The organism is Candidatus Nomurabacteria bacterium (assembly GCA_020632075.1).
In the GTDB taxonomy this organism is placed as follows: Bacteria; Patescibacteriota; Minisyncoccia; order Phycocordibacterales; family UBA918; genus OLB19.
Genome location: JACKGH010000001.1, coordinates 341,685 through 399,355, shown reverse-complemented (window position 1 = coordinate 399,355; position 57,671 = coordinate 341,685). Strand labels below are relative to the sequence as shown.

Sequence of the window (57,671 nt, the reverse complement as noted above, 5' to 3'; positions counted from 1 at the left end):
TGCCTTAAGAGCGGTCTTCGTACTACTGACCGGCTTGGTCTCAATGACGATCGCCGCTTGCTTTTTTCCGCGAATCGGCACTTCAATAAAGCTACCGATGGCGTAGTCTGTGCCTGAAAAATAGGAAAGTGATTCAAGCTTGGTGCCACGAATAAGCGGGGTTACTTGGATCACGAACATAGGTAGAGGACATTATATAAGCAAAAACATGAGGAGCAAAGCGACGACTAATTTTTGCTTATGCAGACGCTTAGCTAGATTCAGGACTTTAGTCCTAGTCCTGAATCTAGCTGCAGCGGGCTGCTCCAAAAGCCCTATCTTACTGTTAACTTGTGGAAAAAGATCAGGTGTTGCAGTGCTATTATTAGTGTCATGCCAGGTACAGGTACGTACCGAACGTTAATTGTGTTGGCTGGAGTAGCAGTTGTGTTTTTCGTGTTGTATCTCTCTGGATTTTTTAAACCAAATCAAGCACCTGACATCACCACCGACCTCTCTCAATTCGATCTCGTCGGACAGCGTGTCGAAGAAGACTTCTCTCAGTACCCACTGGTCTCACTCTCCGAAGAACGTACCCTCACCGATACCCTTAAAGACGGGGTAGAGATCACCTATGGCAATCAAGCGAGTACTACCTTTGCTTCACCAGATCTTAGTGAATCCCTCTCCCTCCAGTTCCCAGATTCTCTCAACGAACCTCTCACCATCACGCTCCCTGGCAACAGACAGTTCACGGTGCGACACAACACCACCCAGCCACATCGTGCGTCGCTACTGACAGCGGGTACAAACGAAGACACGGTACCGGACACACTTCGAGAAGGGAGTATGACTTGGCCTAGCGGCCCGGAGCGCTCCCTGAGCGAAGTTGTGTCCGGTGCTGTGTCGCCGCAATACCTTAAGTACACAAGCGAAGACAACCGCCTCCACACCTACTACGCCTACCAGAAAGACCAAGCTGCCGGGTACCGCAACTTAAAACACTGGACCATCTTCCAAACCGGCACTGGTCACGAAACCCAGTCATACACCTTCTCAAACGCTCACTTAACCACCAACGACCGTGGTGAGGTCGAAGTCCGTTATCTTCCGACCAACACGCCACCCGAACCGGGCGTCGAAGAAGACCTTTGGGCGAGAGCGCAGCGCACGATTGCTGCTGATATGCTGGCTGATATTGAGAACCGCGCCCCAGACCTCATCATCCCGGCTCCATACACCATTGATGCTCAAGGCAACCAACAGACCCATGAGTGGCAGGTGACCAAAGCCTCTACCATCGATCCAAATGACACCTCTGGTGACTATGTTCTTTCCGTCTCCTTTGATGTACCACTCCTTGGCTACCCAATTGCGCTTGATCCGACGCTGCAGTTTACGGCGCCGGGGGTGAGTAACTCAGGGGATGTGATTACGGGGGAAGCGACTAATAGTGAATATGGTAAGGCGGTTGCAATCGGAGACTGGAATAGCGACGGGAAGACAGATCTAGCTGTAGGGGCACATGACTACGATGATGGGGGTTCTACAGATATTGGACGAGTGTACATTTTTTGGGGTGGTGAAAGCACGGGGTATGCCGCCGATGCTCCGGTTATCATTACTGGCGAAGTCGCAGGAGATCTGTTTGGTTACTCTTTAACGAGTGGTGATGTAAACGGTGACGGGACCGACGATCTCCTGGTGGGTGCCTATAACTATGACGTGTCAAATACAGAGGGTCGAGTGTACATATGGTTTGGAGGACCGATCGAAAGTGGCTCAGCTAACACTGCTGATGTCACCCTCACAGGAAGTATCGCAGGTGAAAATACAGGAACAGCAATAGGAGTTGCTGATTACAATGGCGATGGGGTGAAGGATGTCGCGGTCGGGGCGTATGGATATACGAGCCGGACTGGTCGCACATATATTTTCTATGGACCTGTCTCGTCTGATGTTACTTCAAATGCCGATGTAGTGTACACAGGAGAAGCTGGCAACAATTTCTTTGGTTATGCGATCACAAGCGGAGACTTGAACAGCGATGGGATTGATGATCTTGTAGCGACTGCTCGTGCATACAGTGTTACTCAAGGAAGAGCCTACGTTTTTTATGGTGGTAGCATGTCGAGTTCGAGTGCCTCCGCGGCGGATGTTGTGCTTTCGGGAGGAGCTTCCAGCATGTTTTTTGGTAACTCAGTAACGATAGGAGACCTAAATAATGACGGGACCGACGATCTTGCTATTGGAGCAATTGCTGTTAGTAGTAGTCAGGGAGCAGTGTACATTTTTTACGGCGGTATGATGGTGAGCGAAAGCGCTTCTGGTGCAGACGTGACCCTAACAGGAGAATCTTCAACCAATGGACAGTTTGGCTTTACCCTTGCACAGGGAGACTTGAATGCTGATGGTAGTGATGACCTCGTTGTAAGTGCTCCTGGGTATGATGTGACGACTAATGAAGGACGAGTCTATGTTTTTTACGGTGGATCAATAATTAGCGGAAATGCAACGTCTGCAGATCTGATAATAACCGGTGAAAGTACGTCGAATTTTTTTGGATACAACGCTCTTGCTGTTGCTGATCTCAATCATGATGGCAAGGAAGACTTGGTGGCAGGAGCATATGCCTATAACTCCTCCCAAGGCCGAACCTACATCTTCTACTCTCAATCTGGCCAGGTGAACCTCGACCAGCACATCACCGGCGAGGGAACGAGCGACTACTTTGGTAAATCCTTTGCAACAGGAGATTTTAATAACGACGGTAGAGATGACCTTGCGGTTGGTGCATATTTAGACAATTCCAACGCAGGTAAGGTGTACATTTTTTACAATGATGGAGACTATACTACCTTGGCGAGTACGAGTGACGTTACTCTAACAGGAGATAGTTCGAGTAATTTTGGCGGAGCGCTCGCTGTCGGAGACTTCAACAGTGACGGAGTTGATGACTTGGTGGTTGGTGCGTCGATCAAGACAACACTTACAGGAGAAGTATATGTATTTTATGGTGGAGCTATGGTGTCAGAAGGCGCTTCAGGTGCGGATGTAACTCTGACTGGCGAGGCGACTGTGAGTTTCTTTGGCTCTTCGCTCGCTGTCGGAGACTATGATGCTGATGGAAAAGATGATTTGGCAGTTGGTGCGTTTTTATATGGTGGCTCCAAGGGTCGGACGTATGTGTTTTATGGAGACTTAGTGTCTGAATATGCAAGCACCAGTGACGTGTTATACACAAACGACGGAACAGCTGAAGCGTTCGGCTACTCTTTAGCGACGGGTGATCTTAATTCCGACGGAATCGACGATCTGATTGTCGGCGCTACAGGCTATAGTAGCAACCTTGGTCGTGCCTACGTTTTTTACGGAGGTTCGCTTGCGAGCTCATCTGACAGCTTGGCAGATGTCATACTTACTGGAACTATCGCAGCATCTGCTTTTGCGAATGCTCTTACTATCGGAGACTTCAATAGCGACGGTCGTGATGACCTCGTCATCGGTGCCCCGGGTTACAGCTCAAATCAAGGTCGAGTGTACATTTTCTATGGGAACATTCTGGCAAGTACTACTGATAGCGCTGCAGATGTGACTTTGACCGGTGAAGCTTTAAGCAGTTTTGGTACCGCGTTGACCGCCGGCGATCTCAATCACGATGGTCAGACAGATATCGTGGTAGGAGCCTGGCAATACAATACCTATCAAGGCCGCACCTACATCTTCTACAACGACGGCTCGTACCCGACTGCAGCCGCCAGCGCCGACATCATCATCACCGGAGACAGTACCAACGATGACTTCGGTCACGCGTTCATAACTGGCGACTTCAACGCCGACGGCAAAGACGACCTCGTGATTGGTGCTCCGGGCTACAACAATGGCGGCGACACCGGCCGCATCTATTTCTACGAAACCCGCGAGGACTACGCCTGGGAGATCCAGCGCTCGCCACTATCTGATGGCTTGCGGGTTGATCCGATCATGGGCTATGAGCTGAAGATTACGGGGGAAAGTGCCTCAAATCTTTTTGCAGCAGCAAGTGCGATCGGTGACCTTAACAATGATGGTAAGGATGATCTTGTGGTGGGGGCTTACTCTTACAATTCAAATGCTGGGAGAGTGTATATCTTCTACAACGACGGGAGTTATCAAACCAAAGCCGGACGAGCTGATGTGATTATCGAGGGGGAAGCTGCTACCAACTACTTTGGAGTTAATTTGGAAATAGGTGACCTTAACAATGATGGCAAAGATGATCTCGTGGTGGGTGCGACATTGTATGGTGGTACAGTTGGTCGGGCATATATCTTCTATGGAGGTGGTATAGCTAGTGGAAACGCAACCGATGCTGACGTTGTATTGACTGGTGAAGGTGCGAGTAACAGTTTTGGGTCAGCACTTGCCGTTGGCGATTTTAATGCTGACGGTGTAGAGGACTTGGCCGTTTCAGCTAACAGCTACAGTTCTGCTACTGGCCGTGCCTACATCTTCTATGGTGGTTCGATGATTACTGAAAACGCTTCTGGTGCTGATGTGACACTGACTGGCCAAGCCACCACTAATAATTTTGGAACCTCTCTAGCAACTGGCGATTTCAATTCAGACGGGGAAGACGATCTCGCGGTTGGGGCAAATACATATGGCAGTTACGAGGGCCGTGCCTACATCTTCTACGGTGGTGCAATGATCTCTGAAAATGCATCGGGCGCGGATGCGATTATCACCGGCGAAGCCGGAAATAGTTACCTAGGTGTTGTACTTAGTTCGGGTGATTTCAATTCAGACGGGAGTGATGACTTGGTAGTTAGTGCACATGGCTACAACTCTTCCCAAGGCCGTGCCTACATCTTCTACGGTGGTTCGATAATTACTGAAAACGCCTCTGGTGCTGATGTGACATTGACCGGTGAAGCGACTAGTAACAGTTTTAGTCTTGATTTAATTTCGGGTGATTTTAATCACGACGGCATGGAGGATCTTGCAGTCGGTGCGGTTGGCTACAACTCTTCCCAAGGCCGTGCCTACATCTTCTACGGTGGTTCGATAATTACTGAAAACGCCTCTGGTGCTGATGTTACTCTCGACGGAGAGACAGGGTATTACGGACGTTACATGGCTGCAGGGGATATTAATAACGACGGTGGTGACGATTTGGTGATAGGCGCACATTTGTATAATTCTAACCAAGGTCGGTTGTATTTCTACACGACGAATGATTGGCAGGTGACCGGTGCTGCGTCTGAAGATGATCTCGGTAAGGATGTTGTTGTAGGAGACTTTAATAATGATGGAAAAAATGACTTGGCAGTAAGTGCTGCGGGATACAACTCAAACCAAGGCCGCACCTACATCTTCTATGGAGGTGTTAAACATTCCACAACCACGACTAGTGCAGATGTAACGCTGACCGGCGACAGTGGTACGGCGTTTGGAACAGCCCTAACTAAGGGTGACTTTAACAACGATGGAGTTGACGACTTGGTGGTTAGTGCTACTTCGTATGGAAGTGGTGCTGGTCGCACCTATATTTTCTATGGCGGCAGCTTAGCTGACGGTGACGCGAGTGATGCTGATGTGACGCTAACCGGTGAGGGGATACTTGGTTACTTTGGACATTCTCTTACGACAGGTGACTACAATGCAGACGGCACCGATGATCTCGTAGTTGGTGCGTATGGTTATTCAAACGGTGGTAATACCGGTCGCGCCTATGTCTTCTACGGCGGCTCAATGATCGATGAAAACGCAACCGGCGCAGATGTGACATACACTGGTGAAGGAACGAGTAACTACTTTGGAGACAGGGTGGCTACAGGTGATTTTGATAATGATGGTATAGATGACTTGGTGGTGGGGGCGTATGTATACAGCAATACCGGTCGCGCCTATGTCTTCTACGGCGGCTCGATGAGTTCTGCAAACGCTTCAACGGCAGATGTAATTATGACGGGAGTGGGTACTAGTGCGTATTTTGGTGGGGCTCTTACAGTGGGTGACTATAATGCCGACGGCAAAGACGATCTGGCGGTTGGGTCATACCGATATGATTCATTTAGTGGTCGAGTGTATGTTTTCTACAATGCGACGCTCTCAGGATCGATCTCTGCATCGTCTGCAGATGTGATATTAAGTGGTGAGGCAAGTAGTGATGATAACTTAGGTACAACACTTGCAACTGGCGACTTTGATCGTGACGGAGTTGACGATCTTGCAGTGGGTGCGTGGCGCAGCGACACCTTTACCGGAGACGTCTACCTCTTTTACGGTGATAATTTACACACCTCAGATGCAATCGACAGCGGTGTGAAGATCAGTGGTGAAGCAACAAATAGTAACTTTGGTATTTCTCTCGCAGCTGGCGACGTTTCGGGTGATGGGGTTGATGATCTGGTTATCGGTGCACACGGATATGACGATTCTTCAAATGAAGGTCGAGTGTATATCATCATGTCCGAAGCGGCGACTCGTGCACAGGGGTCGTTCAAGCAGCAAGGGGAATTGTTGCTGCGGGGGAATATTAAGTTTGAATAAAGTGCGTGGTGGTTCAGATATTATTGCAGCTCGCTGCGACCAGATCCAGACCTAGGAAATGGTCTGGATCGTGGCCAAGCGCCTGCATAAATTCGTCATTGTCGCCTTACGGCTCTGTGACTCATTTAAAACTCATCCAAATACGAAATGTCTGCACCTAAGCTCGCGAGTCGTTCTACCAATTTCTCATAGCCACGGTTGATGCTGTAGATGTTGCGCAGCACCGATTCTCCTTCAGCGCCAAGCATAGCAATGAGTAAGATAGTGGCTGGACGAAGGGCAGGTGGACACACTAGCTCAGTGGCGCGTAGCTTGGTCGGGCCGGTGATAAAGATGCGGTGTGGATCAGCGAGGACGGTATCGGCGCCAAGTTTATCAAGCTCAGTGAAGTAGATTGCACGCTTTTCGTACACCCAGTCATGAATGAGTGTTTGTCCAGCGGCTTGGGTAGCAATCACGGCAAAGAAGGGGAGATTGTCCATGTTGAGTCCTGGGTACACTGCCGGATGGATCTTTTCATGAAGTGCCACGAGCTTCGATGGTTTGGTGGTGATATCGACCAGCTTGGTGGCGCCATTATGGCTCAGGTACGGCTTAGACTTTTTACACTTAAAGCCCATCTTCTCAAGCTTGAGCAGCTCAAGTTCAAGGAATTCGATCGGACAACGAGTAATGGTAATGCTGGAATTGGTCACGATCGCGGCAGCTAGGAAGAACATACTGTCGGTCGGGTCTTCAGATAGAGTGTATTCGACATCCTGATCAATATCTTTAACCCCAGTTACTTTCAAGGTGGTAGTGCCATAGCCTTCGATCTTCACTCCAAGCTGACACAGGAAGTTGCAGACTTCCTGCACCATGTAGTTGGCAGTGGCGTACTTGATGATGGTGGTCTCCGGCCGGCCGGCGGCTGCAAAGAGTGCGTTTTCGGTCACGGTGTCACCAGATTCATACAGAATGATCTCGCCGGCCGGCCGTGGCACAGTCTTCACAACAAACGAATCCTCAGTCGCTTTAATATCCACTCCGAAGTGTTCTAGTGCAAAGAAATGCGGCTTCACCGTACGGCTGCCAAGCTTACAACCGCCAGACTGTGGCAGCGAAAATGACTTCAGGTGATGCATGAGTGGGCCGATGAACATCACGATACTGCGAGTACGCATGGCGGCAACCTTGTCGATCTTTTGTAGTTCAAACTTTTTTGGCGGAGTGATCGTTACGGTAGTGCCTTTCCATTCCACTTTTACACCAATGCTCTCGAGTACCTCGATAATGCGGTGTACCTCTTCGATGCGTGGCATGCGGTGAAGGGTGGTGGTGCCTTTATTGAGGAGTGATGCACACAGGAGGCCGACTGCACCGTTTTTTGACGTGTTGGTCTCAATGGTGCCGGTGAGTTTTTTGCCACCACCGATCCGTACATTGACGGTACCAGGGGAGAGGGTGATGAGATTTTTCCCGAGAGCCTTGCTGATGCGCTTCAGCATATCAGCACTGACATTTTGTCTGCCGGCTTCTATGCGAGCGATCGCACTCTGGGTGGTTTTGATCTTTTTGGCTAAGTCTGTCTGCGTGAGGCCGAGGGTCTCGCGGACGTCGGCGATGCGGGTTCCAATGTGTTGCATAGGTAATCAATATAGCATATATGCTATGATAGATGCATCGATACGCACATTGACAAAATACAAATTTATGATACAAATAGTACCGAATAGAATTTTGTGTTTCAAGACTACCTAATAAGGAGGAGTCATGGCAAACGAATTGGATCTGTCGGTGGAAACCGTTAAGATCGGGCATCAAAGGGTTATCGGATCGGTGGCGCGAGAAGTGTGCCGTGCGGCACATGCTTTCATGTGCGAGCGAATTCGTGACGAGTACACGTTTCTTTTGCGTTTCGCTGAAGGAGAAGGAAAGGTCTTGATCGAGGTGCTGTACTATGCAGATCTTTCGGCGGAGGAAGGAGAATCCGTCGGCAAGGTCGTGGTCCAGTCAGATGCAGTGGAAGAAGTGTTGAATAAGGTGGCGGTGTCGGCGCACGACATTTTTCACGCGAAGGAATGGCAAACCACCTATCGATCGACCATCGATGGGATGTATGGTTTTACGCTTTCTTTGCCAAGGAAGTAAACACGTTATGGTTGTTCTATGGGCGCGCCGCTTGCGGCGCGCTTTTTGTGTAAAAGCTTTTTCACTACATGACACACTTTTGCTTTTCTTGCTTCTGCTCGCAGGAGGTGTATCCTGTCCGCAGATCGTGTTTGGATACTTGACGGGGGTACTATGAAAATAGCCATTCAAGTTTTGACCATTGGCGCACTGATCTCGGTGATCGTGTGTCTCGGGATACTTGCGCACTATGGAATCTACTATGGGGAGTTGTTGAGAGAAAAGATCCCGTACTACGAGAGACTCTGGCAGCGGGGCGCAGACAATGTGAACGATATCACTGACAGCATTGTCAGCTTCAGCAAGGTCATGGAACCGATGTCTGAGTCGTTTCCTGGCCTAGTAGTCTCGGTGGCAGATATGAATCTCGCAGTCCAGCGTATGGAGGTAAACGTTAATAATATGTCACACTCAGTGGGGTACATGGGACAGGCGGTGCCAGCGCAGATGGGAGTGATGAATCGGCAGATCAACAATTCCATGCCGTGGTCAAGTTTTATGCCGTTCAGGTAGGACTGCGGTGATGTCTGCTGCGAAAGTCATTTGGGCGCTCACAAGGTGAGCGCCCGTCATTTTTTAATAGCAAAGCGAGTTGTGTATTTGTTGAAAACCGGTACTATTGTCGATACTAAACATGTTCGGCAACTTTACACCAAAAGTGGGGATCGATCTTGGTACGACCAATATTCTCGTGTTCGTGCCCGGGCAAGGGATCGTGCTCAATGAACCATCGGTGGTGGCAGTGAGTGATGATAATAAAGTGCTGGCAGTCGGTTCTGAAGCGAAGCTCATGATCGGTCGTACGCCAGAGAGTATTCGCGCCTATCGCCCAATGAAAGACGGAGTCATCGCTGACTACCGGGTGACCGAAGCAATGCTACGGTACTTCATGCGTAAGTCGATGAGTAAGTATCACCTGTTTCGACCTGATGTGATGGTGTCGGTGCCGGCCGGAGTAACTTCTACTGAGCGGCGCGCGGTGGTGGAGGCGGCGATCAAAGCCGGCGCCAAGAATGCGTTTGTGGTGAAAGAGCCGATCTTAGCTGCGATCGGCGCCGGAGTAGAGATCTATGAGCCACAAGGACATATGATCGTCGATATTGGTGGCGGCACGATCGATGTGGCTGTCATCTCGCTTGGTGGTATCGTGGCGGCCAACTCAGTGAAGTGTGCGGGGAACCGTATCGATGCTGCGATCGTAGACTATGTCAAAAAGAGTCGCAATCTCTCGATCGGTGAGAAGACTGCAGAGGAGATCAAGATCACGATCGGTTCAGCGTTGCCGCTTGAAGAAGAACTTTCTATGGAGATTAAAGGACGTGACATGCTCTCAGGCTTGCCACGCACAACTGAAATGAGGAGTAATGAGGTAGTGAAGGCGATCGGTAAAGAGCTACGAGAGATGGTCAAGGCGATCAAGGATGTGTTTCAGAATACTCCACCTGAACTGGCGGCCGACATTATTGACGGCGGCATCATTATGACTGGTGGTACTTCGCAGTTGCGTAATTTTCCTGAGCTCATCCGTCGTCGTACTGGTGTAAAGGCGCAAGTGGCTGATCAGGCACTCTTTTGTGTCGCAAAGGGAACCGGTATCGCGCTCGAACATCTCGATGTATACAAGCGGGCGGTGTTGTCTAAAAAGTGATGCTTGAACAAAGGAGTGCGTAAGCGCGACTATGTGCGACCAAATTTTTAGGGAGTGATAGCGACCATAAAAATGGAAGTGCCCTGGTGGCGAAAGTATGCAGGCGCTTAGTCAGATTCGACCTGCCTAGGGAGAATATGACTGCAGCGAGCTGCAAAGGAATGCTGTTTCGTTGTTTCTTGGAGATTCCTGGAACTGGTCAAACGCTCACATACTATTCTTTTTACATCAGTAGTACATTGTCTTTGCCAAGATCTGCCGGCCCCTTCGGGGCCGGCCGTTTTCTTGCAAATCAAATTTGTCTCGCTATAGTACACAAAGGTGTACAAAGGCGGAGGTTACTAAGATGCACGATATTTGCGATCGTCCATCATTGTCCGAAAAATATGCAGCACAGTTTCCTAGTGATGCTTTGCTGACAGAGATGTATGGTCCTGAAGCGGATCTGATTGATCGGGAATTTCAAGATCGACAAAGGATCCTAGCAGAACACCAAGTGGGTGTGCTGGTCACTGTATTTGGTATGAGTGATGTCGCGATCGCACACGCCATTGATATAGGTGAGATTGAAGCAGCTGTGGATGAAGACGGTGTGCCAACGTTGCGGTACAACGAATCGGTATTCAAGGCTCATTGTCATCCGTTCAGAAGGATCAGACGACTCTTCGATCAGTTGTTACGAAGTGGCCTGATGCATATTATGCGGGCCAACTTACTGCCGGAGAATGCTGATTCTGATATCAAGAAGATCTTTATCTTCAAAGATGGACAATTCGGTGAAGTGGTGCGTTTGCGCGCTGCTGAAATGTATGGTTTGGACCTCGACATGCCTTCTGATCAGCGGCAACGCTTGCGGCAAGAGTTCGCTTCATGGTGCGTAAGTACGCCATTTTACGCAGATTGGTGGTGGCGCTGGGTGGTGGCCGACGATTCGGTCTGGATGGAGGTTGACCCAGATAAACTGGCTGAAGAACAGCTCATCCGCGCGAGAAAAAAGAGTCATGATCCGTTTCGAGAGTCTCTCATCTTCACTCCACTAGAGGAGTAATGGTATGCAACCAGGTCATTTGACCTGGTTTTTTGTTGTGGCCGGCCCCTTCGGGGCCGGCCGGTTCCTTGCAAAAATAATCAGCAGAGCTATAGTGCTCTCGTACAGTTCTACACAAAGAGGTGTGAAATGACTGATCAACAAGATGATCTTCACGAGCAATACATAAAAGGGTTTCCGAGTCAGGAATTCTTCAATCAGCACGTTGCGCCACACGAAGATTTTGTCGCTATGCGACTCGACGCGTGGCAAGAACGCCTCAGTGAGGGAGGGATCGGTGGTCTTATTTCGCACGCCGGTGACATCGAGGAAGCACTTAAGTCGGGACTGATCGAACAGGTGGGGACGACCGATCTGGCTGGCCCAATGCGAATCAATGAAGAGCGATTTCGTGAGCTTGTTGATCCGTACGAGGATATTCGTGAACTGATCGATGGTGTGTTGCAACAATCCGCAGTCGCAGATCTTCAGGATTATCTCATTGATGCACTTGAAGGGACCTTTGATCCGGCTGATGGTGCTCATGTCGATATATTCATCGATGGTACGTTTTCTAACGAAGTGAGACGGTATCTGGCCGAAGAACTCGGTAGCCAAGATCTGTTTCCTGATGATGTCGCCGCGGAAGCCGATCTCTGCAAGGAGTTTGGTCAGTGGTGCCAGGACGGAAAGCTTGATTGGCAGCCTTGGTACCGGTTTGTGGTCGATGGAAATTCGATACGGGTGGAGATCGTGCCTGAGAGAGGGCAAGCCTGGGTAGATAATGAGAAGGCACGCAAGAGTCAGAATACACACGTGCGAGCTGTTCCAGTCAATGACCCCTGGTTGGATGATCTCTAAGATTTCTCCTCACCAAATTAGAATGCAGTAACAGGCACGTGATGTGCCTGTTTTTTATATTTTTATAGGCCGGCCGCGAAGCGGCCTGCCAAAAAGACGGGGGATTGTCTCTCTGTTTCATACCCAAAGTGCGGTACTATAGTAGGTAATGCAGGAAGGGATTCCACAAAAATTTTCGACTCCGGAGGAGGAGATCGCTTTTTTACGTCAACAGATCGCCGCAAAAGAACATGCGCTTCTTGAGCGTTCAGCTGAAGTTGATCAAGCCGATGTCGAGACGCTCGGTCGGCAGCAGCTGAATGAATATGTCAGCTTTACTCCTAAAATGGTACTTGAGCCAGAGTTTGAGCTTCAAGGGCAGGACCTGGCTGAGTCAGTTGAGACAGTGACTACCGCCAGCGATCCGGTCGATGAGATCATGCAAATGGTGCCGGAAAAGGGGATTCGAAATGTACTCACCGTACTTGATAAGGTGACCAATGCCTATGTGATCGATGAGGTTCATCGTAAACTCATCGAGTACATCAGTACAGGAGCGCAGGTTGGCGACTTGAAAGAGGGTGTGCCGCCATGGCATGTGCTGCACATGACTTTGTATGAAGTGATGCTGCCGGCAAGAGAAAATGCCGATGGTCGTGATTTTCAGCTCTCTGAACTCATTGGCACGATGGAACAGTTGTTGTCGGGGCTTCGCACGATCGGTTCTGCAAAGAGTGGTAATCATTTTGTGCTTGAGATCGCTGTGGCAAACGATAGTGATGACATTATCTTTTATGTTTCAGTGCCAAATGAATTCAAGTCGTTGTTTGAAAAGCAGACACTTTCTCTTTTCCCGTCAGCAATTTTGACCGAACAACCACACGATTACAACATTTATGTTGATGGTGGACATACGCTCGTCGCGGACGTTGTTTTAAAGAAGCATCCGATCTACCCGCTTAAGATGGTTGATGAATTTGCGACCGATCCGCTGGAAGTGATCATGAATGCGTTTTCCCGCATTGAGCGATCAGGCGGTGGTGCTGCGCTCCAGTTTGTGGTGCGATACCCAGGAACGGACTATCGTAAACAATACGACGGGATCGTCCGAGCGATCGAGAAGGGAACAAAGACCAGCGAGGCGATCTCGCGCAGTACGTTCTCTGGCGAGCTGCTTGCTTCGGTGAATGACCTTTTCTTTTCAGGAAAAAAGAAGCCTGGTGAACTCGAAGAACCAAAGGAGATCGATACAAAAGCGATTGAGATGTTCCGCAAGAAACTTAACACAAGTTTCCTTGAAGTGAATATTCGGATCGTTGTCTCAGCCGATGAGCTGTCTCGCGCAGAGCAGATACTCACAGAACTAGAATCAACGTTCAATCAATTTGACAATCCTGACGGCAATCAGTTTACATTTGTAAAGCAGACAGGTATCCATGCGCGGCATGCACAACGTGCCTTTTCGTTCCGGCAGCTATCACAAAAATCCGTCCTTCCGTTGTCATTGTCTGAATTGGCGTTATTAGTCCACTTCCCAGGTGATGGTATTCGTTCGGCTCCACAGTTCAAGCAGTCGCACACTAAGACGGCGCCGGCACCGAATGATATGCCGACGGAGGGTACGCTGCTGGGCGTCAATAAACATCGCGGAATTGGCAAAGAAATATACGTGACTGAAAAGGATCGCATGCGCCACTTCTATGTGATCGGACAGACAGGTACTGGTAAGTCGGTCTTTTTGCAGAACCTGATCGTCCAGGATATCCAGGCTGGAGCGGGTGTTTGTATGATCGATCCACACGGTAATGATATTCAGGACGTGTTGGCGGCGGTTCCTCCAGAGCGTGAACAAGATATTATCTACTTCGATCCATCACACCTCGATCATTCGATCGGGCTCAATATGCTGGAATACGATCCAGCTAAGCCTGAACAAAAGACCTTCGTGGTAAACGAACTACTCTCCATTTTCCAGAAGCTTTACGGTGCCAATCCAGAGAGTATGGGGCCGATGTTTGAGCAGTATTTCCGTAATGCAACCATGCTAGTGATGGAAGACCCGGCTAGTGGTAATACCCTCATGGATATCGGTCGTGTGATGGCTGATGCACAATTCAGGCGACAGAAGCTCGCGAAAGCAGCCAACCCAGTAGTGGTGCAATTCTGGCGAGAGATCGCTGGTAAAGCGGGCGGGGAAGCGTCGCTAGAGAACATCGTGCCGTACATTGTCTCAAAGATCGATCCGCTCACTGCCAACGACTACATCCGTCCGATCATTGGTCAGCAGCAGAGCTCATTTGATTTCCGTCAGTTGATCGATAGTCGTAAGATCCTCTTGGTGAATCTCTCGAAGGGGCGACTTGGTGAGATCAACTCCAACCTCATCGGTATGATCATTGTGGGTAAGATCCTTATGGCGGCATTGTCGCGCGTGGATGATCCGAGCATGAGTTTCCCGCCGTTCTTCTTGCATATCGACGAATTCCAGAACATCTCAACTCCAGCGATCGCGTCTATCTTGTCTGAGGCACGTAAGTACAAGCTCGGCTTAACGGTTGCGCATCAGTTTATCGCACAGCTTGACCCGGTCATTCGAGATGCGGTGTTTGGTAACGTTGGTTCAATGACCGCATTCCGAGTGGGTAACGACGACGCTCAAGCGCTCGAGCCGCAATTTGAGCCGGTATTTTCTGCTGCTGATATTATGAATACGCCAAACTACAACGCGGTGATGCGTGTGTTGGCGAATGGTACGCCAACTATTCCATTCAGTGTTGCTACGATGCCACCGCCAGAAGGAGATAAGAGTAAGGTTGGCCGCCTTATTGCTGAGAGTTATAGTCGCTATGGTCGACCACGAGACGAAGTTGAATCAGAGATCACTGCTCGATACCGGAAGCCTGTTCCGCCAGTGCCACCAGCACCGCCAATGGGGTAGAATGCAGAATATACATATGCAACCTAGATTTGAAGATATCGCCACAACAGTGCCGCCAGAAGAAACTGGTGCTATTGGTAATGAAGAGTCTGATCCGGGTACACAAGAACTCGACCTAAACAACGCTGCCGATCTGGACCGGTTTGTCGAGAGCGCTGAGGACGTGTTTGCGGACGCTGTGCAGTTTGAAGAGTTGGCCAGAAATGAGCAGTTCAGCAGTTTATCGATCGAAGACATTACTGGGGATGAGATCTATAACATCCTGTATGAGAAGCTTGCGGAATTGCAACAGTTAGTCGAAGTTATTCGTTTTGAAGTGGTGCCGTCTGAAGATGAGGTGAACGATACACAGATCGACCAATTGCAGGGCTTGTATGACGACATGATCCTACTGCGGAATCATGTCCGGAGTACGTATACTGAGCTGTCGGAAGAGCCTGAACAATTTGAGGTGTCAGAGGAAGCGGTGGAAGCAGTGCTGGCGACTGAGGTTCCACTACGGTCTATAGAAGACGAAGCTACAGAGGTCGAGGTGCATGTTGTTGCGCCTCAAGAACCTGTTAAAACACCAGAGGTTGTATCAGAGGAGGTGGAGACGGACGCTGCACCTGTCATAGAGGGAGAACCTTCAGTCGAGACAGTAGCCGAGAGTGAACAGTCTGAGAGTGTGTTTGCTGAAAAGTCAGAGTCTGCGCTTGAGCCTACAGAAGCAGTGTCTCCACAGCCGATTGAAAGTACGATTACTCAGTCAGAGGCAAAGTCAGAAATGCAAACGAATGTAGTGCCTTTTCCTTCGTCTAAGCAGCGCTCATTTGCCGACGCGCCTGCCTTCAAGCATGTTGAGATGACTATTCGTGGTGGTGATCATGAGCCACAGTCTATTCAATTTCATGTGGCAAAAGAAACAGAAGCACGGATCCGAAAACGTCAACAGCGGGAGGGAAGAAAACTCTTCTCTTTCATGAAGCGAAAGTCACCAGAGAATCAAAAAACTGAAAAGATAGAACGACCATTATTCACCCCTGCGGTGGTTACCGCACAACAAAAAGAACGCAATCGTTCACCACTTGCTGCGATAGAGCGACATGATCCGATCAATCGTTCAATTCCAGGGTTACAGCCAAAGATCATTGGTGCGGATGTGCTGTATGAAAAACGTTCGCTGAGTGATGAGTATCTGAGTGACGTGCGCTATCAAGAATACATTCGTGAAACGTACACTTCACCAGCTGCCTTTGAACGTCTTTTAGATACATTCATTACACAGATCGAGGGTAATGCAGTCGATCGGTTGGAGCAGTGGCTGGAGGAAGAACGACCAAGTACGTTTGAATATTTGGCGGACATGACTGTAGCGGAAGTAGAAGGTCTTGCAGATTCGCCAGATGTGCGGCAGCTGCTCGCTCGAGAAAACATCAAATACGAAACATTCCTCGACTGGGTAGATATGATCGATGAAATGAAGGATCTGGTGCAGGTAGGGTCGGATATGACCTTTGCTGAATTATTTGCAAAGTCGATGGTTGAATCAAAGATGCAGTATGGTCCGGAGCTGCAAGAGGTGGCTTAATTCACAGTTTTTACACTAACAATTTGAGTTACTTTGTGAAAAGGATGGTATTATAATTTACATATGGCGAACGATAGTTCTTTGCGTGGTGACGCGGTGGCGTTTGACCTTGATTCACAAGCAGGAGTGACACATTTACTGGCCTCAATTCGAGCGTCAGAATTTGGTCATGAAGAAAAAAATGAATTACGGGACCTGGTTCTTTTGTATGTTAATGGTGGTCGAGACACAACAGTTCGCAATTCTCTTGAGCAAAAACTATCTGGATACGGCGTTGCACCGGTAGCTTTATCAGTGGTTCAACAAGAACAGGCAATGTACGATTTTGGTGCATCACGACCAGCACCAGCTTTTCCTGTATCGGCAACATCAGTTCCACAATCTGTTCCCGCTCCGGTCACTCCACCTGCTGCGCCAGTTGCTCCAACGCCTCAACCAGCTCCAGTAGCAGTTCCAACGCCTGCCCCTCAACCAGCACCGACTCCAGTGGCACCACCCGCTCCGGTCACTCCACCTCCAGCTGTCCCGGTCACTCCACCTGCCCCTCAACCAGCACCGACTCCAGTGGCACCACCCGCTCCGGTCACTCCACCTGCTGCGCCAGTTGCTCCAACGCCTCAACCAGCTCCAGTAGCAGTTCCAACGCCTGCTCCTCAACCAGCGCCAGTGGTACCACCTGCACCTGCTCCAGCTCCAGCTGTCCCTGCGCCAGTAAACTACGATGCAAATCAAAGTCTCCAGCGAATCCGTGAGATCAAAGCATTGGTGAATGATAAGGTCGGCAATCCTGTTAATCTCGTAGATATTGATAATGCTGTTGGTCGTGAGTACATGGCTGCGTTGCTTGATGCGATGAAAAAGCTGAATGACGGCTCATCAGCAATTTCTGCAATGCAGCGTCTTGAGGCGGCATATCTTGTTGTGGAGAAGACTATCGCAGAGCATAGTCAAAATGCAGCAGCAAAACTTGCTGCAGAGCCTGCCTCTATGTCCGCCCCAGCACCACAAGCTCCAGCTCCGGTTACCCCGCCATCTCCAATGCCTGCTCCTGCACCAATGCCGCCAGTTCCACCAGCAGAGGAGGCCCCAGTTCCTGCGCCAGTTGAAGCAACAGACGAAATAGTAGACGAAGATTCTTCAGCTGATATTGAGCCATCGATACCTGTTCCACCGCCTGCAGAAGAACCACCTCTGCCGCCGCCAGTGCTTAAGGACATCTTAGCTGAAGCGCCACTGCCAAAACCGCCGAGCGAGGAAAAGGTTGCTGTAAAGTCTGATGCGCCGATGGCCATGTCAGATGTTTCGGGTTTTGAAATGAGTAATGTGCCGATGGCAGAGGAGAAGCTAGTACCGCCACCAGCCGGTAAACCAGCGCCAGTACCAGCGAGAAAGTCTGATTCAGAGATCGAGTCAGCTTGGGGTCCGGCAACAGATACGGTTCGCCCGGCAGTAACAGAACCTGGAGTTCCATCAGTTCCATCAGCTCCACCTACGACACCGAAGCGAGTTGCCTCGCTGGCAGAAACTAAAGAAAAGCTCAAGACCCCATCTGATCTGCCTGATGCAGCTGCAGTCGAGACTTCTTCTGTCGCGGGCGATCCTCTGTTCACTAAGGAGGTTGATACTGGTTTGGATCAGCTTTTGTCAGAGTGGAAGTTGTTTAAGAAGAGCGGTTTGTTTGGAACTGGTCCGAAGGGAAGAGAGCACCCACTCTTTAAGAAGATCGCAGGGTTACAGATCCCGCTCTTGCTTGCCGGTCGTTTTGAGGGCGCTACGCAAGAGATCAAGCAGAGTATCACTGACTACATGAATGGTTGGCGCTACGAGCAGGGAATTATCTACAATCAAGGTGAAACCTTTGAACACTATCTTCGCCGTGTGATCCGTCACATTCTTGATTTGCAAAAGAAGAAGTAACCAGCATAATGTACTGGTATGAGTATGACTCACCATGCAGTTTTGCTGCGAACAGTAACGGTGGCTGATCATGAATTGTCGCCGCCAGAGAAAGTTGAGGTGCAGGATGTGTACATCGAGCGATTTGGTATTGATGATGCTCGCCAACTAGTTCGTACTGCCTCACAACGACCAGCCGAAGCGGCTGAGCAGTTGCTTATTGTACGAACAGAATTCATCACTCATGAGGCACAGAACGCTCTCTTGAAGATACTTGAGGAGCCACCAGTATCTACTCGATTCACATTCATTGTCCCTAGAGATTTTATGATGCTCGATACGCTTGCGTCGCGAGTAAGTGAGGTGCAGGGTGAAAAGGAGGAGGGGTCTACTGAGGTGTTTGACTCGTTTATGCAGTTGTCATACAAAGACCGTATTACAAGTATAGAGCAAGCCATGAAGCAAAAGGACACTGTGTGGCAACGAGCCATGAAGCAGGGTTTGATCAGGCACATTGAAAAGGGAAGGGTTGAGTCGTCTGCGCTTGAAACGCTTGAGTTCGCAGCGCGATTATTACTCACGAGAGGGGCGGCCAATAAAATGCTTCTTGAGCAGGTGGCGCTCACACTTCCCGTTCGATAGGAACTGTGTATAGTGGTACACTGAGAATAATTTAATGTAAGTAGGTATGGATTCAGATAGTAAGAAAAGATTAGAAGAAGCAAAAGATTGGTTGCAGAAAGAATACGCAGGTATTCGGACCGGACAGTCGAGCCCAGCACTCCTTGATGGTGTCCGAGTGGAAAGTTACGGCTCGCTTATGCCGCTTAACCAAGTGGGAAGTGTTGGTATTGAAGATGCGCGAACCCTCCGGGTGTCTCCCTGGGACGCAACTCAAGTGACTGCGATCGAAACTGCGATCCGTGACGCAGATCTTGGTGTGTCTGTGGTAACTGATTCAAGTGGCTTGCGGGTCATCTTTCCAGAGCTTACCGCAGAGCGCCGTGAGCAGCTCTTGAAACTTGCAAAGAGTAAGTTAGAAGACGCTCGGGTGACCGTGCGTGCTATTCGTGATGATTTTATGAAAGCGATCGATAAAAGTCATAAAGATGGTGACATCAGTGACGATGAGCGATTTGCTAAGAAAGAAGCAGTGCAAAAAGCGATCGATGCTACTAATAAAGACCTTGAAGCACTCGCTGCTCAAAAGGAAACTGAATTGAAAAAATAGCCCATGTCTATCATTATTTTCTTTCTCGTACTTTTCGTACTCATTCTGGTTCATGAATGGGGTCATTTCATCACTGCCAAGAAGACCGGTATGCGGGTTGATGAATTTGGTATTGGGTTTCCGCCGAAAGCCGCAGGCTTTCGGCGTAAAGGAGATGAGACTGAGTACACATTGAACTGGCTTCCGATCGGTGGGTTTGTAAAGATCTGGGGAGAAAATTATGAAGACGTAGAAGATGAAGAGAATGCGAAAGACAAAGACCGCGGCTTCAGTGCAAAACCGAAATGGGCGCAGGCTCTGGTGCTGGTTGCGGGCGTAGCAATGAACATCATCTTTGCGTGGTTTTTGTTTGTGATCATGTTCATGGCGGGGGTTACTTTGCCGGTTGAGGAATCAAAAGCTTCTGATGAAGCTGTGCTCTATGTGGCTGCGGTACAACCAGACAGTCCGGCAGCAGTACTGCCGCCAGCTACGACCATTACCGCAATTGAGTACAATGGGCAGTTCATTGAAGGTCCTTCTGCGAGTGAGTTCAGTACAGCGGTTTCTGAAGCGGCACCGAATCCTGTGCTAGTGACATACAAGACCAAAGAAGGAACTGAAAGCGTTGAGCTCACTCCACAACAAGGACTAGATCAAGATGATCCAGAAAGATATGTTGTTGGTGCTTCCCTCTACATGCTCGAGACGCAGCAACAGTCATTCTTCGCATCTCTCGTAAGTGCGAGTAAAGCGACCTGGTATGGCCTTACGGGGATCATGTCCGGATTGTGGCATCTGATCAGTCAGGCGATCGTTGGCGATGCTGACTTCTCGCAGGTGACTGGACCAGTTGGTATCGTTGGACTTGTGGGTGACGCTGCTTCAGAAGGTTTCATTAAACTACTTGAATTCACTGCGATCATCTCACTCAACTTGGCGGTTATCAACCTATTGCCATTCCCAGCACTCGATGGCGGCCGATTGGTCTTTGTGGTAATCGAAGCTGCCACGCGCAAGCGGATCCCGCCCGAGTGGGCAGGGCGTGTCAACCTGGTAGGGTTTGCGCTCCTAATGCTCCTTATGATAGTAGTAACGTACAAGGATATTGCTAATTTGCTCTAGACGTATGCGACAAACACAACTTTTCACTAAAACTCAAAAAGAAGCTCCTGCTGATGAGCAAGCGAAGAACGCGCAGTTGTTGATCCGGGCGGGGTATTTGCATAAGGAAATGGCTGGTGTGTACCAGCTCTTGCCGCTCGGCTTGCGGGTCGTTGAGAAGATCAAACAGATCGTCCGCGAAGAAATGAATGAGATCGGCGCTCAAGAAATGCTGGCAACCGCGATGCAGTCAAAGGAAGTGTGGGAACGTACTAACCGTTGGGACGATGAGATCGTCGATGTGTGGTTTAAGTCAGACCTTAAGGCTGGTGGTGAGATCGGCTTTGGCTGGAGTCATGAAGAACCTCTCGCGAATATGATGCGTAATCACATCGCGAGCTACAAAGATCTGCCAAAGATGATCTATCAGTTCCAGAATAAACTTCGTAATGAGTTGCGTGCCAAGAGTGGTATCATGCGCGGCCGCGAGTTTTTAATGAAAGATGCGTATTCGTTTGCTGACACCGAAGAACAACATGAGACAATGTACGAGGCGCAGAAGCAAGCATACACCAAAGTGTTTGAGCGAGTGGGTATTGGTGAAGATACGTACGTGACCTTTGCGGCAGGTGGTGCGTTCACCGAATTCAGTCATGAGTTCCAGACAATATGTGAAGCGGGAGAAGATATTACATACATCTGTAAAGAAAAGGGGATCGCGATCAATGAAGAAGTACTTGAACAGGCGAATCTAGCCGAGCTGGGTGTGGCTCGAGAAGAGCTGGTCGAGACCAAGACTGCAGAAGTGGGAAACATCTTCAACTTCGGGCGACACAAAGCGGAAGATGCTGGACTTTTTTACAATAACGAAGCTGGAGAACGTACAGCAGTGTGGATGGGTTCTTACGGTATTGGCGTCACTCGTGTGATGGGCGTGGTGGTGGAAAAATTTGCCGACGAAAAGGGGGTGGTCTGGCCAGCATCGATCGCTCCATACCAAGTGCATCTTGTGGGCCTTAATTTGGAAGACGAAGAGATTCGTGACTGGGCAGATGGTATCTATGCTGCACTAAAGAATCGAGGAGTCGATGTTTTGTTTGATGATCGTGATGCACGGCCAGGCGAAAAATTTGCAGACAGTGATCTGATCGGTATTCCATACCGCGTCGTAGTGAGTCGAAAGGGGAAAGAAGCTGGTACGTTTGAAGTGGTAACCCGCGCAACTGGTGAAGTTCGTAACCTTACCGAGGAGGAGCTGTATGCAGACTTTGCTTCAGAGAGTATTGACTAATTATTTATAAGTGTCATAATTCTACATCAGAAGTCTACGGCAACTTACCCAAGGGGGTGTCCGATGAGCTCAGAAAAACTGCTCAAGAGGATCAAGCAACTTCAGCTGGATGTGCTGGCAGAGCAGCACGCAAAGATGCGTCGACTGTTGGTCAAAGTATTGCAGACCGACACACCAATCGTGTTGTTGGCAGTTACGACCGAACAATTGCTGGCGGCACAGCAAGTGCTTGCTCGGCCTGAGTCGATCCGTCCAAATGGTGCACCGATCGTGGTGGATTCATTTGCCAATCGCGATCGCTACAGCCAGTTTGCACAATTTTCGGTAGAGGATTACCTGTCTCGTCCTGGTGTACTATGCGACGAGTACAGACTTGACTACTATCGACGTTTGCATGCGAAACTGTGATGTTGTGCTCAGAACGCTCAAAGGATCCAAAAAACACGTAACGACCTGGTAAATCCGGGTCGTTTTTGTTTTGAATCTGAAATCATAGTACAATAGCCCGCAAATGAACGTATTCACGCGACAATTGAACGCGCTGCTTTCGGCGGTCTCTACCGATATGGCGATCGACCTTGGTACAGCCAACACATTGGTGTATGTAAAGGGTCGCGGGATCGTGCTCAACGAGCCGACCATTGTTGCGATCAACAAGAAAACTGGCCAACTAGTGGCGGTGGGTAACGAAGCAAAGACGATGCAAGGACGCACCCCACAACACATCGACGTGGTGCGTCCATTGGTCGATGGAGTGATCTCAGACTTTGAAGTGGCAGAAGAGATGTTGGCGTACCTTATCGGTAAGGTGCGTAATGAAATGAGGTCGTTGGTGGCGCCGCGCATGTTGATTGGTGTGCCGTCTGGTATCACCAATGTAGAAATGCGCGCGGCGCAAGATGCAGCGAAAAATGCTGGTGCTCGCGACGTATTCTTGATCGAAGAACCAATGGCGGCGGCGATCGGTGCGAAGCTGCCTATCTCGAAAGCAGTTGGAAGCATGATCATCGATATCGGAGGTGGTACGACTGATATTGCTGTCATCTCGCTCAGTGGCCTGGTAGTGTCTCGCAACTTACGTGTGGCAGGTGACCACCTCAACGCATCGATCATGTCGTACATTCGTGATCAGTTCAAAGTGCATGTGGGTGAAAAGACGGCTGAAGATGCGAAGATCGCACTTGCCTCGATCGCACACTCAGATGCTGGTAAAGAGCTGGTAGCGCGCGGTCGTGATGCAGTGACTGGTTTGCCGCGTGAGGTGGTTATTACCGACACAGATGTTCGTGATGCCGTAGCTGGACAGGTCGATACGATCGTGGAGACCGTGCGCAATGTTCTTGAGGACACCCCGCCAGAGGTTTTGGCTGACATTATGCAGCGTGGCATTCATCTCTCTGGAGGTGGAGCACTTATCCCTGGCCTCGCTCCACTCCTTGAACACGATCTCCAGGTGCCAGTTATTGTGGTGCCAGATCCGCTCCGTGCTGTCATTCGTGGCGCAGGGATCGTTATCGAGAGTCTTGATGAATACCAAGACATACTAATCGACCATGAAGGCTCGATCGCGACACAACTCTAGTCGTCGTCGACTAGTGCAGATCGTTGTTGTTTCTGTGGCGCTCATTGGATTGGGCGTGCTTTTGCCACGTATCTTCTCGACTGTCTCGGCCGTGGTCATGTATCCGATCCATGTTACCAATGTCTGGCTAGAAGAATCGACCAGCTTGGTGCCGAGTTTCATTCGTACTCGTAAAGCGTTGACCGAGGAGATCGCGCAGCTTGAAGATAAGTTAGTGGTTGCTGGTGGCGACGATGTGACCATGCAGCGACTCTCTGAAGAGAACAATTTATTGCGGAGACTGCTTGGAGTACAGGGAGAGGAACGCATCGCCGCTGCAGTGATCGCACGGCCAAATGAGCTTCCGTATGACCTGCTAGAGATCGATAGAGGCACGAAACATGGGGTGGCAGTTGGCGCGCCAGTGTATATCAGTGAAGACGTGGTGATCGGCCTGGTGGTGCATGCTGCAGAGACATACTCATTTGTGGAGTTGATCACAACCCCGGGCTTTAAGGCCACTGCTTTCATTTCTGGACCGAATGTGGTGGTGCATATGGAAGGGTATGGTGGCGGTGTGGCGCGTGTTCGGGTGCCGCAGGGGATCCCGATCACAAAAGGGAATTTAGTGTATCTGCCAAGTATCGACCCGGGTGTATTCGGGCGGATCTCGTATGTAGAGAATGAACCGACTCAGCCTGAGCAGTATGGATACATCACGCCTGAATTGGCGATCTCAGGCTTGCATTACGTCGCTGTTGGTACATTGTCACAGATCTCAAAAAGTACGGAAGAGGTCGATGAAAACATCCTTAGCATCATGCGAACCAGTTTGGTGATCGATGGTGTCTCCGCAGCTGAAATCGCCACCACGACCGCCTCTACGACGGCTACTAGCACTGATGATATATGAGATTCTTGACTGCGATCGTATTATATCTGACCATTCTCTTTTCATTTATGCAGCAATGGCTGCTCTTGACCGTCCTTGCTGTGCTGATCTTTAGCTTTCGGTATGGTGCGGTTGCGCTGATCCCGTTGGCGTTCTTGGTTGATGGGTACTTTGGTAATTTCTATTCGTTGCCGCTTACCAGCATGGTGGCAGTGTGGTGGTATTTGGTTGTAGAATATCTTAAACCTAAGCTGGTTAACTTTAGGTAGATCTATGTCTCGACTACAGGATCGGTATACTAAACAGGTAGAAGTGGAGGAAGTACTTTTGGATGCATCGAACATCCCTGCCTTTAATCGTGGTCGAATGGAAGGGAAGCGAGAGCTTCCACTGACGCAACAGAATGTCCGCACCATTTGGCTCATTTTCTTTTTGATCGCTTCGGTGTTTTTGTGGAAAGTATTTAGTTTGCAGGTGGTACACGGCGAGGAGTATCGGCAGATCGCTGAAAACAATCGCGTCGATAAGGCACTTATCATTGCTGAGCGTGGGGTAGTGTATGACCGTCGAGGTGAGATGTTGGTTTGGAATGAAGTTGATGAGACGGGCGAGTATGATTTTCCGATCCGTGCATATACTGATCGAGCTGGTCTCGGGCAGGTGCTTGGCTACGTAAGTTATCCAAAGAAAGACTCGAGTGGCTTCTTTTTTCGAACAGATTATCTTGGTCGTAGTGGTGTAGAGCTCGCATATGATGACCTCCTTAAGGGTTCCAATGGCAGCAAGATCGTGGAGGTAGATGCGCTCAGTGACGTCGTGAGTGAATTTGCGATCAATGCACCGACTGAAGGTGGTGCGATTACTCTTTCGATCGATGCTGAGCTCTCTGAGGTCATGTATGACATTATCGCCACCTCTACTGAGAAGGCTGGTTTTCGTAGTGGTGCGGGTGCGATCATGAATGTGCATACCGGTGAAATCATTGCGCTCACTAGTTATCCTTCGTACGACCCAGAAGTGATGGCTGATGGTGACGATGTTGATCTGATCGATCAGTACAACAACGATCCGCAGCTGCCATTTTTGAATAAAGTAATTGGTGGCGCGTATACACCCGGGTCGATCGTGAAGCCATTTGTGGCGTATGCGGCGCTTGAGCATGGTGTGATCGATCCAAATCGCGAGATATACAGCAATGGCTCGATTACGATCCCAAATCCATACAATCCAAGTAATCCGTCGTATTTCAATGACTGGCGGGCTCATGGTTCGATGACAATGCGTGAGGCAATCGCGTTTTCTTCGAACGTTTACTTCTACATTATCGGTGGTGGCTTGCCGGAGATTGCGGTACCACAGGCTGGAGTAAATGCACCACTTACTGGTCTTGGTATTACTAAGATGGCCGCCAACTATCGCCGCTTTGGTATGGGCGAGAAGACCGGTATTCCACTTGCGCAAGAGCAGGCTGGTGTAGTGCCTGATCCTGCTTGGAAACAAGAAGTGTTCAATGATGATTGGCGTCTTGGTGATACGTACTTTACTGCTATTGGCCAATTTGGTTTTTTGGCAACACCGATCCAGATGTTGCGTGCCTATGGCGCACTCGCAAACGGTGGCACTCTTATCAACCCACACGTGATTCAAGGAGAGGTAGGGGAGTCGCATGATATTGATCTTGATCCAGAATATCTAAAGATTATTCACGAGGGTATGCGCAAGACCGTGATCATGGACGGAGGAACCGCCCGCGGCCTTGAGCGGAAGGATGTGGCGGTTGCGGCGAAATCAGGTACTGCAGAGATCGGTTCTGGCAATGCGTACGTCAACTCCTGGGCCGCGGGCTTCTGGCCGTACGAAGAGCCTGAGTACGCCTTTATTCTCATGATGGATAAGGCGCCGCGTAGCAATCGTCTTGGTGCCACGACGATCATGGGGCAGGTGGTCGCGTGGATGGCTGAAAACCGCCCGGAGTATTTGGGGATTGAGGCTGAAACAGAGACTGAATAGTTGGGTATTTTTTATGAACATTGACCCCATCACATTCATGCGTATAATGAGGGGAAATTTTTACGTATGAATGACACACAAGCCTTTTTGACCCCAGAGAAGTTCGATGAACTGAAGAAGGAGTTAGATCACTTAAAAACCGTTCGCCGAAAGGAAGTTGCTGAATCACTCGAGTACGCTCGAAGCCTCGGTGACCTTTCGGAAAACGCTGAGTACCAGGAAGCGCGCGATATGCAGGCTGCAATCGAAGAGCGTATTGGCTACCTCGAGAAGACCATCAAGGAAGCGAAGATCGTTTCTCACGACAAGCATGGTGATGTAGTTGGTCTTGGTTCTGTGGTGTCTATCCAGAAGACTGGTGATAAGGATAAGAAGGAATACACGATCGTTGGTTCAGATGAGGCAAACATTCATGATCGCAAGCTCTCATACCTTTCACCACTCGGTGAAGCACTTATGGGGAAGAAGAAGGGCGATGAGTTTGAATTTGAGACTCCTGTAGGGAAGCAGAAGTATAAGGTGCTTAAGGTTGCGTAAGTACTGCAGTGTGTAAAAGAAAAGGCCGGAAGCTACGCTTCCGGCCTTTTCTTTTTCCGCAACTCACGCTAGGATAACAACCATGTCAAACATTGAGGATCTGCGCGCCGATCGTGAACGAAAGATCGCCCGCCTACAAGAATTAGGTATCAACCCGTATCCATCTGATACGAACATTACGCACACGGTCGCTTCGGTAGTAGCTGATTTTGAGCATCTGCTCGAATCACAATTGCCAGTGACCATTGGTGGTCGCATACTTGCGTTTCGTGAGCATGGCGCCATCGGCTTTATCGACGTAATGGATGGCACTGGTAAGCTCCAAGCGTTTTGCTCAAAGGAAGACATGGGTGAGGAAAATTTTGCGCAGCTCCTTGAAACTATGAGTACGGGAGACTTCATTGAGATCACTGGTCCAGCATATCTCACGAAGCGTGGTACCCAAGCTGTGCTAGTGAAAGAATGGCGGGTGCTTGGTAAGGCGCTTACTAATATTCCGACTGAGCACTTTGGCATCAAAGATGAAGAGGAACGTTACCGTAAACGCTACCTTGATCTTTTGCTCGATCCGGAAACTCGCGATCTCTTCGTAAAGAAGGCACAGTTTTGGGATGTGATCCGTGACTTCATGAAGCGACATGATTTTCTTGAAGTAGAGACCCCGTTTTTTGAAACCACTACTGGTGGCGCTGAAGCTCGTCCATTCATTACGCACCATAACGACTACGATCTCGATGGCTATCTTCGTATTTCTGTCGGCGAGCTCTGGCAGAAGCGTCTGATGGCTGCTGGTTTCCCAAAGACCTTTGAGATCGGCAAGGTCTTCCGCAATGAAGGTTCAAGTCCAGAACATCTTCAGGAATTTACCAATATTGAATTTTACTGGGCGTATGCTGACTATCGCGACGGCATGGAGTTAGTCCGCAATCTATACATTGAGATCGCGCGCAAGGTATTTGGTACCACACAGTTTGAAATGCGTGGACATAGTTTTGATTTGGCAGACGAATGGGTAGAGATCGACTACGTGACTGAAGTAGAAAAGCAAACAGGGATCAACATCATCACTGCGAGTGATGACGATATGCGCGCGAAGCTACAGGAGCTTGGTGTCGAGTACGAGGGAAGTAATCGTGAGCGACTGACTGACACACTGTGGAAGTACTGTCGCAAGCATATCGCTGGTCCAGCATTCTTGGTAAACCACCCTAAGCTTGTCGCTCCACTGGCGAAGACTCGCGCAGATGGTAGTACGGTTGAAATGTTCCAGCCGATCATCGCTGGTTCTGAAGTGGGAAGAGGGTATAGTGAGCTTAATGATCCGATCGATCAGCGACAGCGTTTTGAAGTTCAGAAGCAGCTCCTTGAAGCCGGCGATGATGAAGCGATGATGTCTGATTGGGAATTTGTCGAGATGCTCGAGTACGGTATGCCGCCGACTTGCGGTTTTGGTTTTGGTGAACGGCTTTTTTCATTCCTCGCCGGGAAACCGATCCGCGAGACGCAGTTGTTCCCACTGATGAAGCCGAAGTCAGAATCAAGCGAAGGATAGTGCTACACTAGGACATGCCGTTTCCAGAAGAAAAACTGAAAGTACTGACCGTTGTCGACAACGCCTTCGATCTTGGTACTAGGGAAAATTACATACTCAACAACATTCTCCTTGTCATCAATGTTTTGCTGCTCGTTGTTTTTGCGGTTGATGTAGCTGAAGGGTTGGGGTACATGCATGTCAGTCATGCGTTCCATACGACTGTACGCGATCTTGAGATCGTCTTCGGTATGATCTTCTTGATGGAGTTCACACTGCGTTCGGTGTTTGTGTATATTCCGGACAAAAAATTCTTTTCACTCTATTCCATCATCAACGCGCTCGTGATCGTGTCGCTCTTAGCTCCACACTTTATTGGTAATCTGGCCATGCTGCGCTTCCTACAGATCTTTAAGGTGTATAAGGTGTACAAACTGAAGAAGGATTCAAAGAGTTACCATGTGAAGTGATAGGGAACAAAAAGCGCGGCTCGCGAAGCGAGCCGCGCTTTTTGTTTGTGGGGGCACCTGTGTATAAAGTGGTTGCTGGTGGGATGAGATGGTATAGAATATAGGAGTGGTGGGAGATAGTGGTATACTTTGAAAGAAGTATACAGAGCTAGTTTCCGAACCAGTCGCAACTCTCCACACGGAGGGGAGCGTGTCTGAGATCTGATTACCAGAGACCTCAGACATGTTTCAGTGCGACCTGGTGATGTTGGAACTAGAGCGTACGAACCTCCGCAGTTGTGGTTGGTTCGGAAGCTGGCTCACATTATCGAGTTATGTTAATCGGAGAATACACCCATACGTTGGATCCTAAGAAACGGCTGTCCTTGCCGTCTAAGTGGCGCAAGGAACTTGGGAAAAAATTGGTTGTAACCCGAGGACTCGATAACTGTCTCTTTGTATATCCGCTCAAAGAGTGGGAGAAGATCACCGAAAAGGTTGGTCAGCTCCCACTTGGTCAAGCGGACACAAGAAGTTTCAATCGATTCTTCTTATCGGGAGCAGTAGAGGTGGAGGTAGATTCAGTTGGACGTATTCTCGTGCCAGACTTCTTGAAAGATTTTGGCGGATTAGACACGAAAGTAGTCTTAGCCGGCATCCATGATCGTATCGAGATTTGGGATGAGAAACGATGGGAGACCTATAAACGCGCTATCGAAAAGCAGGCCGATGCATTGGCCGAAAAGCTTGGAGAGATTGGCGTCCTTTAGAAACTACCTAACGTAAATACATGACGCACAAAACCGTCTTACTGCATGAAGCAGTGGAGGCACTTGCGCTGACACCGCAAAGTATCGTTGTGGATGCTACGTTCGGCGGCGGCGGACATGCCAGGGAAATAGCACAGAAGTTAGAGGAACAAGGTTGTTACATCGGAATCGATGCAGATAAAACTGCGTTCGACCGATCGAAGTTAGATGGCACCGCTCCACAGGTACATCTGGTTCATGACAATTTTGGCAACATTACGAACATTCTTCGTTCTTTACATATCGAAAGAGTAGATGGCATCTTGGCTGATTTGGGATGGCGGATGGAACAGTTTGCTGATGGTAACAAGGGATTTTCTTTTCTCCACGATGGACCCTTGCACATGACCTTCGGTGATCCAGACCAATACGCATTTACAGCTGAGGATATCGTTAATGACTGGGAAGAGCACGTTATTGCGGACATTCTGTACGGATATTCGCAGGAACGGTTCGCGAGGCGCATTGCGAAAGCAATAGTCGAGCAGCGGCACTATTCACGGATCACTTCGACCAAGCAATTGGTGGAGATCGTGGAAGGCGCGCTGCCGAAGGCAGCGCGCCGCGGCAAGATCCACCCAGCCACCCGCACCTTCCAGGCGCTTCGTATAGCGGTAAATGAAGAACTGACTGTACTTGAACAGTTCATCAAAGACGGATTTACGGCACTGAAACCAGGCGGGAAGATGGCAATCATCACCTTTCACAGTATTGAGGATCGAGTGGTAAAGCACTCGTTTCGGGAGCTTAAAGACTCCGGATTAGCCGTCCTCACCCCAAAGAAACCGATCGTTCCAAGCGAGGAGGAACTCAAAGAAAACCCGCGCGCCCGCAGTGCAAAATTGCGAGTTATTACCAAAAACGTAGAGCAAAGTGCATAGAAACATGAGTAAAAGTCGCGACACAATTTCATATTCGAAGGCAACCATCGGCTGTGTGTGTCTTTTGGTATCTGCAGTTGCGCTGTACCTGTATTTCCTCAATATGTCAGTGGTACAAGTAGTAATGCGAACCGAAAGCGTACAAGAGCAGCGTGAACTGCAAGCAGAGATCGCTGCGCTTGAAGCTAAGTATATCGAGGCGCAGCATGTCATTGCAGCTCGCATTGCGACACTAGAAGGCTATAATACAGATATTCCAAAGATATTTGTCTCTCGAGCCGACACTAGTCTGGTGTACGGAGGCCAGTAGCTGCAGATATGAACCGCAAAAAACTGACAGTGCGAATCCGATTGCTTTCGGGGGTGATTATCCTCGGGGGTTTGGTGTTGTTGGGGCGGTTGTATCAGATCCAGATCGTCAACGCAGAGCAGTATCAAGCAAAAGCTGATAGTCAGTATGTGCATACCAAGACCGACTTGTATTCTCGTGGGTCTATTTTGTTTACCACCCGCGACGGCACGACACTCTCAGCGGCCGCAATTCAGTCAGGATATGTCCTTGCTGCTAATCCAGAACACTTCACCATGCCGGCTGAGCAGTTTTGCCAGTTGCTTTCAGGGTACCTGGCAGACGGAGTTGAACGCTGTACGGAGCGAGTCAGTGCTGAAGGGCGAACCTACGTGGAGCTTAATGACCGTATTTCAGCTGAGCAATCAGAAGCGATCGAAGCACTCGATATCGATGGGGCGCAGCTCTACAAGAACCAGTGGCGATACTATCCGGGCGGCTCACTGGCGGCTCGCTCGATCGGCTTTATTGGATATGCCGACGAAGGGACTGAACTGCGTGGAAAGTACGGTTTGGAGCGCCAGTATGACGACGTCCTGTTTGAAAAGCGGCAAGTGCTGTCGGTAAATTTCTTTGCGGAGTTGTTCAGTAATTTGGGTGAGCTTGTATACAAGAAAGACGACGTTCGAACTGGTGATGTGGTCACTACGCTTGAACCTTCAGTTGCGCGCATGCTTGATTCAATTTTGCAAGAAACAAATGATCAGTACGAAAGTGAACTAACAGGGGCGATCATCATGGATCCAAATACGGGTGAGATCATTGCTATGAATGCAGTACCTGGCTTCGATCTCAACGATCGCGGTGGGGCGACAATTGACCAGTTTCGCAATCCACTCGTGGAAGATGTGTATGAAATGGGATCGATCATCAAGCCGCTCACTATGGCTGCTGGTTTAGATTCTGGTGCAATTTTGCCATATTCCACCTACTATGATGCCGGATTCATCGAGGTTGATGACTACACGATCAGGAACTTCGATGGTCGTGGTCGCGGTACCGTGCCAATGCAAGAAATTTTGAATCAATCACTGAACACAGGTGTATCTTGGGTAGTTGGTCAAATGGGGAAGGATCGTTTTCGAGATTACTTTCTGAGCTACAAGCTCGGCAGTGAAACCGGTATTGATCTGCCAAATGAAGTGCATGGTTTGGTGGACAACTTGCAGTCTCCTCGTGATGTTGAGTATGCCACGGCATCGTTTGGACAAGGAATTGCGATGACACCGGTCGAAACAGTTCGTGCACTTGCAACACTTGGTAATGGCGGGAAGTTAGTGACCCCTCATCTGGTGAAGCGTATTGAATATGATGACGGTGAGGTGAAGGAAGTACGATATCCGGAAGGTAAGCAAGTGCTCAAGCCAGAGACCGGTGAAGAGATCTCTCGTATGTTAAGTATTGTGGTTGATGATGCGCTTCGCAACGGAACGGTTGCGTTGCCACATCATACAATTGGCGCAAAAACCGGTACGGCACAGATCCCGGATCCAGTAAATGGAGGCTATTATGAGGACAAATTCCTACACTCATTTTTCGGTTACTTTCCAGCGTTTGAGCCAAAATTCATCATTTTCATGTATACTGTAGAACCAAAGGGGGTGCGATACGCGTCTGAGACGCTAACGACTCCATTTATGGAGATCACTAAGTTTTTGATCAATTACTACTCTATTCCGCCGGATCGCTAAGTATGAAAGGAGTCTTTAAATCAATCGTTGTCCGAATACTGACCGCTGAAGCAGCGATGTTACTACGTCGTCACAAGCCAACGGTGGTGGCGGTGACTGGCAGTGTTGGCAAAACCTCGACCAAGGACGCTATCTATGCCGCCATCAAGAACGATGTGTATGCACGAAAGAGTCAAAAGAGCTTTAATTCTGAGATCGGGGTGCCGTTGACGGTGCTTGGTCTACCGAACGCGTGGAGCAATCCTTTTTTGTGGCTTCGAAATATCATTGATGGTTTTTATACCGCAGCATTCACAAGAAAGTACCCTGATGTACTAGTGCTTGAGACTGGGATCGACCGACCGGGTGACATGGAAAAGCTCACGCAGTGGCTGAAGCCCGACATTGTTGTGTTGACCAGGTTGCCAGCAGTTCCGGTCCATGTCGAGTACTTTGCATCGCCAGATGCGATCGTGGCTGAGAAAATGCGTTTGGTTTCGGCGCTTCGTGAAGGTGGTAAGTTGATCTATAACAATGACGATACGACCATTCAGGCCAATCTCACTGACGTGCGACAGCAACGGATCGGTTTTGGTCGGTATCTCGAAACGAATTTCACTGCACGTGGCGATAGGGTGGTATACAAGGATGATGTGCCGGTTGGGGTTGAATTTTCAGTTGAATATGAGAGTCAAAAGCATAAAGTGTTCGTGCCCGATACGGTAGGTACACAGCATGTGTACTCTTGTAGTGCGGCAGTAGCAGTAGCAGTAGAGCTCGGAGTGTCAATAGAGCGGGCTGTTACAGCATTACAATCTATTGAGGCGCCAAAGGGTCGCATGCGGATCATCTCTGGTATCAAAGGGACAACACTGATCGATGACACATACAACTCTTCACCGATCGCGACTGAGCATGCACTCCAGGCTCTCGGTGAGCTTAAGCACGCCAAACGGAAGATCGCTGTGCTTGGTGACATGCTCGAGCTTGGAAAGTATTCGACCAGTGAACATAAGCGAATCGGCGAAATGGTGCCAGAAGTTGCAGACATCCTCTTTACAGTTGGTGTACGTGCACGGCAGATCGCAGAAGGAGCCTTGGCAGCTGGACTGTCTGATAAGACAGTGTTTCAATACGATGATGTCATGCGCGCAGGCAGGGAACTCCAAAATTTTCTCGAGCCGGGAGATGTAGTACTCGTTAAGGCCTCACAAGGTATTCGAGCAGAGCGGATCGTGGAAGAGGTTATGGCAGAGCCAGAGCGAGCCTCTAAGCTTCTAGTCAGACAAGAGGATATGTGGCGGAATATTGCTTAATTCAATAATTGTGGTATAATGCAACTCTAATCGCTTATACTATGATTATGTTACGTACTAAAGCACAACAGATGGTGACCGGCGTGGTAATTGTAGCGCTCGGGCTTCTTTCTGCAGCCCCACAGGAAGCAAGTGCTGCAACATATCGTCCACAAACTGAGCAGGAGCTCATTGCGTATGTGTATGGACAATTGCTACAGCTCCAGGCGTTGCTCAATGCTTGGCGTACCGGTGAGTTCACTGACTATAGCACTGTGGTGGTTCGTGGGAGTTCAGACTACAACATCGATGTTACAACTCTAACGCCGCGTGATGTTACCGATGAAGACGCTGATCTTCGTGGGGAAGTGGATCTCGATACTGCACGTTCTGTAGAGGTGTGGTTTGAATACGGTCAGGATGATGATCTCGATGATCGTACTAGCAAGCGAACACTCTATGATTCACGTGGAGATGAACAAACCTTCACAATTAACATTGATGATCTTGATGCAGATGAGCGCTATTATTTCCGTGCAGTAGCAGAAGACCCAGACGGTGATCGTGAATACGGAGCGATCAAGTCGTTCTACACTGACGACCGTGGAAGTAGTGATGATTTCGTGCTTGAGTTGAGTGACCGCACGATCGATGAGGGCGATTCAGTCAAGGTTGATTGGGAGGTTCCGCGGGATGAAACCGGCAATCAGAACTGGATCGGTATGTATGAACCAGGCGATGGTGACAAGGAATACATTCTCTGGAAGTACATTGCAGATGATACTGATGGTACCGTTGAGTTCACTATCTACAATGCCGGAGAATACGAATTTAGGCTATTTTTGGACAACTCATATGATGAAGAGGTGACCAGTGATACGCTGGAAGTTGAATAGTCTTAAATAGTAAATTACAGGCAGCAAAAAACTGAGCGAAAGCTCAGTTTTTTGCTGCCTGTAATTTACACGGAGCCCCTTTGTTTTTCGTATTAATGACAAACATTGATGGTATGATTACGCTATGGATTCTGACACGAAAAAAATCATCTTCCTAGGCGTTGTCGCGGTTGTTTTTATGATAATTGCGGTACTCTCTTTTTTCTTTAGAGGAGCGCTAGAAGAGGAGGCGCCACCGGTAGTGTACAACAATATTGAAACGGTAAATATACAGCCGCTGCCAAGTGAAATGCCAATAGAAGAAGAGGTGGCTCCTGTGTCAGAAGTCGAGACTGAGGAAGTGGTTTTGCCAGAGACTGCTGCAGTAGATTGGCGAGATGATGTGGTGGTGATTGAATCACAATCGTTCAGCGACGAGTCTTCGCTTGGTCTTGGTAACAATTTAAATCAATCTGAGACAGAGGTATCTTCACCATACATACCACCACAACCTTACGTGTATGAGCCACCAGAGATCGCAGAGTATATCCCATTTCCTGAAGATTATTTTGACACCGATACAACTCAGACGCCAGTCGTTCCAACCATTGAAATGGAGTATAAACAGTTCCCAAAGCTCCGTTTTGATTCATGTGGTTCGGTCACGGCCCCTGATGATCCGATCGAGCAACTATTGTTTCTGCAGAAACTAGAAAGCAACACCGCTGTTACATGTATGGGAAAAGCTGTCGCTGACGACTGTGATGCAGCGAAAGTAAAAGCCCGTGTCACTAGCTATGACGAAACAGGTGACGTGTATGTCGCGGAGCGACCGGATGGTGTGTGTGGAGTCGGAGGAGAATTCAATGGTTTGGTAACTCTTTGTAGTATTGTTGATATTATGAATTCTGGGAATGCTGAGACGGAAGATTTTGATCACTGGAAGAAAGTATTTGCTACTGATCCAGGTTCGACTTTTGTGCAGATGTACTATGCATACGTGGCTAATCCTTCCGGTCAAAACGTTGATTGCGTAACTTACGAACAATAGTGTAAAAATGAGCTGTTATGCTGCGCAATCAGGTACAACTCATAACTTACCCTGATAGTCTTGGTGGAACGATCAGCGACGTGGAGCGATTTATTACCGAATATCTTCAAGATGCTATTGGTGGAGTACATATACTCCCATTTTATCCGTCGTCAGCTGATCGTGGGTTTGCACCACTGACACACCTCTCTGTCGATCCTGCGTTTGGTACTTGGGAGGATATCAGACGTATTTCTACGCAGTATGATCTGGTTGTTGATCTGACGGTAAATCATCTCTCGTATGAATCGGAGTACTTCCAAGACTATTTAGCAAATGGTGACGGGTCTCCATATGCAAGCATGTTTCTTGAGGTTGATGCCTTTTTGGAGCGACACGAAGCAGAGCTCGATTCGCTCTCGGGCCTCTATCGTCCACACCCCTCTTTACCATTCACCACATTCAAACTTTGGGATGGTACGACTAAACGTATCTGGACAACATTCACTAATCACCAGGTCGATCTAGATGTGGAATCACCAAAGACGCGACTTCTTATGCAGCAGTTCATCGATACATTAGTTGCTAATGGTGCCAATCTCATTCGGCTGGATGCGGTAGGGTACACAGTAAAGAGACCGCATACCAATAGTTTTTTAATACCTGAGACGTATGATTTCATAGAATGGCTACGAAGTGTTACTCCGTCGCGGGTTGATCTCCTTGCCGAAATTCATCACGACCCACAAAAACAAATGGAATTGCTTGCAAGCAACTCAGTTGAGTGGGTCTACGATTTTTCGCTACCACTTTTAGTACTACATGCACTTCAGGTAGGTAATTGCACGTATGTGCGAAATTGGATATCGATTCGCCCGAGTACTCAGATCACTACGCTTGATACGCATGATGGGATCGGGGTGATCGATGTGCAAGGGCTGTTGCCGCAATCAGATATCGACGCCACTGTGTCCCGGATCGAGCACAATGGTGCTAATGCCATGATGCGTGCTAATGGACTTTCTGCTGATAATCTTGATATCTATCAGATCAATACAACATATTATTCTGCACTCGGTGAAGATGATGATGCGTATATCACAGCCAGGGCAATTCAATTTTTTATTCCAGGTATTCCGCAGGTGTACTACGTGGGTTTGTTGGCTGGGTCAAATGATCATGCAGCCTTCGCGAAAACCAATCACGGTCGAGATGTTAATCGACATAATTATACGCACGATGAGATAAAAGAAGTGATACAACGACCGGTGGTTCAAAGATTGTTGCGTTTAATGCGCTTGCGTAGCAACCACCCAGCTTTTCAGGGTGATTTCACGCTCAAATCTGGCACAGAAGAGCATGTGCTTGCGTTGCGCTGGGAACATGAAGACGTCTATTGTGAAGCTACGATCGATGTACAGCAAAAAACAGTGCATGTCGAGCTAGTGCACCCGCATACAAAACAAGTTGAGGTCGAACAATACTAATTCTACAGATGCTCAATGAGCATGGTGTTGGTGGAGCCAGATTTACCAAATGGAATACCAGCTCCGAGGATGAATGTCTCGCCAACTTTGGCCAAGCCACGTGATGCGATGATCCGGCGAGCCACCTTGCGTGCGCTGGTCATACCCTTAACGTTTTTGATGATGACTGGTTCACAGCCATAGACCAAGAGCATTTTGTTAAAAGTGCTTTGTTTTGGTGTGAGTACCAAGATCGGTGCATGCGGACGGTGACGAGCGATCATCCGTGCCGTGTGGCCGCTTTCACTGAGGGCTGCGATCACTTTTGCTTGGGTTGGTTTTACACTTCGTGCGATCGAGCGAGTCACTGCGTCGCAGATGGTAAGGGTTGCAAATGACCAGTCTTTCTGGTGATCGATGAAAAAGGCGTCTTGCTCGATCTCATGGGCAACCTGTAACATCACTTCTACTGCACGCTCAGGATGGTTACCCACTGCAGTTTCATCAGAGAGCATGATCGCGTCAGTTCCATCAAGTATTGCATTTGCAATATCGGCCACCTCAGCTCGAGTTGGAGTGGTTGCAATACGCATTGAGTCGAGCATCTGTGTAGCGGTAATAACTGGCTTGCCGGCGTAGTTGGCGATCTTGATGATGCGCTTCTGGAGAAGCGGTACTTTTTCAAGTGGTGTTTCGATGGCTAGGTCACCACGTGCGACCATGATCGCATCAGCAGCGTCGACGATCGCTTCGAGGTTGTCGATCGCTGATTTTGTCTCGATCTTGGCAACGATGGCCACATCCTTTGTGTTACCGATCAGCTTACGGAGGCGAATGATATCGTCAGCGGTGCGAACAAAAGAAAGGGTGATAAAGTCGACGTCCTGAGAAAGTCCGAATTTAAGGTCCTTTACATCTTTGGCGGTTAGAGAAGAGACGGATAGATTGCCATCAGGTACATTCACTCCTCGTCGCCCACGAATAGTGCCTCCAATACAGATCACCGTGTGGATCTCGGTCTTGGTGACCTTCTTTACGCGTAGTTTTTGTTTACCGTCATTGAGGAAAAGGATCGTGTCTTCTTTGACCTCTTGGGGAAGTTTTTTGTAGTTCACATGCACTCTGTCGACCGTTCCTACACACTTTTGCGTGGTGAGAATGAGCTCCTTGCCAGGAAGGAGGGTGACTTCTTCAGTTTCAAAATCACCGATGCGGATCTTTGGCCCAGCGAGATCTTGTAGGATCGCGAGTGGTCGTCCAACCTTCTTGGCGGCTTGTCTGGCGGTTCGGATCGTCTTAGCGTGTGTCTCGTGATCACCATGACTCATGTTGATGCGAGCGACCGAAAGGCCATTTTCGAGCATCTTGCTGATAGTCTCGATACTAGAAGAATTTGGGCCAAGTGTTCCTACGATCTTGGTCTTGGTTTGTAAGTATGTGTTCATGCAAAAATATCGTTGTTAGATTCGTAGTGTATAGGAAAAGCTAGATTGTACAAGCAGTTTTTGACACACTTGTTTCTGTGTGCAACATACTTGACACTTTACAATAAAGGAGTACTATTTTTATAAAGCAATTGTTTTTTAAAAAGTCAAGTACGGGGAGGTGGTTATGAAAACTCCGGCTTTCGACACTCGTCAGGTGCCAGAACTGCAGATCGTGGAGGTTCCGATCGAACGTCCTCAGCCTGTGCCTGGCCCTGTGGTCAATAGGGAGGTGCCAATAGATCATGAGTTGCCGAGGCCATTTCGTGGTCCGGACTCCATCACGATCGACGATTACCTCAAGAAACAGTTCCCGACCCTGCACTGAGGTGTGCGGTCAGGACTGCAAACAACAAGGCGTCATGTATATCATGGCGCCTTTTATACAACTGAGAAGTTTTTAAAACCCGCCTTCTGGCGGGTTTTAACGTCGTCGATGCATCATCCATCAGAGCACCTTCTTTTTGGACTGGAAGAGAATGTTCCAGATCTGCGGGCCGACCACGACCACAAAGAGAAGGGCTACGAAGAATACGACCTTGACCGGCGCCTCGAATTCCTTCCAGAATGCAATACCTGCAGCAGCAAGGATGATCGTGACGATATACGCGATCCAAGACGCGCATCGACAGAACTTAAATACACGTGCTTTCATCTTAATTACCTCAACAACACGGTGTTCCTAGTTTTTCACTATATACCACTGGAGCAAAAAAGAAAGGGAACTTCGAGTATACTAGTAGGGTATTTACCATAAGTACAACACAAATATGCCAGAACCAATTGTAAAACGAGTAGCAGAAAGTGAGCTCTCAGGAGATGCTCGCAAGCTGTATGAACAATTTACTAGTCATGACAAGCCGGTCCCAAAGTGGATGCAGGTGATGGCCAACTGTGATGATATCTTGGTTGGTTTCTTTGCTATGTTCAAGGCAACAATGGACGATGCGCCGTTGCCGAGCCTGCTTAAGTGGAAGGTGGCCAATGCTGTTTCGAAGCTCAATAAGTGCGAATTCTGTATCGATGTTGCAAATGCACAGCTGCGCCAGTTTGGACTCGACGACGCTGCGATCGAAGCGGTCGAGGAGCAGGCTGACGAGCGAGAAAAGGTAGCGATCGAATTTGCGCGCGCGGTGACCGAGAAAGCGTACGAGATCGATCCGTCAATTACTGCCAAGGCCAAGGAAACCTTCACTGACGAGGAGCTCGTTGAGCTGACTGCCGTGATCGGACTATTCAATTACATCAATCGTTTCAATGACGCGCTTGGTGTGATGCCGGGGTAGAGAAGGAGTGAAAACAGCCGCGGCCCATTTCATGGGCCGCGGCTGTTTTACCACCCTGTGCGTAACTCTCTTGCCAAAAGTCAGTACCAGTTGCATTATTTATATGTGGGAATTTGGATTTTGAATCTGCAGAGGAGTGATCGACATGATTCGCCAGCACACCACTCTGCATTGGCAGAGAGAACGTTTTCCATCGCTCTATGAAGAGCATAGTCACCAGAGCGGTGTAGAGGCCGCGACGGAGAGAATGAAGGAGGTGGTACGTACCGCCGTTGTTACGCATGGCCTGGTCTACGAGGGCTTTACCTCACCGTATCTCAAACTCATCGAGGCCATGGGGAAGCTCACCGAAGCGCTGTTCGAGCTGTGTCCAGATGGTGTGGTTCGCTTCGAACTCACCAAAGAGCAGGGCATCAAAATGCTCTTTCGAACCAGACGCTCGTCAAGCGGCAAGATCTTCACGATGATCGACATCGGTTGGGTCTATGCCAATATGGTCGGGGAAGCATCGGTCGAAGATAAGATCGAAGATGGTCTCGGCCGTGGAGCACACGCCTTGAACGAGGTCTCACACAGTGTCGTTTCTGTCTAGAAACAGTATCTGCTACAGCAGCGTGCTCACAAGGCACGCTGTTTTTAATTTCTCAGCTATATATTGACATAACAATATTTATATAATATAGTATTTTCAGCTCATACTTTCGTGAGTGATCAAGACGGAGGTTATACATGTCCGGTCTCCCCACTGCTGACGAAGCGCGTGCTTCAAATGAACTTAAGATTGCAGGTCAGGCAATCAGGCACGTCATGGAGAATCATCCCGAAAAAAGGGGTGCCGGTATCGATGGATGCATCACCAATGAGGTTGCGGATCAGTTGAGGGCTAAGGGTTACAAGGTCACGATCAGTGGCCGGGCCACGTCTATCACCTGGTAAGAGGCGACAGCACCTTTCATTGCCATACCTCAGGGTGTGGCAATTTGTTTTCTGCACGAAAAGACTCAGTCAGTAATTGACATGGTTCAGGTAAGTTGTATATTCTGACGTAGGTAATAGAGGAGTGCATGTCATGCAATCACTGGAAAAAGAGTACTTTGTACAAGGGCTTCGTGTCCGATACTCAGGTGTTGGTCCGGCGCTTGAGCTTGAAAATTTTTCGCTGCGGATCTGGAGATTCGTGGAGCAGTTCATTCGTGATCATCGTGATCACACGATCATTCAGCAAGCGGTAAGGCGGTATCCGGACCTCATCCCGAGAATGTACACCGTGTGTGCCTTGCGGTTTGCGTCCTTCTCGTACGCACCAACGCTCGGTTACATGGTCAAGGATCTGGTGTCGTGTCTTGAGGAAGATCTCGACGCATCGGTAGTTGCGACCATGCGCTACTGGCAGGAGAATTTGCCGCGTCCGTCGTTCTTCGGAGCCTTGCTCGAGCTCTGGCAAGCGATCGATCGCTTCTACGCAAAGCTGCCACGTCGGCAGGTCATGGAGTATCCGCCCAATCGGTACCATGCGTTCGTATTGGTTTCGCTCAACGACAAGGACTTGCTGTTGCAAGATTCGGCTCGGGTGCGTGCTCAGCTGCCCGAACTGCTCCGCGCGCATCACAGGCAGATGGAATTGATCCATGCTGCCGTCGACAGGAGTCAGGTCGAGTCGCTGCATTGATACAAGCACAAGACAAAAGCCGCCCCAATTTTCAAAAGGGGCGGCATTTTTATTCTGTAAAATACGATAACTCAAAACAAAAAAGCCCGCACAAGTTGCGGGCCAAGAGATCATTTTTGAGCTCAAGTGGAGCGGAAACGCGTCGCGCCGGTCCACTCATCATCAACTGCTTTGGGGTAGTCGTACCACCCGCGAGCGCACCAGTTGTCGACCTTGTGGCAGAAGGCGGCCAGCTCGTTCATTACCCGACGCTCGCTGCTGTAGTCTTTGTGTTCTCCTTCGACGTAGGTAAGTCCGTTGTGCTCCGCAGGAGTGAGCGTGAGGCCGTATTTGGCCAGTTGCTCCTCACGAAAGCGTCTGAACTCTTCCTTGGTAGTAAGACCTTCGCGGTTCCGGACGGTACCGTCTGGTAGCACTTCGATCCGCCATGGCTTCTCACGATCGTGCCAGTAGAACACGAGCAAGGCACTCGATTGGGTGAATGGTAGCGGGCGACCAAACGCCGCATCAAACGCATACAGGTGACGCGCGTAGTTCATACCGTCAGTGACATGGTCGATGTAGCCACCGTCCCAGGTTTGATGATTGTGGGTTGATCCGCGAGCTTTCTCAAAGAGTTGGCGATTTTCGTCCAGATCTCTTTTACAGGCCGAGCGGCCAGGCTCATCGATAAGCTCAATGAGCTCTTCAAGGGGTAGGTAGTCGAGCGTTAAAGACACTTGTCTCATTTCTTTTGTCTCCGTAAAGAACTGAGAAAACAATACAGTAAACTGCAGGGAAAACAACCTGCACGCAAGTGTATGAATGTATTGGTGAGTCTAGGGATTGATTTGGAACCGGATTGTGAAACAAATACTATTTTATCCTGAACTGTGTATGAAATAAAAAAGCCCCCGATGCTCGCAAAAGCATTCGGGGGACTTGGTTCAGAAAGGAGTGGGTTACTTCCAGCTCGGGGGCTCGTCGAGGGTGTAAGAATCGACCGCCTTCAGTGGGAACACGCTGACAGAAATGAGCGACTCCTCATAGAGGGGGGATGGCTTGCCATCCTTGCCGACACAGACCACCCACGTTGCCGAACTTGAAGTCGGCGGGAACATCCCATTCGGTTCAGGTTGGGGCAGAACGAAAGTCTGTTTCCCTCCCGTCACATTACCGGGATTTACAACGGCCGGCTGCTCCGGCGAAGTGCGTTGTGCACTGAACGGCATACCATAACCGATTGAGTTGCAGAGGTGATGTAACCGCCCTTCGTAATCGCGCACGTACGTATAGGTCTTGAGACCTTCCGTATCACGCAACTCGAACAGCCAGTTCAGTAATTTCAACTCCGTGAAATTGACGATACGAGGCATACCTGCCTGACGTTGAGCTTCCGCAGCCATACTTTTGGTTTTTTCACCCTGTTCCTGCATTGCCTTGTCGACTTCCGAACAGCCAGTTATGCCGATAAGGAAAAGTGCCAGAGGCACTGCCCAGACAGATTGAAGACTCATTTTCATTGCCCTACCTCCAGGTTGTTGTGATTAGCGACGCAGACTGTCGACGAACACGCGGTTCGAGTCGGTCAGGTTGCTCGGGTCGATGGTCTCTGCTTCAGAGACGATGAGGCGACGCAGGCCCTCTTTGTGGCCAACATCCGCCGTTTCGTACTCCAGACGCAGGCGGGCGATGTAGGTGTTCTTACCCTGAACATAGCTCGGGGTTTGCTCGAACACGGCACGGTCGACGACAGCGCCACCGAACATGCCGATGGACCGGAGACCGAAGCCGATGGCTGCGACCACTACGACGGCCACCAGGAAGCGGGGAAAGATGTGCCAGAACGTCCAGACCCCTTCGCGGGTTGCTTCGCGGACATCGTTACGATACTCGTTGTTACTCATTGACGATTCCTCTCGTGTAAAGGTTCAGAAAAGTCGGCAGGATGCCGAACTGTATGGCATACTACATTTAAAATTGTATTTGTCAATGTGTGACCCTACGGGGAATCGAACCCCGGTTTCATCCGTGAGAGGGACGTGTCCTAGCCGCTAGACGATAGGGCCAATTTTGCTGTGGGCGGATGCCCGCAAAATTGGCCCTAGTTATAACAAAAATTCAGCAAAGAGGGAAGGGTTCTTTGTGGGGAGTTACCTGTTGTGTGCCTCCTCCGTGCTATTCTGATCGTATGGGAATTTTCGCAAAACTATTTGGTCGAAAGACAGTGGAGGAAGAACAGCTGCCGGCACCAACTGAAGTGTGTCCGGTGGTAGAAGAGAGGATCGCCGCAGCTGAAGCAGAGGTTGCAAAAGAGGAGGAGAGAAGTGTATAGGAAAACAGCTGCGGCCCATGAAATGGGCCGCAGCTGTTTTTACGTTAGAGGTAGTTAGTTCTGTGTCCGCATGGTCTCCTTTACATCAAAGCGCGGATTCACTTTCTTGCCAGGATTGAAGATGTCGTCTGGATCAAAGATCGCCTCGGTCTGTTCAAAGATGTCGAGCATCTTTCTTGAGAACATCTTTGAAAGGTGTGGGGTACGAATGATGCCGTCGTTGTGTTCACCACAAATGTTGCCATGGAACTTCACTGCTGCTGAGAAGAACTTCTCAGCCATTTTCTCGACGAGGGCAGGGGTAGTCTTGTTGGTGAAATCAAGGAGCGGATAGAAGTGGAAGTGTCCGTTGCCACCATGACCATGTACTGCTGCGGTGACATTGAATTCCTTGAGGAGCGCTTTAACCTGCACAAAGAACTTCGAAAGGTTCTCCGGTGGGACAGTCATGTCCTCGAGGAATGCAGCTGGTCGTTTGCTCGTGTCTTGGAACTTTGAAAGAGTGTAACTTGCGCGGCGGATCTGCCAGAACATCTCAGCTTCGATCGGGTTGTTTACCACGCGTGCCTTTACTTTCTGACCAGCGATCTTCTTGGCGATGTCTGCTGGGTCGTAAGCTTGGGTAGTGTTCTCGTCGAGGGTAATGAGCACGGTGAATTCTGGCACTTGGCGACGATAACGTACGTGGTATGTCGCATACATTGAAAACATCACCTTGTAGTAATCTGCACCCTTTACGCGGTCTTTAAAGAAGCTTGGGTTCTGTAAAGCGAGATTAAAAGTGAGGGCGTCGAATATCTCAACATTGATCGGATCATACTTAAGTGCAGCGGTAATGCTGCGAGCGGCATCCTCAAGGTCAAAGATCGAAACTGCAATGAGAGTCGTGTTCTTTGGGATCGGAATTGCACGCATAGTGATGTGAGTAATGATACCGATCGTCCCTTGGCTGCCAGAAATGAGACGAGTGAGATCAAAAGTCCCTTCGCCCTTTTTGAACTTCGCAACACCTTGCGGCATGACGCTCCATAGGGGATAGCCAGCACTATTCTTCGCTGTTTCTGGCTTATTATTCTTGATCTCTTTTTCATTCTTGCTGATGAGTTCAAACACGGCATTCACAATGCGTGCGTACTCATGTTCTTGCTTGAGAAGCATCTTGAACTCGCGATAGGTCATCGGCTTGATCGTGTAGGTGTGTCCATCGCTGAGGACCACATCCATCGACTCGACCCAGTCAGCACAGTGACCGTGGCGTAGTGAATCTGGACCAGCGGCGTTGTTGGCCACCGAACCACCGACACTACAAATATCCTTCGAGGCGGGGTATGGCGGTAGGTACGCATCGTGTTCTTTGAGTTTCTTCTCCACATCGCGCCACATCGCGCCTGGTTCGCAGGTGAACGTTATCTTGCCTTTCTTTTCGGTTACGTCGCCGATCTGCCGCAGGTGCGCACAGACATCGATCACAACTGAGTCGGTCAGTGAACCGCCACCAAGTCCGGTACCAGCGGCACGTGGAGTAAGGGAAAGGGAATCAAAACGCTTGGTTTCTTTTGCGACTACAGCAGCTGCGATCTCCACATCGCGTCGGTTTTTCGGCTGGATCACTACCTGGGGGCGAATGCTGAAAATACTTTCGTCAGTACTGTACGCTTCAAGCAGCTTTTTATTAGTCGAGATGCCGCCGCGGAAGCCTGCTTCGCGGAGTTCTTTCTCGATGAGTAGGTGACCGAGGGGGTTGCGCTTGATCGTACCGGTCAGCTTGATCTTTTTTGCGGCGTTAGTAATAGTCGCAGAAGTGACTTTAACACTCGTTTTCTTTGTGGTCTTGCGAGTAGTTTTGCGGACAGCTTTTTTAGCCACTGCCTTTTTAACGACAGTGCGCTTTGAACCTCCCCGCGTTTTCGTTGCAACAGAAGAACGTGGCATATTACTAACAGTATACATGCCTTGTTTGGTAACAGTCGCTGTTTTTCACAACCATTGAAAAACCCCGTCACTGGGACGGGGTTGTTTGGTGCGGCGGGCAGCCGCGTTACTTACTTGGAGGATCTTCCGAACTTCGAGAAGGTGATCATGCCACCCCAGCTCGGGTAGGTGAAGACGCCATCGCCGCGCTCCGGCGCATTTTGCGCCAAGCGGTATACCTTGAAGACGCCTTGCGGTTCCTGCTTCGGGCGGGCCCGGAAGATGTCCACGTACTTGTACGTGTTCCCTCCAATGCGCTTCTCCCACACCTCGATGAAGGCGACGAGGTAGACGATGCCCTCGCCGTTTTCGTCGGTACCACCGATGGTCCGGAAGCTTTCGAGCGGCTTTTTCAGGTGGTGGTTGCACCACTTGCGGCGATCTTCGTCGCCGAGCGGCAGGCCGTACTGCCAGTACGAGCCACCTTCCGGGTCGAATTTCTCGTCGCTGACCTGCGACGGTCTTTCGATGAGGCCGATGTGGCTGCGAATGAAACGACGGTCAGGCTGCGGACGGTCGGTCGATTGAGTTTTGCGGACAGCGGCTGCGTGTGCCATCTGTTTCTCCTTGTTGAGTTAATGAACGGGCGCGAACTACGACCCATAAATATACACTATTTTAGTAAAAAGTCAATAGTACACTGTGAGCACAAAAAACCGGCGTTTTAAGCCGGTGTTTCTTCATTCTTTTGTTGGTTTCCGTCTGAATGGTACGACTGTGCCATCGCTTGGCAGTTCACCACCGTTATGATGGTCGTCTGCTGTGGCGACGCCGCCATAGGTATCGATGAGTGTAGTCGTGTCGATCAGGTCACTCAGAGGCGATCGTTCTTGAGCTTGGTCAATCGGAACGATCAACCAGTGCGGCGCGAGCGTGAGCCCGTACGATCGGTACGAAACATTCTTTTCAGCTAGCTGCAGCTGGACGAACACGTCCTTGATTCCACCTACGTGCAGACACAACTTTTCGAGCTGTGCTATACGTTCAAGCAGAGCAGTGCTCTGTTGGTGGTTGTTTTCTTGTACTGCGCAGAAGTTTTGCACCTGCAGATCTCCGATATCTCCCTTGATCTGCTCGAGGAGATTATGAAGATGACAGATGTTAGCACGGGCAGACACGAGTCCCTTAGTGCTCTGGTGAGCACGGATCGAACGTTGGTTTAGGTTTACTTTGGGTCTGAGGCGTTGCTGGAGAGCGTACGCGATCAGTTCAGCGTAGTCTTTTTGTGGCATGACGGCCTCCGGATTCTGATACAAAGAACGCTGTGTGTACTATATGACAATTCTGTGGAGAGTCAACAGAAAGCCCGGCGCGAAGCGCCGGGCGAGGTTTGTTGCCAAGGTGTCCGTTTACTGCATGGTCGCAGTCGTCAGCTTGAGCCGGTCAGACAGGTTGCAGCCTGCAATGGTTCGTTTGACTGGTGGAGTACTCGGTGTGGGCACATGGTGACGAATGCCAATGATGTTCCAGTCTGCATCGAGCTCAAACGTGCTGCACTGTGCTGCCAGTTTTGGGTGGAGGCTGGTAGCAATAAGTTCGTCGATCTTCGCGATCGCTTCTTGTTGGCAATTGCGCAGTTGTTCGACTCGCGCCAGTTCACTTGAGTTCTCAATGCGAGCTTGAAGCATGTGCACAAGGTTGTGCAGTCGACGCACCGGCGGTGATGCAGTACCGAATCGGATGGCGAGCGGTGTGCGAGCAGTGAAAGGAAAAAGATTCACCTCAGGACAGTACATGTCATTCAGTGTCTCTTCAACCAACCTGCTGAGGATCTCGTTGGTCATGGTTGTATACCTATAGTATGTGTACGATCTGCGGACACTATACGGTAAAAATTGCTTTGGTCAATTACTCTGCTCGCGTGGTATTCTTACGCCTATGACACAAGATCGAGCGTTAGATATTCTAAAAACGGGAGCTAATGTATTCCTTACGGGTGAGCCGGGGGCAGGTAAGACATACGTGATCAATCAGTATGTGGCGTGGCTCGAAGCAGCGGGGCTTCATGTGGCGGTGACGGCGTCTACGGGGATCGCTGCCACACACATTGGCGGCATGACGATCCATTCCTGGAGCGGGTTCGGGATCAAGGGAGAGCTTACACCATACGACCTCGATCAGATAGCCGGTCGTGAGCGACTCGTAAAGCGGATGAAAAAAGCCCATGTGCTTGTGATCGACGAGATCTCGATGCTCGATGGGCGCGGCCTCGATATGGTCGACCAGATCCTTCGCACCGTGCGTCAGAGTAGCGAGCCGTTTGGGGGGATTCAGGTGGTGTGTATCGGCGACTTCTTTCAGTTGCCGCCGGTGACGCGTCAGGGCGATATTATGGTCTATGCCTTTGAGAGCAAGGCGTGGCAAGCGATGAAGCCGCTCATTTGCTATCTCACCGAGCAACATCGCCAGGAAGACGAAATGCTGCTGGGGCTCCTTGGTTCAATCCGTCGCAATGAGATCGAAGAAGAGCACTACACGCTGCTTCAGGAACAAAAAGAAATTGCGTACGAACATATCGAGCCGACAAGGCTTTACACACATAATGCCGATGTAGACGCGGTCAACGCCGCCGAGCTCGCGAAGCTACCCGGTGGAGCCAAGCGCTACACCATGAAGGGAACTGGCCGGAAGCAGCTGGTGGAGGGTCTCGCCAAGAACTGTCTCTCGCCAGAGTCGCTGATCCTCAAGGAGGATGCGATGGTGATGTGTACGAAGAATAATTTTGAAGCTGGATACGTAAACGGGACGCTGGCGCGCGTGATTCGCTTTGATGAAAACATGCCGGTGATTGAAACTCTCGATGGACGAGAGATCTTGATCAAGCCTACTTCATGGGAACTGGCTGAAGACAAGAAGATATTGGCGTCGATCGAGCAGCTACCGCTCCGGCTCGCGTGGGCGATCACGGTGCATAAAAGTCAGGGAATGTCGCTCGATGCAGCGGAGATCGATCTCAGCAAAGCGTTTGTGTACGGACAGGGCTATGTGGCACTGTCACGGGTGCGCTCGCTCGAAGGTATGAAGATCATCGGGATGCACCCAAATGCGCTCCAGGTCGATCCGAAGATTGTCGATCAAGATAAGAAATTCCACATGGAGTCGGAAAGTGCAGAAGATGCATTTATCGAAATGGAAGACAAAGAAGTGCTTGATATGCATGAGCGGTTTGTGGTGGCGCATGGCGGTAAGGTTCCGAACGATGATGAAGTGGGTGTGGTACGGAGTGCGGGTGAGCGGATCAAGGCAGAGAGTACCTATGCGGTCACGAAAGACATGCTGCTCGAAGGGAAGAGTGTGCACGATATTGCCAAGGCTCGAGAACTAACTGAGATGACGATCTGGTCACACATCGAGCGGCTGGTTGAAGACGGTGATCTGACTGCTGAAGACATCAAAGTGCTTGAACCGACTGATATCGACTGGAGTCTCGCGCGTGAAGTGCTTGATGCAGCGATGGATACGCACGGAGTCGAGAAACTGAAACCTATATATGAGGAAGCTGGAGAACAGTATGACTATGTGCTCGTTCGTTTGGCCCGTATGCAGTATCAACTGGAAGGAAAGGTGAAAGAAGCCGTGTTTTAGTATGTGGAAGTGGCGAAGAAAACGTGTGGCACGTAGGAGACGGAGTGGCAGTGTTACGAAGCATTATGTTGAGAATAAAGAAGCGGCGCGTGAGCTGGTGCTCGCACGCCTTGAGTATTTTAATCAGCATTATCAGCTAAAGTGGAATCGAGTCTCCATTCGCAATCAGCGGCGCTGCTGGGGGAGTTGTACATCACTCAAAAATCTCAACTTTAACTACAAGCTTCTCCTTTTGCCGCCCCATCTTTGCGACTATGTGATCGTGCATGAGTTGTGTCATTTAACACATTTAAACCACGGGGAAGATTTTTGGGGTTTGGTAGCTGAACAGGTCCCTGAGTATAAGAAATGCATCTCAGAGTTAAAAGCAATAGACAGACTTGGTCATTCTGTCTTGATGCTGCAGACAGTGCAAGCTAAATACAATGTGCACACGCCCGAAGTGAATAGGTGAAATATTTTTCTGACGCGCAAGTAGTATATGATGTAGTAATGTAAAGTTTACTTAACATGGATTTTATTAAAGGATTTCTTGTGTCAGTGGCGGCATTTTTCGGGTTCGGTGTTGGGGCGCCGGCGGAGCCGGCGCCCCAATCAGCACCGGCTTCATATGAAATAGCAACGTCGACCAGCGCTGTACAAGTAACTAACGAAACTGATCATATAACTTATATGTGGGACAACTATAAGAAGCCAGCTGAGAATGAGTTAGAGCAGCAGCTTGATCCACTTACGTACAAGGTAACGCAAGAAGAGGGGACTGAGCGAGCTGGGACGAGTCCGCTCGACAAGAATTATGAGCCGGGTATCTATGTCGATATCCTCTCCGGTGAGCCGCTCTATTCTTCAAAAGATAAGTTTGACTCTGGCAGCGGGTGGCCTTCATTTGTGCGGCCGATCACACCAGAAGCTGTCACTGAGCGGGAGGATAATAAACTCTTTATGCCTCGGACCGAGATCCGCTCGGCTGTTGCAGATAACCATCTTGGTCATGTCTTTACCGATGGTCCAAGAGAGAGTACAGGACTCCGCTACTGTATGAATGGCGCCGCTCTTCGTTTCATTCCTAAGGACCAAATGGAGGCAGAGGGGTATGGGGATTTCTTGAAGTATGTTGAATAAGTAGAGTAAAGCGGGCGGGGCCTTCGGCCCCCCCGCTTTCGTGGTAGCATTGCATCTATGAAACAGATCATTGCCAGCGCGTTTGCGTTTATCTTGTTGTTTGCCGGCGCATTTAGTAGCACCGCTGCCGCCCAAACTACAACAGAGTCAGAGGTTGTTGCAGAGGAACCGGTTGTGTACATCTTTGGACGTGACGACTGTGGTTTTTGTAAGAAGTTGTTTGAATGGATTCAGACCGAGCCAGAGATTCGGTACGAGTATTTAAACATTCTGACCGATGATCAAGCTGCCGAGTGGTACGACCAGGTCGCAAAGAAGCACGATACGGCCAAGGTGACGCCAATTGTGGTGGTGGGAGAGCGTGTCATTAGTGGCTTTGATAGCCCAGCAACGACCGGTCATAGTATTCAGCTGGCGATCGAAGCAGCGCGCGACTCAGACATCAGGACTATTCAAGATCATATCGAACGAGCACCGCAGCAGGAAGTGATCATAGGTGGTGGTTGTACTGGCTTATCGTGTGATGCTGGCGAGCAAATGGGCTATGTATTTGACCTCCCATTCTTCGGTATTGTCGACCTAAAGTCATTTTCACTCTTCTCACTCTCAGCGATTCTTGGGGTGATCGATGGATTCAATCCCTGTGCGATGTGGGTGCTTATCACTTTCTTGGTGATCCTCTCACAGGCCGGTAGCCGCAAGAAGATGGTTTTCTTGGCCGGCATCTTCATCTTGGCGGAAGCGATCATGTACAACCTGATCCTTAACGTTTGGTACAAGACCTGGGACTTTGTCGCACTTGATCAGTATGTAACGCCATTTGTGGGCCTTTTGGCGCTTGGAGGTGGATTCTTCTTCCTTTCACGTTGGCATAAGAATCGTTCAGCTGATCTGGTGTGTGATATCACTGATATCGAAACACAGTCAAAGACGATCGATAAATTCAAGGCGATCGTGCATCAGCCAGTCACTATTGCGTCTATCTTCGCTATTTTGGTGATTGCATTTTCGGTGAACATCATTGAATTCGCATGTTCGATCGGTATTCCGCAGGCGTACACGAAGATCCTTGAGCTCAATATGCTGAGCTTTATGGAACGGCAGTGGTATATTCTCATTTACACCATTGGGTACATGGTGGACGACCTGATCGTCTTTGGTCTCGCTATTTGGGGTTATAGTAAGTTGCAGTCTCACGGTGCGAAATACGCACAACTTTCACTGCTCATTGGTGGTCTCTTGATGCTTGTGCTTGGCGCTGTCCTCGTATTCGATCCATCACTACTCGTGCTCTAAGGTATACTTTTCCTATATGCTTGTATCACTTTTACCTTCAGTTGGAATTTTGCTGGTAGCGTTGTTTGTGCTGGTTCGCGGTGCAGATCTCTTTGTTGAGGGTGCGAAGCGGATTGGTTCTGCGTTTGGTATGAGTCCGTTTGCAATTGGAGTATTGATTGTTGGGCTTGGTACATCACTGCCTGAGCTGGCGTCTTCACTGGCTGCGGTGTTGGCAGACACGAGCGAGATCGTAATTGCGAACGTAGTTGGTTCAAATATTACAAACATTCTCCTGATTGTGGGTGTGCTTGCAATGATGGGCGGACCAGTGATGATCAATAAGAATCTTCTACAGACAGAGCTGCCGATCTTCTTTATCGCAACAGTACACTTCGTCGCAAGTATTTGGGATGGCAAGATTGATCAGATTGAAGCGTGGCTGCTCACAGGTACGCTCTGTGTGTACATCTGGTATCTCTTTTCTTCAGGCAATAAAGCCAAGAAGGAAATGGAGGTGAGGAATGGTCATGACAAAGTTACGGTCAAGTCTGTTGTGTTTGTTATTCTCGGGATTGCAGCAGTCCTTGGTGGTGCACATTACACAGTGCAGATGGCGGTAGAAATTGCGACAGGTCTTTCTGTACCAATTGGTCTTGTGTCCATTGGAGCAATCGCTATCGGTACATCGCTACCTGAGCTTTTTGTTTCACTACAGGCCATCAAGTCTAACGAGACCGACCTTGCGATTGGAAACATCTTTGGTTCTAATGCGTTTAATATTCTTCTGGTGGCTGGTATCCCTGGATTGATCGCACCACTTGATGCTGGTGAGGTTGTGATGGGGCTTGGTATTTGGATCATGGTAGCAGCATCACTGATTCTCTTTGTAAACGGTCTCGCACGACAGGTGCAACGCTGGGAAGGTATGGCAATGCTCCTCTTCTTCTGCTTCTTCTTGGTGAAGTTGATGGCGTTTGTGTAGGGAACGTATGAACGACTGGTTAAAGTTAGTAAAGATCGCTACTGTGTGGATATTGTTGTTATTATTTATCTTAGGGATATCTGCTGCATTAAGCTATTATCCCGACATGGCTAGTAAAAAATATTTTACAGATGATTCAGCTTGGCGCGGACACAATTGAGTGAGGATGAACTGGGGTACAGAAATTTTACTCATAGACAAACCAAAAGGGATCACGTCGTTTGACGTGATCCGTCGTTTGCGTCGCATGTACAGTGATACTCACAATGGTGAAAAAGCACCCAAAATGGGACACGCCGGTACACTTGATCCGCTAGCAACCGGTTTGATGGTACTCGGAGTTGGAAAAGGAACTAAACAGCTTACTGAGCTCACCAAGCTCGATAAAGAGTATGTAGCAGAGGTGCGTCTCGGTGAGCGGCGGACGACGGGAGATTTAGAAGGGGAGGTGATGGAGGAGAAAGTGGTGGTTGAGGCGGCGGAAATTTTGCGGAGCAAAATTTCCGCCGCCCTCACCGATATGCTCGGCGAACTAGAGCTGCTTGTCTCTGCCTACAGCGCGATCAAAGTGGATGGTGTGCCCATGTACAAGCGTGCTCGCAAGGCTGAACAGAAAGGGGAGGTGGTCACCGAAGTGCCATTTCGTACCATGCGAATGGACGAAGCTGAGCTTCTGGGAGTAGAAGTCGGCGGCGGCCGAGCGGTGGCGACCATTCGCTTCGCGGTCGGTTCGGGTACGTACATTCGTTCTCTTGCCGAGGAGCTCGGCCGCCGCCTTAACTATCCTGCTACGCTCCAAAATCTTCGTCGTACCAAGGTGGGAGAGTTTGATGTGGCAGACGCTACTACATTTTCATAAATAAAAAGGCCGCGCTATCGCGCGGCCCTGACGACACATGGGGGAGGGGTCGTCAGTTAGAGATCGCTGCCAGGGTGGTCCACCGCTCGGTGGCGGTCGGGACGTACTGTCTCATCCAGTTGGCCAGTTTGACTGCGGCGATCGGGTCTTCGGCGAAGATGGCGACATTGGTGCCGCCTTCGATCGGGATGACCGAGACCTTTCCATCCATGTGGGCGATGAGTGCCATTAAGTCGCCGGCGGTGGCGCGAGTGGCGGTTATTGGGTCGAGTGACCAGGATTGGATCGGTGGCGCGATCGGTGCAACATTGCTTTGTGACATGCAAAACTCCTTTGGTTTGCGTTGGGGAACTATTGTGCCGTAATGATTAAAACATTTCTTAGAGCACATGTAAATAGCGCCGCCAAGACTTTGGCGGCGCTACAGGAACAACTTCCCTTGGATCGGTACGCTATGTCGAAACCGCTTCTTGCGAGGTTTGGGCTTGCGATTTAGTTTGGTCTCGTCGTGTCCTCTGGTGACCGCTTCCATGAGTTCGGTAGCAAGAGTGCTGTAAAAGTGCTCATTGCTACGATCAAGTCCCCTTGCAAAACGCAGTGTCTCATCTGTAAAGCCTCGGTCACGCACATATGTTACCTCATCACCGCCGACCAGGAAGATGGTTTTGACTCGGGAGACTTGCAATAGTCGTACGTATGCGCACTCAGCAGCATGGTCGGTGTCATCGTCCCCGGTCAGTGTGACCAAGTGAATCCGTCTTCGCTTACCACGGCGTTCGGGTCGGTAACCAGCCCAGACCGCTTCCATGAGCTCTTCTGCGAGTAGTCTCAAAAATGACCACTCAAGAAACTCAAGTTCGCGCTCACCAAAGGTGGTTTGGCGTACGTATCCATACTGTCGAATAAAGGTGATCGTATCGCCACCAAACAAAAATCGAACAGTCTCGTGCGTTGCTGCGTCAACGTGCAGGTACTTGTTATTGATCAGAGTCTCTTGATACTCAAGGTACAATTGGTGGAACAGCCGGTTACGCGCCGGACGTTCCCAGTCGCGTGTTTTGGCCATTGGCAGTTCCTCCGTAACGCTGAGCGCATTATAGTCATACTCGTCTAAAAAACAATCACCCGAGCGGGTGATTGTTTTTTTAAAATTCTTCTTCGTCACTGCTGGTCACTATTTCTAGTTGTCCGCTCTGAAGGAGTGAAGTGAATTCGTCATAATGCTGCCTGGCCATGGCAGGGCTCTCGGTCCGCATGTCTTCATTTTCTAGTCCAATCAGGGAGTTGAACTCGAATGAGTCATTTTGATCGATCTTGAAGGTGGATGTTTGACCGCCTTTGTACATGGTGACCACTCTCGTGTCGTCTTTTTTGAGTTCGACAGTAACGGTGTATCCATTAGACTCAAATGAGCGTGATGGAAGCCGTTCGTGTTTTTTAGCTTCAACTTTTTCTCGTAGTTGTCTCAGAGCTTCCAATGGATCGACTGGTTTTTCGTGTGACATAGATAGATTGGTGGTTAGAAAAGACTCTCAACTACCGCTTTTACATCACCCCCGTCTGCTTTGCCAGCGAGCTCCTTCATGACAGCACCCACCAGCATTCCCATCTTGCTTTTGTCTTCAATACCGAGCTCAGCCTTTTTAGCTTCCACGATCGGACGAATTTCATCCTGACTCATCATTTGAGGAAGATAACTCTCTAATACAACGAGTTCTTCTTTTTCTGGTTCAGCAAGTTCTGGGCGGTTGTTCTCCTCATACTGCACGATCGACTCTTTGCGCTGCTTGGCGAGACGCTTGATGACTGCTAGGACCTCGTCGTCTTTGAGCATATCCTGCGGGGTGCGGCTGCTTGAAACGAGTTCGTTCGTAAAGGCAGTAAGCATACTGCGTACGGTACGGAGTTTTACTTGATCTTTAGCCTTGAGAGCTTCTTTTAGCTCGCTTTTGATCTGTTCGTGTAATGTCATATGTAGCGATTTTATCATGAATTTACAAAGATGGTATTATGTACCTCATATGGAAATTGTTTTGATTGCGCTGATAGTTATTTTGCTGGTCGTGAATGTATTTGTGGTGTTCAAGCTGTTACAGCCGAAGGAAGAAAAGAAAGAAGATTCTGAGAGTATGCTGCTGATGCAGCAGCAACTGCAGGAGTTGTCGCGCACGATGGACAGCCGTCTGTCTGAAGCCAACAAAGCTATGCAAGAGGGAAGTCGGCTACAATTTCGCGACAGTAAGGAACTTATGCAGGAGATCAGCCGCGAAATGAACGAACAACTCCGCAATGTAGTACAGAAGACGACGGAAGTGAGCGAAAGTTCCAAGCAAGTCTTTCAGGTAGCCGATCAACTTAAGGAGCTTCAGAATATTCTCAAGAACCCAAAGCAGCGCGGGATTCTCGGCGAGTACTATCTTGAGACGGTGCTGCAGAACGTGTTGCCGCCAGAGAGCTTCCAGATGCAGTACGCCTTTGAAGATGGTGAGATCGTCGATGCGGCGGTGTTTGTGAAAGGGAAAGTGATTCCGATCGACAGTAAGTTTTCACTCGAAAACTACAATCGTTTTGCCGAAGCTGCCGACGGCGCAGAGAAAGTGCAGTTTGAGAAGGCGTTTGTGAATGACCTCAAGCTGCGTATCACTGAGACTGCTAAGTACATCCGCCCGACCGAAAAAACCACGGACTTTGCGTTTATGTTTATTCCGCATGAAGGAATCTACTATGATCTGCTTTCCAATAAGGTTGGAGCGGGGGAGGAGAATCTTATCCAGCGCGCCGCCGGGAAGTATAAAGTCATCATAGTATCGCCAACTTCATTCCTGGCGTATCTACAGACGGTGCTGCAGGGCCTCAAGGCACTTGAGATCGAGGAGCGAGCACAAGACATCATTAAGAACGTTGAGAAGCTTTCTGGGCACATTGCACGCTATGAAGAGTTCTATCAAAAGCTCGGTAATACGCTGGCCACGACAGTCAATCACTACAACTCGGGCTACAAGGAGCTAAACAAGATCGATAAGGATGTAACCAGGATTACAGGAGAAACTATCGGTGTTGACGTGCTGACGCTTGATAAGCCGCAAAAGGACGATATTTAAAAAGCCCCAGCGTGAAGCTGGGGCGGGGTGATCACTCGACGATCATGTCGTCGGGTACCAGGCTGTAGATCTGGGTGTACAGAGCGTCTTTGTTCGGGTCGTAGAACCTGACGACCAAGCGGCGCCACTCCTTGCGTTCTCCGGTGATCCCGGGCAGCTTGACTTCGGCGTCGAGCAGTGTGCCGGCTGGTGTTTGTGCAGTGAGCGTGTTGCCGTGAATGTCACACGCCGCACTGCCAGCGTCAGTCTTGGTGGTTGGTCCTGAGTTTACGATAAGGTTCACATCTTCCTCCTTTTCAGTTACGGTTGGTCACAAGGTAAGATATGCAACCTTAGCAGTTTTGGAGTGAAAAGCAAAGAGGGTGCTTGTATATTGAATAACCGCGCCAAGCTGTCGCAAGGCGCGGCGGTGTATGTTACTCGCTTTTGTCTTCAAGACCGAAAGCGGGATACTTCTCC

The 57,671-nt window shown here is 49.4% G+C and carries 59 protein-coding genes and 1 tRNA gene (2 of these 60 cut by a window edge); 42 read left to right on the top strand and 18 right to left on the bottom strand.

What is annotated here, in order from left to right:
* On the bottom strand, positions 1–180 hold the start of the coding sequence (locus H6786_02005) for a hypothetical protein (GenBank protein MCB9816146.1). It extends 1,713 nt beyond the left edge of the window; the window shows 180 of its 1,893 coding nt (coding positions 1–180); its start codon is at positions 178–180; its stop codon lies beyond the left edge, outside the window.
* A gap of 192 nt (positions 181–372) precedes the next feature.
* Between H6786_02005 and H6786_02000 the strand changes: the two genes are divergently transcribed.
* Positions 373–6,513 carry an FG-GAP repeat protein gene (locus H6786_02000; GenBank protein MCB9816145.1) on the top strand — a complete coding sequence of 2,047 codons (6,141 nt, stop codon included), beginning with the start codon at positions 373–375 and terminating at the stop codon, positions 6,511–6,513.
* Between the two features lie 125 nt (positions 6,514–6,638).
* Here H6786_02000 and H6786_01995 read toward each other — a convergent pair whose 3' ends face one another.
* Positions 6,639–8,138 carry a UDP-N-acetylglucosamine 1-carboxyvinyltransferase gene (locus H6786_01995; GenBank protein MCB9816144.1) on the bottom strand — a complete coding sequence of 500 codons (1,500 nt, stop codon included), beginning with the start codon at positions 8,136–8,138 and terminating at the stop codon, positions 6,639–6,641.
* A 127-nt stretch (positions 8,139–8,265) separates the two neighbouring features.
* Between H6786_01995 and H6786_01990 the strand changes: the two genes are divergently transcribed.
* The 28 genes from H6786_01990 (at position 8,266) to gtfA (ending at position 37,582) form a co-directional block, all read left to right on the top strand.
* Positions 8,266–8,643, top strand: a complete 378-nt coding sequence (locus H6786_01990) for a hypothetical protein (GenBank protein MCB9816143.1) — start codon at positions 8,266–8,268, stop codon at positions 8,641–8,643.
* Between the two features lie 153 nt (positions 8,644–8,796).
* Positions 8,797–9,195 carry a hypothetical protein gene (locus H6786_01985; GenBank protein ID MCB9816142.1) on the top strand — a complete coding sequence of 133 codons (399 nt, stop codon included), beginning with the start codon at positions 8,797–8,799 and terminating at the stop codon, positions 9,193–9,195.
* A 121-nt stretch (positions 9,196–9,316) separates the two neighbouring features.
* Entirely contained in the window at positions 9,317–10,330 is a 1,014-nt protein-coding gene (locus H6786_01980; protein ID MCB9816141.1) for a rod shape-determining protein, read from the top strand.
* A gap of 346 nt (positions 10,331–10,676) precedes the next feature.
* On the top strand, positions 10,677–11,378 hold the full coding sequence (locus tag H6786_01975) for a hypothetical protein (protein ID MCB9816140.1): 702 nt from the start codon (positions 10,677–10,679) through the stop codon (positions 11,376–11,378).
* Between the two features lie 129 nt (positions 11,379–11,507).
* Complete coding sequence (locus tag H6786_01970) at positions 11,508–12,218, top strand: hypothetical protein (protein ID MCB9816139.1); 711 nt, start codon at positions 11,508–11,510, stop codon at positions 12,216–12,218.
* A 148-nt stretch (positions 12,219–12,366) separates the two neighbouring features.
* A complete protein-coding gene (locus H6786_01965) occupies positions 12,367–15,135 on the top strand; it encodes a DUF87 domain-containing protein (protein MCB9816138.1) in 2,769 nt (922 codons plus the stop codon).
* 16 nt (positions 15,136–15,151) lie between these two features.
* Complete coding sequence (locus H6786_01960) at positions 15,152–16,705, top strand: hypothetical protein (GenBank protein MCB9816137.1); 1,554 nt, start codon at positions 15,152–15,154, stop codon at positions 16,703–16,705.
* Positions 16,706–16,768: 63 nt separating this feature from the next.
* Positions 16,769–18,622 carry a hypothetical protein gene (locus H6786_01955; protein MCB9816136.1) on the top strand — a complete coding sequence of 618 codons (1,854 nt, stop codon included), beginning with the start codon at positions 16,769–16,771 and terminating at the stop codon, positions 18,620–18,622.
* Positions 18,623–18,640: 18 nt separating this feature from the next.
* Positions 18,641–19,243, top strand: coding sequence for a hypothetical protein (locus tag H6786_01950; GenBank protein ID MCB9816135.1), 603 nt, complete (start codon positions 18,641–18,643; stop codon positions 19,241–19,243).
* Positions 19,244–19,289: 46 nt separating this feature from the next.
* Positions 19,290–19,832: a ribosome recycling factor gene (gene frr / locus H6786_01945; protein MCB9816134.1), complete on the top strand. Its 543-nt coding sequence runs from the start codon at positions 19,290–19,292 to the stop codon at positions 19,830–19,832.
* A 3-nt stretch (positions 19,833–19,835) separates the two neighbouring features.
* On the top strand, positions 19,836–20,936 hold the full coding sequence (locus tag H6786_01940; GenBank protein MCB9816133.1) for a site-2 protease family protein: 1,101 nt from the start codon (positions 19,836–19,838) through the stop codon (positions 20,934–20,936).
* 4 nt (positions 20,937–20,940) lie between these two features.
* Positions 20,941–22,206, top strand: coding sequence for a prolyl-tRNA synthetase (locus tag H6786_01935; protein ID MCB9816132.1), 1,266 nt, complete (start codon positions 20,941–20,943; stop codon positions 22,204–22,206).
* Between the two features lie 63 nt (positions 22,207–22,269).
* Positions 22,270–22,614: a hypothetical protein gene (locus H6786_01930; GenBank protein MCB9816131.1), complete on the top strand. Its 345-nt coding sequence runs from the start codon at positions 22,270–22,272 to the stop codon at positions 22,612–22,614.
* Between the two features lie 103 nt (positions 22,615–22,717).
* Positions 22,718–23,788, top strand: coding sequence for a rod shape-determining protein (locus tag H6786_01925; protein MCB9816130.1), 1,071 nt, complete (start codon positions 22,718–22,720; stop codon positions 23,786–23,788).
* A complete protein-coding gene (locus tag H6786_01920) occupies positions 23,760–24,680 on the top strand; it encodes a rod shape-determining protein MreC (protein MCB9816129.1) in 921 nt (306 codons plus the stop codon). Before H6786_01925 ends, H6786_01920 begins: the two co-directional genes overlap by 29 nt.
* Complete coding sequence (locus H6786_01915) at positions 24,677–24,928, top strand: hypothetical protein (GenBank protein ID MCB9816128.1); 252 nt, start codon at positions 24,677–24,679, stop codon at positions 24,926–24,928. The genes H6786_01920 and H6786_01915 overlap by 4 nt, the downstream gene beginning before the upstream one ends.
* Before the next feature lie 4 nt (positions 24,929–24,932).
* Positions 24,933–26,669, top strand: coding sequence for a hypothetical protein (locus tag H6786_01910; GenBank protein ID MCB9816127.1), 1,737 nt, complete (start codon positions 24,933–24,935; stop codon positions 26,667–26,669).
* A gap of 66 nt (positions 26,670–26,735) precedes the next feature.
* Positions 26,736–27,206, top strand: a complete 471-nt coding sequence (greA, locus tag H6786_01905) for a transcription elongation factor GreA (GenBank protein MCB9816126.1) — start codon at positions 26,736–26,738, stop codon at positions 27,204–27,206.
* A gap of 82 nt (positions 27,207–27,288) precedes the next feature.
* Positions 27,289–28,758 carry a lysine--tRNA ligase gene (locus H6786_01900; GenBank protein MCB9816125.1) on the top strand — a complete coding sequence of 490 codons (1,470 nt, stop codon included), beginning with the start codon at positions 27,289–27,291 and terminating at the stop codon, positions 28,756–28,758.
* Positions 28,759–28,772: 14 nt separating this feature from the next.
* Entirely contained in the window at positions 28,773–29,207 is a 435-nt protein-coding gene (locus H6786_01895; GenBank protein MCB9816124.1) for a hypothetical protein, read from the top strand.
* Between the two features lie 314 nt (positions 29,208–29,521).
* Positions 29,522–29,956, top strand: a complete 435-nt coding sequence (mraZ, locus tag H6786_01890) for a division/cell wall cluster transcriptional repressor MraZ (GenBank protein MCB9816123.1) — start codon at positions 29,522–29,524, stop codon at positions 29,954–29,956.
* Positions 29,957–29,976: 20 nt separating this feature from the next.
* Positions 29,977–30,876 (top strand): 16S rRNA (cytosine(1402)-N(4))-methyltransferase RsmH, encoded by a 900-nt coding sequence (rsmH, locus tag H6786_01885; protein ID MCB9816122.1) that lies wholly within the window; start codon positions 29,977–29,979, stop codon positions 30,874–30,876.
* Between the two features lie 4 nt (positions 30,877–30,880).
* A complete protein-coding gene (locus H6786_01880) occupies positions 30,881–31,186 on the top strand; it encodes a hypothetical protein (GenBank protein MCB9816121.1) in 306 nt (101 codons plus the stop codon).
* 8 nt (positions 31,187–31,194) lie between these two features.
* Positions 31,195–32,916, top strand: a complete 1,722-nt coding sequence (locus tag H6786_01875) for a penicillin-binding protein 2 (GenBank protein MCB9816120.1) — start codon at positions 31,195–31,197, stop codon at positions 32,914–32,916.
* A 2-nt stretch (positions 32,917–32,918) separates the two neighbouring features.
* The gene (locus H6786_01870; GenBank protein ID MCB9816119.1) at positions 32,919–34,211 is read left to right on the top strand and encodes a UDP-N-acetylmuramoyl-tripeptide--D-alanyl-D-alanine ligase; all 1,293 of its coding nucleotides are present in this window, start codon (positions 32,919–32,921) and stop codon (positions 34,209–34,211) included.
* A gap of 47 nt (positions 34,212–34,258) precedes the next feature.
* Entirely contained in the window at positions 34,259–35,086 is an 828-nt protein-coding gene (locus H6786_01865; protein MCB9816118.1) for a hypothetical protein, read from the top strand.
* Between the two features lie 124 nt (positions 35,087–35,210).
* Positions 35,211–36,116, top strand: a complete 906-nt coding sequence (locus H6786_01860; protein ID MCB9816117.1) for a hypothetical protein — start codon at positions 35,211–35,213, stop codon at positions 36,114–36,116.
* Positions 36,117–36,133: 17 nt separating this feature from the next.
* Positions 36,134–37,582, top strand: coding sequence for a sucrose phosphorylase (gene gtfA, locus H6786_01855; protein ID MCB9816116.1), 1,449 nt, complete (start codon positions 36,134–36,136; stop codon positions 37,580–37,582).
* Between the two features lie 2 nt (positions 37,583–37,584).
* Here the strand turns inward: gtfA and pyk are convergent, their stop codons facing one another.
* On the bottom strand, positions 37,585–39,006 hold the full coding sequence (pyk, locus tag H6786_01850; protein ID MCB9816115.1) for a pyruvate kinase: 1,422 nt from the start codon (positions 39,004–39,006) through the stop codon (positions 37,585–37,587).
* A gap of 166 nt (positions 39,007–39,172) precedes the next feature.
* On the opposite strand from pyk, the gene H6786_01845 reads away from it, so the two are divergent.
* Positions 39,173–39,373: a hypothetical protein gene (locus H6786_01845; protein ID MCB9816114.1), complete on the top strand. Its 201-nt coding sequence runs from the start codon at positions 39,173–39,175 to the stop codon at positions 39,371–39,373.
* Between the two features lie 120 nt (positions 39,374–39,493).
* On the opposite strand, the gene H6786_01840 is transcribed toward H6786_01845, so the two are convergent.
* Positions 39,494–39,700 carry a hypothetical protein gene (locus tag H6786_01840; protein ID MCB9816113.1) on the bottom strand — a complete coding sequence of 69 codons (207 nt, stop codon included), beginning with the start codon at positions 39,698–39,700 and terminating at the stop codon, positions 39,494–39,496.
* Positions 39,701–39,815: 115 nt separating this feature from the next.
* On the opposite strand from H6786_01840, the gene H6786_01835 reads away from it, so the two are divergent.
* The 4 genes from H6786_01835 (at position 39,816) to H6786_01820 (ending at position 42,000) form a co-directional block, all read left to right on the top strand.
* Positions 39,816–40,331 (top strand): carboxymuconolactone decarboxylase family protein, encoded by a 516-nt coding sequence (locus tag H6786_01835; GenBank protein MCB9816112.1) that lies wholly within the window; start codon positions 39,816–39,818, stop codon positions 40,329–40,331.
* Positions 40,332–40,476: 145 nt separating this feature from the next.
* On the top strand, positions 40,477–40,923 hold the full coding sequence (locus H6786_01830; protein MCB9816111.1) for a hypothetical protein: 447 nt from the start codon (positions 40,477–40,479) through the stop codon (positions 40,921–40,923).
* Between the two features lie 137 nt (positions 40,924–41,060).
* Positions 41,061–41,267 carry a hypothetical protein gene (locus tag H6786_01825; GenBank protein MCB9816110.1) on the top strand — a complete coding sequence of 69 codons (207 nt, stop codon included), beginning with the start codon at positions 41,061–41,063 and terminating at the stop codon, positions 41,265–41,267.
* Positions 41,268–41,400: 133 nt separating this feature from the next.
* On the top strand, positions 41,401–42,000 hold the full coding sequence (locus H6786_01820) for a hypothetical protein (protein ID MCB9816109.1): 600 nt from the start codon (positions 41,401–41,403) through the stop codon (positions 41,998–42,000).
* Between the two features lie 122 nt (positions 42,001–42,122).
* On the opposite strand, the gene H6786_01815 is transcribed toward H6786_01820, so the two are convergent.
* The 4 genes from H6786_01815 to H6786_01800 all read right to left on the bottom strand — a co-directional run bounded on the left by H6786_01815 (position 42,123) and on the right by H6786_01800 (position 44,048).
* On the bottom strand, positions 42,123–42,728 hold the full coding sequence (locus H6786_01815) for a hypothetical protein (protein MCB9816108.1): 606 nt from the start codon (positions 42,726–42,728) through the stop codon (positions 42,123–42,125).
* A 213-nt stretch (positions 42,729–42,941) separates the two neighbouring features.
* Positions 42,942–43,496 (bottom strand): hypothetical protein, encoded by a 555-nt coding sequence (locus tag H6786_01810; GenBank protein MCB9816107.1) that lies wholly within the window; start codon positions 43,494–43,496, stop codon positions 42,942–42,944.
* A gap of 30 nt (positions 43,497–43,526) precedes the next feature.
* Entirely contained in the window at positions 43,527–43,886 is a 360-nt protein-coding gene (locus tag H6786_01805; GenBank protein ID MCB9816106.1) for a hypothetical protein, read from the bottom strand.
* Positions 43,887–43,976: 90 nt separating this feature from the next.
* Positions 43,977–44,048: transfer RNA gene (locus H6786_01800), tRNA-Glu, on the bottom strand.
* Positions 44,049–44,170: 122 nt separating this feature from the next.
* On the opposite strand from H6786_01800, the gene H6786_01795 reads away from it, so the two are divergent.
* Complete coding sequence (locus H6786_01795) at positions 44,171–44,314, top strand: hypothetical protein (protein ID MCB9816105.1); 144 nt, start codon at positions 44,171–44,173, stop codon at positions 44,312–44,314.
* Between the two features lie 54 nt (positions 44,315–44,368).
* Here the strand turns inward: H6786_01795 and H6786_01790 are convergent, their stop codons facing one another.
* The 4 genes from H6786_01790 to H6786_01775 all read right to left on the bottom strand — a co-directional run bounded on the left by H6786_01790 (position 44,369) and on the right by H6786_01775 (position 48,069).
* Positions 44,369–46,246: an FAD-binding oxidoreductase gene (locus H6786_01790; GenBank protein MCB9816104.1), complete on the bottom strand. Its 1,878-nt coding sequence runs from the start codon at positions 46,244–46,246 to the stop codon at positions 44,369–44,371.
* 110 nt (positions 46,247–46,356) lie between these two features.
* Positions 46,357–46,842 (bottom strand): hypothetical protein, encoded by a 486-nt coding sequence (locus H6786_01785; protein MCB9816103.1) that lies wholly within the window; start codon positions 46,840–46,842, stop codon positions 46,357–46,359.
* A 123-nt stretch (positions 46,843–46,965) separates the two neighbouring features.
* On the bottom strand, positions 46,966–47,517 hold the full coding sequence (locus H6786_01780; GenBank protein MCB9816102.1) for a hypothetical protein: 552 nt from the start codon (positions 47,515–47,517) through the stop codon (positions 46,966–46,968).
* 117 nt (positions 47,518–47,634) lie between these two features.
* Positions 47,635–48,069, bottom strand: a complete 435-nt coding sequence (locus H6786_01775) for a hypothetical protein (protein MCB9816101.1) — start codon at positions 48,067–48,069, stop codon at positions 47,635–47,637.
* Between the two features lie 94 nt (positions 48,070–48,163).
* Between H6786_01775 and H6786_01770 the strand changes: the two genes are divergently transcribed.
* From H6786_01770 to truB, 6 genes are all read left to right on the top strand, one after another.
* Positions 48,164–49,870 (top strand): AAA family ATPase, encoded by a 1,707-nt coding sequence (locus H6786_01770; GenBank protein MCB9816100.1) that lies wholly within the window; start codon positions 48,164–48,166, stop codon positions 49,868–49,870.
* Positions 49,871–49,895: 25 nt separating this feature from the next.
* Positions 49,896–50,324, top strand: coding sequence for a M48 family metallopeptidase (locus tag H6786_01765; GenBank protein ID MCB9816099.1), 429 nt, complete (start codon positions 49,896–49,898; stop codon positions 50,322–50,324).
* 218 nt (positions 50,325–50,542) lie between these two features.
* Positions 50,543–50,992: a peptide-methionine (R)-S-oxide reductase MsrB gene (msrB, locus tag H6786_01760; protein MCB9816098.1), complete on the top strand. Its 450-nt coding sequence runs from the start codon at positions 50,543–50,545 to the stop codon at positions 50,990–50,992.
* Positions 50,993–51,049: 57 nt separating this feature from the next.
* Entirely contained in the window at positions 51,050–52,288 is a 1,239-nt protein-coding gene (locus tag H6786_01755; protein ID MCB9816097.1) for a glutaredoxin, read from the top strand.
* Positions 52,289–52,304: 16 nt separating this feature from the next.
* The gene (locus H6786_01750) at positions 52,305–53,252 is read left to right on the top strand and encodes a calcium/sodium antiporter (protein MCB9816096.1); all 948 of its coding nucleotides are present in this window, start codon (positions 52,305–52,307) and stop codon (positions 53,250–53,252) included.
* A gap of 166 nt (positions 53,253–53,418) precedes the next feature.
* Entirely contained in the window at positions 53,419–54,111 is a 693-nt protein-coding gene (truB, locus tag H6786_01745; protein MCB9816095.1) for a tRNA pseudouridine(55) synthase TruB, read from the top strand.
* A 52-nt stretch (positions 54,112–54,163) separates the two neighbouring features.
* Here the strand turns inward: truB and H6786_01740 are convergent, their stop codons facing one another.
* The 4 genes from H6786_01740 to H6786_01725 all read right to left on the bottom strand — a co-directional run bounded on the left by H6786_01740 (position 54,164) and on the right by H6786_01725 (position 56,083).
* Positions 54,164–54,433 carry a hypothetical protein gene (locus tag H6786_01740; protein MCB9816094.1) on the bottom strand — a complete coding sequence of 90 codons (270 nt, stop codon included), beginning with the start codon at positions 54,431–54,433 and terminating at the stop codon, positions 54,164–54,166.
* 99 nt (positions 54,434–54,532) lie between these two features.
* On the bottom strand, positions 54,533–55,177 hold the full coding sequence (locus tag H6786_01735) for a hypothetical protein (GenBank protein MCB9816093.1): 645 nt from the start codon (positions 55,175–55,177) through the stop codon (positions 54,533–54,535).
* Positions 55,178–55,256: 79 nt separating this feature from the next.
* Entirely contained in the window at positions 55,257–55,616 is a 360-nt protein-coding gene (locus H6786_01730; GenBank protein ID MCB9816092.1) for a hypothetical protein, read from the bottom strand.
* A 14-nt stretch (positions 55,617–55,630) separates the two neighbouring features.
* Positions 55,631–56,083, bottom strand: coding sequence for a GatB/YqeY domain-containing protein (locus H6786_01725; protein MCB9816091.1), 453 nt, complete (start codon positions 56,081–56,083; stop codon positions 55,631–55,633).
* 49 nt (positions 56,084–56,132) lie between these two features.
* On the opposite strand from H6786_01725, the gene H6786_01720 reads away from it, so the two are divergent.
* On the top strand, positions 56,133–57,212 hold the full coding sequence (locus H6786_01720) for a DNA recombination protein RmuC (protein MCB9816090.1): 1,080 nt from the start codon (positions 56,133–56,135) through the stop codon (positions 57,210–57,212).
* 31 nt (positions 57,213–57,243) lie between these two features.
* Here H6786_01720 and H6786_01715 read toward each other — a convergent pair whose 3' ends face one another.
* Positions 57,244–57,495 (bottom strand): hypothetical protein, encoded by a 252-nt coding sequence (locus tag H6786_01715; protein ID MCB9816089.1) that lies wholly within the window; start codon positions 57,493–57,495, stop codon positions 57,244–57,246.
* A gap of 133 nt (positions 57,496–57,628) precedes the next feature.
* Positions 57,629–57,671, bottom strand: the 3' end of a protein-coding gene (locus H6786_01710; protein ID MCB9816088.1) for a hypothetical protein. It continues 95 nt past the right edge of the window; only the last 43 of its 138 coding nucleotides appear in the window; the start codon falls outside the window, past its right edge — the gene reads right to left on this strand; the stop codon is at positions 57,629–57,631.

Excerpts from the sequence above, each read along its gene's own strand:
- H6786_01835 (MCB9816112.1), top strand. The coding sequence starts at position 39,816 with ATGCCAGAACCAATTGTAAAACGAGTAGCAGAAAGTGAGCTCTCAGGA.
- H6786_01795 (MCB9816105.1), top strand. The coding sequence starts at position 44,171 with ATGGGAATTTTCGCAAAACTATTTGGTCGAAAGACAGTGGAGGAAGAA.
- truB (MCB9816095.1), top strand. The coding sequence starts at position 53,419 with ATGAACTGGGGTACAGAAATTTTACTCATAGACAAACCAAAAGGGATC.
- H6786_01925 (MCB9816130.1), top strand. The coding sequence starts at position 22,718 with ATGAACGTATTCACGCGACAATTGAACGCGCTGCTTTCGGCGGTCTCT.
- H6786_01815 (MCB9816108.1), bottom strand. The coding sequence starts at position 42,728 with ATGAGACAAGTGTCTTTAACGCTCGACTACCTACCCCTTGAAGAGCTC.
- H6786_01950 (MCB9816135.1), top strand. The coding sequence starts at position 18,641 with ATGAGTATGACTCACCATGCAGTTTTGCTGCGAACAGTAACGGTGGCT.
- H6786_01775 (MCB9816101.1), bottom strand. The coding sequence starts at position 48,069 with ATGACCAACGAGATCCTCAGCAGGTTGGTTGAAGAGACACTGAATGAC.
- H6786_02000 (MCB9816145.1), top strand. The coding sequence starts at position 373 with ATGCCAGGTACAGGTACGTACCGAACGTTAATTGTGTTGGCTGGAGTA.
- H6786_01955 (MCB9816136.1), top strand. The coding sequence starts at position 16,769 with ATGGCGAACGATAGTTCTTTGCGTGGTGACGCGGTGGCGTTTGACCTT.
- H6786_01995 (MCB9816144.1), bottom strand. The coding sequence starts at position 8,138 with ATGCAACACATTGGAACCCGCATCGCCGACGTCCGCGAGACCCTCGGC.
- H6786_01770 (MCB9816100.1), top strand. The coding sequence starts at position 48,164 with ATGACACAAGATCGAGCGTTAGATATTCTAAAAACGGGAGCTAATGTA.
- H6786_01870 (MCB9816119.1), top strand. The coding sequence starts at position 32,919 with ATGAAAGGAGTCTTTAAATCAATCGTTGTCCGAATACTGACCGCTGAA.
- H6786_01895 (MCB9816124.1), top strand. The coding sequence starts at position 28,773 with ATGCCGTTTCCAGAAGAAAAACTGAAAGTACTGACCGTTGTCGACAAC.
- msrB (MCB9816098.1), top strand. The coding sequence starts at position 50,543 with ATGTGGGACAACTATAAGAAGCCAGCTGAGAATGAGTTAGAGCAGCAG.
- H6786_01755 (MCB9816097.1), top strand. The coding sequence starts at position 51,050 with ATGAAACAGATCATTGCCAGCGCGTTTGCGTTTATCTTGTTGTTTGCC.
- H6786_01825 (MCB9816110.1), top strand. The coding sequence starts at position 41,061 with ATGTCCGGTCTCCCCACTGCTGACGAAGCGCGTGCTTCAAATGAACTT.
- H6786_01965 (MCB9816138.1), top strand. The coding sequence starts at position 12,367 with ATGCAGGAAGGGATTCCACAAAAATTTTCGACTCCGGAGGAGGAGATC.
- H6786_01910 (MCB9816127.1), top strand. The coding sequence starts at position 24,933 with ATGTCTCGACTACAGGATCGGTATACTAAACAGGTAGAAGTGGAGGAA.
- H6786_01990 (MCB9816143.1), top strand. The coding sequence starts at position 8,266 with ATGGCAAACGAATTGGATCTGTCGGTGGAAACCGTTAAGATCGGGCAT.
- H6786_01810 (MCB9816107.1), bottom strand. The coding sequence starts at position 43,496 with ATGAGTCTTCAATCTGTCTGGGCAGTGCCTCTGGCACTTTTCCTTATC.
- H6786_01975 (MCB9816140.1), top strand. The coding sequence starts at position 10,677 with ATGCACGATATTTGCGATCGTCCATCATTGTCCGAAAAATATGCAGCA.
- H6786_01845 (MCB9816114.1), top strand. The coding sequence starts at position 39,173 with ATGAAAACTCCGGCTTTCGACACTCGTCAGGTGCCAGAACTGCAGATC.
- H6786_01780 (MCB9816102.1), bottom strand. The coding sequence starts at position 47,517 with ATGCCACAAAAAGACTACGCTGAACTGATCGCGTACGCTCTCCAGCAA.
- H6786_01980 (MCB9816141.1), top strand. The coding sequence starts at position 9,317 with ATGTTCGGCAACTTTACACCAAAAGTGGGGATCGATCTTGGTACGACC.
- H6786_01725 (MCB9816091.1), bottom strand. The coding sequence starts at position 56,083 with ATGACATTACACGAACAGATCAAAAGCGAGCTAAAAGAAGCTCTCAAG.
- H6786_01740 (MCB9816094.1), bottom strand. The coding sequence starts at position 54,433 with ATGTCACAAAGCAATGTTGCACCGATCGCGCCACCGATCCAATCCTGG.
- H6786_01920 (MCB9816129.1), top strand. The coding sequence starts at position 23,760 with ATGAAGGCTCGATCGCGACACAACTCTAGTCGTCGTCGACTAGTGCAG.
- mraZ (MCB9816123.1), top strand. The coding sequence starts at position 29,522 with ATGTTAATCGGAGAATACACCCATACGTTGGATCCTAAGAAACGGCTG.
- H6786_01790 (MCB9816104.1), bottom strand. The coding sequence starts at position 46,246 with ATGCCACGTTCTTCTGTTGCAACGAAAACGCGGGGAGGTTCAAAGCGC.
- H6786_01750 (MCB9816096.1), top strand. The coding sequence starts at position 52,305 with ATGCTTGTATCACTTTTACCTTCAGTTGGAATTTTGCTGGTAGCGTTG.
- H6786_01935 (MCB9816132.1), top strand. The coding sequence starts at position 20,941 with ATGCGACAAACACAACTTTTCACTAAAACTCAAAAAGAAGCTCCTGCT.
- H6786_01985 (MCB9816142.1), top strand. The coding sequence starts at position 8,797 with ATGAAAATAGCCATTCAAGTTTTGACCATTGGCGCACTGATCTCGGTG.
- H6786_01960 (MCB9816137.1), top strand. The coding sequence starts at position 15,152 with ATGCAACCTAGATTTGAAGATATCGCCACAACAGTGCCGCCAGAAGAA.
- H6786_01875 (MCB9816120.1), top strand. The coding sequence starts at position 31,195 with ATGAACCGCAAAAAACTGACAGTGCGAATCCGATTGCTTTCGGGGGTG.
- H6786_01735 (MCB9816093.1), bottom strand. The coding sequence starts at position 55,177 with ATGGCCAAAACACGCGACTGGGAACGTCCGGCGCGTAACCGGCTGTTC.
- H6786_01840 (MCB9816113.1), bottom strand. The coding sequence starts at position 39,700 with ATGAAAGCACGTGTATTTAAGTTCTGTCGATGCGCGTCTTGGATCGCG.
- H6786_01880 (MCB9816121.1), top strand. The coding sequence starts at position 30,881 with ATGAGTAAAAGTCGCGACACAATTTCATATTCGAAGGCAACCATCGGC.
- greA (MCB9816126.1), top strand. The coding sequence starts at position 26,736 with ATGAATGACACACAAGCCTTTTTGACCCCAGAGAAGTTCGATGAACTG.
- H6786_01940 (MCB9816133.1), top strand. The coding sequence starts at position 19,836 with ATGTCTATCATTATTTTCTTTCTCGTACTTTTCGTACTCATTCTGGTT.
- pyk (MCB9816115.1), bottom strand. The coding sequence starts at position 39,006 with ATGAACACATACTTACAAACCAAGACCAAGATCGTAGGAACACTTGGC.
- H6786_01860 (MCB9816117.1), top strand. The coding sequence starts at position 35,211 with ATGGATTCTGACACGAAAAAAATCATCTTCCTAGGCGTTGTCGCGGTT.
- frr (MCB9816134.1), top strand. The coding sequence starts at position 19,290 with ATGGATTCAGATAGTAAGAAAAGATTAGAAGAAGCAAAAGATTGGTTG.
- H6786_01785 (MCB9816103.1), bottom strand. The coding sequence starts at position 46,842 with ATGGCACACGCAGCCGCTGTCCGCAAAACTCAATCGACCGACCGTCCG.
- H6786_01900 (MCB9816125.1), top strand. The coding sequence starts at position 27,289 with ATGTCAAACATTGAGGATCTGCGCGCCGATCGTGAACGAAAGATCGCC.
- H6786_01730 (MCB9816092.1), bottom strand. The coding sequence starts at position 55,616 with ATGTCACACGAAAAACCAGTCGATCCATTGGAAGCTCTGAGACAACTA.
- H6786_01720 (MCB9816090.1), top strand. The coding sequence starts at position 56,133 with ATGGAAATTGTTTTGATTGCGCTGATAGTTATTTTGCTGGTCGTGAAT.
- H6786_01915 (MCB9816128.1), top strand. The coding sequence starts at position 24,677 with ATGAGATTCTTGACTGCGATCGTATTATATCTGACCATTCTCTTTTCA.
- H6786_01970 (MCB9816139.1), top strand. The coding sequence starts at position 11,508 with ATGACTGATCAACAAGATGATCTTCACGAGCAATACATAAAAGGGTTT.
- rsmH (MCB9816122.1), top strand. The coding sequence starts at position 29,977 with ATGACGCACAAAACCGTCTTACTGCATGAAGCAGTGGAGGCACTTGCG.
- H6786_01865 (MCB9816118.1), top strand. The coding sequence starts at position 34,259 with ATGTTACGTACTAAAGCACAACAGATGGTGACCGGCGTGGTAATTGTA.
- H6786_01830 (MCB9816111.1), top strand. The coding sequence starts at position 40,477 with ATGATTCGCCAGCACACCACTCTGCATTGGCAGAGAGAACGTTTTCCA.
- H6786_01805 (MCB9816106.1), bottom strand. The coding sequence starts at position 43,886 with ATGAGTAACAACGAGTATCGTAACGATGTCCGCGAAGCAACCCGCGAA.
- gtfA (MCB9816116.1), top strand. The coding sequence starts at position 36,134 with ATGCTGCGCAATCAGGTACAACTCATAACTTACCCTGATAGTCTTGGT.
- H6786_01930 (MCB9816131.1), top strand. The coding sequence starts at position 22,270 with ATGAGCTCAGAAAAACTGCTCAAGAGGATCAAGCAACTTCAGCTGGAT.
- H6786_01820 (MCB9816109.1), top strand. The coding sequence starts at position 41,401 with ATGCAATCACTGGAAAAAGAGTACTTTGTACAAGGGCTTCGTGTCCGA.